We start from the raw sequence: 55177 nt of genomic DNA on the forward strand, positions 1-55177 counted from the left end.
GCGGTCGTGGGGCGGCATCTCACGGGGTTCTGCCGCTGTCACCGGGCGCCTGGACCAGATCACCCCGACGTGGGTTGGAGAGCTCCGGGCCTGTGGACCGTGCAGGAGCGTCCTCTGAGGGACTGTAGGGCGTTCGGTGCAACTCCCGATCATGGGAGATGCGTCGATGTCCAGTGAGAACGTGTCCGGGTCCGAGACCGTCGAGCCTACGGAGGCTGCGTCGGCGAAGGGCCGTGGACGACCTGTTGATCGACGAGCTGGTGGGCCGCGCCCGGGCCGGGGGCCTGCAGCTGTCCGGCGAGGGCGGGCTGTTGCGGCAACTGGCCAAGCGGCTGCTGGAGTCCGCCCGGGAAGGCGGGATCACCGGCCGCCTCGGGAGATGGCAAGCGCGATGCGGCCGGAAGGTACGGCGGCAACTCCCGCAACGGCCAACGCTCCAGGACCGTCCTGACCGGCATCGGTCCGGTGGAGATGACCGTGCCTCGCGGCCGGGACGGCTCCTTCGAACCGAAGATCGTCAGGAAGCGGCAGAAGCGCCTCACCGGCGTCGACGGGATGGTCGTCTCGCTGGCGCGAAGGGCGTGACCGCCGGCGGGGTCCAGGCCCACCTGGCCGGGGTCTGTGGCGCCGACGTCTCCCGCCAGACCGTATCCGCCCTCGCCGGCAAGGTCTGCGAGGGCATGGCCGAATGGCAGAGCCGCCCCCTCGACCCGGTCTGTCCGGTCGTCTTCGTCGACGCCGTCCACGTGAGGATCCGTGACGGCGCGGTGGCCGATCGGCCCGTCTGTGTGGCTGTGGCCGTCACCACCGGGGGCCGGGGGGAGAGCCCGGGGCTGTGGGCCGGCGACGGCGGCGAGGGCGCCAAGCACTGGCCGCACACCCTCACCGAGATCAAGGACCGCGGCGTGAACGACCTGCTCGTGCCGGTCCGCGACGGGCTCAAAGGGGCTGCCCGAGGCGGTGGGGACCGTCTGGCCGAAGGCGATCGTGCGCACCTGCGTGGGGCATCTGCTGCGGAACTCCTTCCGCCGTGCCACCCGCCAGGACTGGGACAAGATCGCCAAGCTCCTCAAGCCCGTCTGCACCACTCGTGCCCGAGAACCCTCGGCTCCCTCAGAATGCTGAAAGCTTCTCTGCATCAATGATAGTGAAAAGCCGATTTTCATGCGGAAGTTGCATGGATTCGGGTAAGATGATGGCATGGGATTGCGCTTGGAGGAGTCGCTGCGGCTGACGGTGGCCGCGTTGATGCAGGTAACGGGTGAATCGCAGCGGTCGGTCGCGGGGGTGCTGGGACTGACGCAGACACAGGTGTCGCGCCGGCAGTCGGGCGCCGTCTCCTGGAGCCTGCGCGACGTCGACGTCCTGGCCGAGCACTACGGCATCGGCGCGCTGGACCTCCTGGCGGGTCCGACCAGAGCGTGCGAGGCGCTTGCCGCCGGCAGGCGCCGTACCGTGCGGACCGAAGCGAGGGGGACGGGCCGGTGAGCGACTTCGACGCGATCGACTCGCTGCTCGAGGCCGTCGGACCCCAGGCCGAACTCCCGCCCTGCCACGTGCGCCGCGAGCTGCGCGAGCGGGCCCGGCTGTCCAAGGCACAGGTGGCACGCGCGCTCGGCGTGAGCCCCTCAACCCTCAGCGGATGGGAAAGCGGCCGGGACCCGGCCGGCGAGATCCGCACCAAGTACGCCTACCTGCTGGACGGACTGAACGCCAAGCTCGCCACCGAGACCGAGACCGAGACCGAGACCGAGACCGAGACCGAGAGCGAGAGCGAGACCGGGACCGAGGCGGCGCCGGCTGCGGAGCAGCCCGTCACGCCAGGCACGGCCGCGACCGCCACTCCCTTGTCCTCGCCCGACCTCGGCCAGGACGGGGACGGGGACGGGGACGATGTGGAGCTGCTCGTCGCCCCCGAGCCCTGTGTGCTGTGCGGCCGTCCGGCCGGACACCGCGTGGCGGGGTTCGCTCAGCACCTGACCCCGGCCCACTGCCGGCCCACCACCACCGCAGCCCCAGCTGCCCCGCCAGCCGGACAGCCCACCGCGCACACCCCGAAAACGCCGCCGCGCACGGCACGTCCGGCGCGTGCGACGCAGCGTTCCAAGGGCCCGGCCCGCCACGCGTTCCAGGAGCCGTCCGGCCCGGCCGACCTGATCCGCGAGGCCGTGCGGGGCGCGCTCAACGAGCACCGGGGCGACGTCGACGCAGCCACGGCGGCGCTGGTCAAGCGCGCGATCCCGGACGCGATGCGACTGCTGGACGAGACCCGTAAAGGCGCCCGCTACGACGTGATCGCGCACCCCTGGATCCCCGACATCCTCAAGAAGCAGACCGCCCGCGGAGCCGACCAGATCTGGGAAGCCCGCCCCAAGTGGACCCGCCGCGAACTCCCGCCCGGCCGGCATCAGGTGACCGCGCTCGACATCAACGGCGCCTACCTCTCCGCCCTCAAGACGCACCTCCCCCTGGGCCAGCTCGAGCACTCCACCGGCCTCGCCCACGACCGCCGCCGCTCCGGAGTCCACCTGATCACCCCGCCCGAGTGGGAGCACGAAGCGGTGCTGCCCAACCCGATCGGACAGCGCGACGAGCCCGGCCCGCTGTGGGTCACCGAGCCGACACTCCGCCTCCTGCTGCGCCTGTCCGGCCCCAGGCACCAGCTGTGCGAGCCTCCTCGGATCCACGAGTCGTACACCTCCGGGACCACGGAGAACCTCCTGGAAAAGTTCCGCATCGCCCTGAAGGACGCCCGCGACACGGCGATCGAGCAGGGCGATGCGGTGACGCTGGAGTACGTGAAGGCGATGTACTCGAAGTTCGTCTCCACGATGGGGGAGTCGAACTACAACCGGGAGCTCTACCGTCCGGACTGGATGCACCTCATCCGCAGCCAGGCCTTCGCCAATCTGTGGCTCAAGGCGCTCAAGGCCCATGACGAGGGCCTGGCCGTCGTCCGGGCGATGGGCACCGACGAACTCCACGTCATCGGTGACTGGCGCCGTGTCTTCGCCGAAGGCCGAGCTGTTACCGAGGTCAAGGTCAAGGACACGTACACCGCCGGAACCGACGCCGCCGGCCGCGCAGGCGAGGGGGAGTAGTGCCGCAGAAGAACATCGACTTCGGACGGTTCGGCGCCCGGGGCATCAAGGGCAGCGACGCCGTCGCGCGCAAACTCGACGAACTCGCGGGCGGCATCGCCACTCCCGTGACCGCCAAGCGCGGCTGGACGGCGCGCCTGCACTACCTGACGAAGTCGACCCAGACCCTGAAAGCCGCGCGGGACGCCGGACTCACCGTGACCCACCGGACGCTGAAGGCCTGGCTGGAGGGCAAACGCCGCCCCTCCAAGGCCAACCTGGAACGCCTCGACCAGGCGTACCGGACGGTACGCCGGCACAACGTCGCCCGCCATCTCCTCAGGCGCCTCAACCGCGACGGACGCGGCACCCGGGTGGAGATCCACCCGCTCAACCAGTCCCAGGTGCCGCGGCCGCTGCAGCGCGTGGTGGAGTACCGGACGATGAACGTGCGCCGCTGGGACCGCATCGTCGGCTCCTGGGCGGCCGGCGACCACCAGGGCCTCGACGCCGCGTGGCAGGACACGATCGTCGACCTCGGCTCGCAGTGGGGCCAGTACGAGTACGTCACCAACGTCGGCTTCGCCGCATAGAGCCCGCTGTAGGTTCGGCCGCTTCGTTACCCCTCCGGCCGCCGACCCGGCGACCGGCCCGGTCCGCTGCGCGCGCGACGTCGTGCCGGCCGACCTGTGGGACAAGCAGGTCGGGCTCCTCATGCGGGACTACCCCTACGACTCGGTCATGGCCGCCCGAGTCCTCGGCCAGGGCTACGCCTATCTGCTGACCGCGATGAACCACCTGGGCGAGGGGCTGGGGCTGGCGCCCAGCAAGCTCGTCGACATCGGCGTCCACACGGTCATCCTGGACACCGTCGCGTACGCCGAGCTGTGCGAGAAGTTCAACGACGGACAGTTCTTGCACCACGTGCCCAAGGTGGACATGAAGAACGACGGCTCCGTGATCAAGACGGCCCACATCGTCGCCGCCGACGGCTGGGAGGTCGACCTGCCGCTGTGGACGGATGCCGCCGACTGCGGCCCGTGCCACCCCGGCAACGACTCGCACTGACCACCCCGCAACGGCGAGCCCCTCGGGCCCCGGCCATACGGCTGGGGCCCGAGAGCACGTCCGGGCGAGATTTCAGTGAACCGGTCCGCGGCCCGGTCGCGGCCGCCAGGATGGGCCGGGTGACCACCAGCACCGCAGACCTCTGGCACCACTGCGGCCGCGCCCGCGCCACCAGTGACCGCGCCGTTCCCGACACCTTCTACTGGAGTTGGGGCCAGGACGCCGGGCCCGGACCTGAGGTCCTCGGTGACCTGACCGGCCGCTGGGTGGGCGACCTCGGCGCCGGCGTAGCCCGGCACGCAGCACACCTGGCGGTTCACCATCAGCCGGCACAGGTCGTCGCCGTCGATGCCTCGCCCGCCCAGCACGCCATGGCAACCGACCTCTACGCTCACCTCGCCCCGCGCCTGCGTATCGTGCAGTCCGGCGCGGCGCCCCACCTGCAGGCGATGACCGGCACGTACGACGTGCTCTACAGCGTCTTCGGCGCCGTGGACTTCACCGACCCACGCGAGCTGCTCCCGACGGCGGCAGCCGCCCTCAAGCCGGGCGGACGACTGGTGTTCGCAACCCTCGGCCACTACCTGAACGGGGCACCTGCCCAGCCCGATGCCGTGGCTGCCGACATCCCGGCAAAGACGCCGGACGGCGAAGCCACCACGATGCGCCGCTGGGTCCTCCAAGAGCATGTGTGGACCAAGCTGCTCGACGAGGCCGGATTCATCAACATCACCGTTGACGTGCTGCCCGCCGCCACCGGCGGGCCTCGCACCGCCGACACCCTGCTGGTAAGCGCGTACCACCCGTCCTAGAACAGGGCCCAGCTGAGCCGGGTCAGGTCGGCCGAGCGGGTGCCGGCGGGCTGGTAGTGGAGATCCGGCGGGTTCCCTGGTGTCCCTCACACAGACAGGACCGCCGTTCATCCTGGTCAAGGGGTCTCACAGGAAGTCCACTCGATGCTGTGAGTTCCGGCGATTACTGGCAGATTCCTGTAGTACAGCCCGTAATTTGCGTGCTCGTGGCGGATTCCGGGACTCGCCGCTTCTCCGTCGTGACAGGCGGGGAGGGCGATGACGTACAGGACCGGCCAGGCGATCGAGAACACCCGGAGCCTGGTCTCGCCGACGTGCGGACGCTGCAGCGCATGGCCGCGGACACTCCGAGCCCAGTTGACGAGCGCGCGTTGTTTCAGGACGCCGTCGCGGAGTACCTGTGGGCCCGTGACGTGGCGGGCCTGTCGCCGCGGACGCTGGAGTCCCTGGTCAGCTGTGCGCTGAGTAATCGCCTTGCAGCACAGTAAAAGCCAAAAGGTACTCAGGTTGAACTCGTGGACTGCGGTGGCCCGTGACGGTTCTTGATCGCTGCGGTACGGACAGGGTCATGCGGTACGAGCGTGGGGGCGGGCTGAGGCCCGTGGAGTAGGAAAGGAGTCAAGTCCGCTGGGGTGGTGTATCGACGGCTGCTCGGTGAAGCTCGTTTTGAGGCTGCGCGACGGCCGCTCCTGTCATGCCTCCTGCGATAGCGGGAGCGGGCTGTTCCCCCGATCCGCGCACGATCAGTCGGGTGGGGACGGTGATGGTGCGGGCGCGGGAGCGGTCGCCGTCGAGCCGGGCCAGGGCGGTGGCCGCGGCTGCCCTGCCGATTTCCTCAGGGTCCTGGGCGACGACGGTCAGGGCTGGTTCGAGTGCCTCGGCGAGCGCGATGTCGTCGAAGGCGACGACGGCGATGTCCTTGCGTCCGCTGCGGGCGAGTTCGGTGACGATGCCCAGCGCGATGAGGTTGTTGCCGGCGAACAGGGCGGTGGGGGGATCGGGCAGGCTCAGCAGCTGGGAGGTGGCGGTGGAGGCCCCGTGCTGGTCGTGAGCGTTGGTGACGAGGGAGCGGTCGTGGGGGAGGCCGGCTTCCTCGAGGGCCGTGCGGTATCCGGCCAGGCGTTCTCGGCGTGTGTAGAGCTTGGTGGGCAGGTCGCCGATGAAACCGATGCGCCGGTGTCCATGGGAGATCAGGTGGGCGACACCGTCGTGGGCGCCCGCCCGGTTGGAGCTGACGACGCTGTCGGTGGCCAGGCCGGCTCCAGGGCGGTCGAGGAAGACGACGGGCAGGCCCGCGGTGCGGTGGGTCTTGAGGTGCGAGTGGGTGGCGTCGACAGCCGGTGCGACCATCAGGATGCTGATGCGGCGGGCGAGGAACGTGTCCGTCAGGGCGCGTTCACGGTCGGGGTCGTCGGCGGAGGAGCCCATGAGCAGGGTCAGGCCGCGGTCGCGGACGGTGTCCTCGATGCTGCGGGCCACGGCTCCGAAGAAGGGGTTGGCGAGGTCGGGGATGACCAGGCCGATGGTGGTGTCGGGTCCGCCGACGCGGATGTTGCGGGCCATGAGGTTCGGCTGGAAGCCGAGCTTGGCCACGGCGGCGAGCACCTGTTGCCGGGTGTGGGCTGAGGCGGGGCCGTCCTCGTTGAGGACGCGGGAGACCGTCTTGGCGCTGACGCCCACTTCCCGGGCCACGTCTGCGAGGGTGGGGCGGCGGTTCGCTGCCATGGAGTAAACAGTCTCCCCTGCTCGTGGGTTCCGGCCGTGGTGGCGCGGTCCGCTGCCCCCGGCCGGAACCCGTGAGTGTTCGTCGTATGTCAGTTGGCCTGGATGCCCGCGGCCTTCGCCGCTTGCGAATCCGCGACGACAGTATCTCCGGCCTCATCGATGCTGAGTGCGCCGGTCATGATGGCGACGACCTCGGCCATCGAGTAGTCGCAGGGCTTGATGAGGGCGGCGCGCCGGCCCAGCCGGTGGACGTGGATCCGGTCCGCGATCTCGAAGACGTGGGGCATGTTGTGGCTGATGAGTACCACCGGCATGCCCTTGTCGCGGACGCGGCGGATGAGGTCGAGGACCTGGCCGGACTCCTTCACGCCGAGGGCGGCGGTGGGTTCGTCCATGACGACGACGGAGCGGGCCCAGGCGACGGCGCGGGCGACCGCCACGGCCTGCCGCTGTCCGCCGGAGAGGGTCTCGACCGCTTGCGTCAGCGAGCGCAGACCGATCTTCAGATCGGCCATGTGTTCGGCGGCCTCCTGCCGCATCCGCTTCTTGTCCAGCATGCGGAAGGCGCTGCCGAGGATGCCTGGCCGGCGCAGTTCGCGGCCGAGGAACACGTTGGAGGCGATGTCCATGGAGGCGGCCACGGCCAGGTCCTGGTAGACCGTCTCGATGCCGTGGGCGCGGGCGCTCTGCGGGCCGTTGAACTGGATGGGCTCGCCGTTCAGGCGGATCTCGCCCGCGTCGGGGGCCACCGCGCCGGTGAGAGCCTTGATCAGGCTCGTCTTTCCGGCTCCGTTGTCGCCGATGACGGCGAGGACCTCGCCGGGCAGCAGGTCGAAGTCGGCGCCGTCGATGGCGGTGACGTGGCCGTACCGCTTCACCAGTCCGCGGGCCTGCAGAACGGGGGCGGGGGTGGCGGTCATCGGGCCTTCTTCCGGGAGATCTGGTCGACGGTCACCGCGAGGATCACCAGTACGCCGGTGATCAGGGTCTGGTAGATGGAGGCGACACCCATCAGCTGCAGGCCGTTGCGGAACACGCCGACGATGAGGACGCCGATGAAGGTGCCGAGGACCGAGCCGCGGCCGCCGAAGAGGCTGGTGCCGCCGAGGACGACGGCGGTGATGCTGTCGAGGTTGTCGGTCTGTCCGGCCTGCGGGTCGCCGACTCCGGTGCGGGAGATGAGCAGCAGGGCGGCGATGCCGTACAGCAGGCCGGCCACGGTGTAGATGCCGATGGTCAGCCGGGAGGTGCGGATGCCGTTCAGCCGGGCCGCTTCCTGGCTGTTGCCGAGGGCGTAGACGTGCCGGCCCCAGCCGGTGCTGCTCAGCGCGTAGGCGAGCAGCAGGAACAGGGCGATGGTGACCAGGGAGCCGTAGGTGATGTCGGTGTGGCCGAGCGGGAAGGTCCGCCCGAGAGCCGTGAGCGGGTCGGGCAGATTGGTGACGGTCTGTTCCGCGGAGTAGATGTGCGTCAGCGCGAAGGCCACGTTGAGCATGCCGAGGGTGACGATGAACGGCGGCAGCGGGATCTTCTGCACCAGCAGTCCGTTGAGCAGGCCGAAGGCGGCGCAGACGGCGATGCCCAGGGCGATGGCGAGCAGCGGTGGCAGGGTGCCCTCGGCCGCCATCTTGGCGATCATGATGCTGCCGAACGCCATCACGGCCCCGCACGACAGGTCGATGCCCGCGGTGAGGATGATCAGGGTCTGTCCGATGGCGAGGGTGCCGACGACCATGACCTGCTGCACGATCAGGGAGAAGTTCCCGCCGGTGAGGAACTGTTCGGTCGAGAGGGCGAAGAAGACGCAGGCCAGGAGGAGGGCGACCAGGGGCCCGGTGGTCGGCGCCGTGAGCAGTCTGCGGGCCGTGCTCGGTGCGGTGAGCCCGGCGTACGGCTTGGACGTGTCCGGGGGGGTGGTCGTGGCTGTCATGCGAAGTCCTTGTCGGAAGACAGATGTCCTTGTCCGTCCCCGTCGGAGGACAAGGGAACGAGGGGGCGGCCGTCCCCGGTCGGGGAGGAGGGGCGGCCGCCCCGCTGAGAGGGAGAGACGATCCTCGGGGCGGCTCAGCCCCAGCAGTTCTCCAGGCCGTAGGCGGTGTCCTTGGACGTGACCCCGTCCTGCGCCTTGTCGGTGATCAGGGTGACGCCGGTGTCGGTATAACCGGACGCCTTCTTGCCGTCCTTGGCGTACGTCACGACGGCCTTGACGCCCTGGGCGGCCATCTTCAGCGGGTACTGCTGGGAGGTGGCGGCGATCTTGCCGTCCTTGACGGCCTGGGTGCCGGTGCAGCCGCCGTCGACGGAGACGATCAGGACATCCTTCTCCTTGCCCTTGGCCTTCAGGGCGGTGTAGGCGCCCAGGGCGGCGGGCTCGTTGATGGTGTAGACGAGGTTGATGCCGGGTTCCTTCTGCAGGCAGTTCTCCATCGCGGTCTGGCCCTTGGCCTGGTCGCCGCCTGTGTCCTGGGCGCAGACGACGTCCTTGTCGGTGGCGCCGAAGCCCTTCAGGAAGCCGTTGTGCCGCTGCACGCCGACGGAGACGCCGGGCGCGAGGTCGAGGGTGGCTATCTTCGCCTTCTTGCCCTTCATGGCGGCCTTGGCGTAGTCGCCGATCAGCTCGCCGGCCTTGAGGTTGTTGGTGGCGAAGAGGGCGTCGACCGCGCTCTGCGGCTCGGTCGGGCTGTCCAGGGCGATGACGAGGACGCCCTTGGCCTTGGCCTTCGCGATCGCCGGCACGATCGCCTTGGAGTCGCTCGGGGTGATCAGGATGCCCTTCACGCCGGCGGCGACCATGTTCTCGATGGCTGTGACCTGACCGGCGTTGTCACCGTCGAACTTGCCTGCCGCGGTCATGAGCTGGACGCCCTCGGCCTTCGCCGTCTTCTCGGCGCCCTCCTTCATCTTCACGAAGAACGGGTTGGTGTCGGTCTTGGTGATCAGGCCGACCTTGACCTCGCCGGAACCGGCGCTGGACGAACCCGATCCGGAACCGGAGCCGCAGGCCGTCAGGGTGAGGGCCGCGACGCCCGTGACAGCGGCTGCTCTGAGGAGGGAGGAGGACAGGCGAGTGGTGCGAGACATGAACGACTCCTGCGGGATAGCGAGCGGCGCGGGACCGGGATCAGAGCATGCCGCCCGGGTGTCATCGTTGACTTATGTCATCGTTGACACTGCTTGCCGAGGATGATGGACTCCGCCTCCAGGAAACGTCAATGCCCTGTGTCTGTCACAAATCGGCAACGCCCGCGGCCTCCGTCAGCCCGTAGCTGTTCGGCAGCTGTGCCATGACGCGTCCGGTGTGCCCGCACGTTCGTCAGAGAAGAGCAGCCCATGAGCCCGCGTCAGATCACCGTCCTGGGGGAGTGCGTCGCGGACGCGTTCGCCGAACCCGCAAGTGCCTCCAACGAGCTCGCCCTGCGGGTGCTGCCCGGCGGCGGACCCGCGAATACGGCAGTGGCTCTGGCCCGCCTCGGCACCCCGGCCCGCTTCCTCGCGCGATTGTCCGGCGACGTGTTCGGCCGCCTGTTCCGCGCCCACCTGGAGGCGTCCGGGGTGGACCTGTCGTACACCGTGCCGGCCATGGAACCCAGCACACTGGCCGTGGCGGAGCTCGATGCCCAGGGGCAGGCCGCGTTCTCCTTCCATGCCCAGAACACGGCCGACTGGCAGTGGACGCCCGAGGAACTGGCGCGGGTGGATGTGTCCGAAACCGCCTGCGTGCACACCGGATCGCTGGCCCTGGTCCGTGAGCCGGGCGCGGCGGTGGTGGAGGAATTCGTGGCGGCTGCCGCCCGCCGGGCGACCATCAGCATCGACCCCAATGTCCGGCCGCTGCTGGTGCGCCCCGAGGTCTACCGCGCCCGGCTGGCGCACTGGTGCGCCCTCGCCGATGTGCTCCGGCTGAGCGAGGACGACCTGGAACTCCTGCTGCCGGGCACCCCGCCCGAGCAGGCGTGCGACCTCTGGCACGCGGCCGGGGCGCAGCTCGTCGTGATCACCCGCGGCGCCGGCGGCGTACTGGCCTCCCTCGACGGCGAACGGATCGAGGTGCCCGCCGTGCCGACAACCGTCGCGGACACGGTCGGGGCGGGAGACTCCTTCACCGCCGGGCTGCTGCACCACCTCGGCACCCGTGGACTCCTCGGCGGCAGGCTGACGGACATCCGTCTTGCGGATGTCGCGGACGCCTGCCTGTTCGCTGCCCGGGTTGCGGCCCTGACTTGTTCGGTCGCCGGCCCGAACCCACCGTGGCAGAACCAGTTGGAGCAGGCCGCCGCCCTCGGCCGCGCATGACGGTCGGGTGAGCCGCCCACAGGTGACCTGGCGCAACAGTTGACGCATGGGCCGCACTGCCCCCATCATCGGGCCACTCGGTGTCATCGCTGACACAAGTCAACGATGACACTCCTTGTCGGGCGCCGTGGACGTCGGCGCCTGTCAAGGCGTCAATTCTTCGGTTGGTACCGCGCTGGGCAGCAGGATCCGCTGCGCGGACAGCCGCAGCACAGGAGACATCATGAGCTCTGGACGTGTATCCCGGCATGCCCGCCCACGGATGATCGCGGCGGTGGCGACCGTCTGCGCCCTGTCCGCAGCCCCGCTGGCCCCCCAAGCCGTCGCTGCCGACACCCCGCTGTACGCGGAGACCTACCGGCCCCAGTTCCACTTCACCCCGGAGAAGAACTGGATGAACGACCCCAATGGCCTCGTGTACTACCACGGCGAATATCACCTCTTCTACCAGTACAACCCCCACGGCAACTCGTGGGGCGACATGTCCTGGGGGCACGCCGTCAGCACGGACCTCGTGCACTGGAAGCAGCTGCCGCTCGCTCTGTCGCACGACGACAACGAGATGGTGTTCTCCGGCAGCGCGGTCGTCGACTGGAACAACACCACCGGGTTCGGCACGAAGAAGAACCCGCCCATGGTCGCCATCTACACGAGCTACTACAAGAGCACCGGCATCCAGGCCCAGTCGATCGCCTACAGCACCGACCGCGGCCGCACCTGGACCAAGTACCAGGGCAACCCCGTCATCGACATCGGCTCCCGCGACTTCCGCGACCCCAAGGTCCAGTGGTACGCGCCGACCAAGAGCTGGCTGATGACGGTGTCGCTGTCCACCGAGCACAAGGTGCGGTTCTACTCCTCCAAGAACCTCAAGGACTGGACGCAGCTCAGCGAGTTCGGGCCTGAGGGCGCGACCGGCGGCGTGTGGGAGTGCCCCGACCTGTTCCCCCTCGCCGTCGACGGCGACCCGGACAACATCAAGTGGGTCCTGGTCGTCAACATCAACCCGGGTGGAATTGCGGGCGGTTCGGCCGCCCAGTACTTCATCGGTGACTTCGACGGCACGAAGTTCACCGCCGACGACAAGGGCACCTACACCCCGCCCACCGGCACGGTCATGCAGAACTTCGAGAGCACCGACTTCGGTACATGGACGACCACCGGCACCGCCTTCGGCGACGGACCGGCGGCCGGCGCGGTGGACGGGCAGGGGGCCGTCGACGGCTTCGACGGCAAGGGCCTCGCCAACAGCTTCCACGCCGGTGACGGCACCACCGGCACCCTCACCTCACCCGAATTCACCGTCGACAGCCCCTACCTGAACTTCAAGGTCGGCGGCGGACGGCACCCGCACGAGGCCGGAACCGTCATGGAGCAGGGACCGCCGCCCGCAGGTACGGTCCTCGCGGACTTCGAAGGCGGCGCCTACGGCGACTGGACGAAGACCGAAGACGCCTTCGGCTCCGCCCCGGCCACCGGCACCCTCCCCGGCCAGCAGGAAGTCTCCGGATACCTGGGCAGCGGCCTGGTCAACACCTTCCTGAACGGCGACTCCACCACAGGCACCCTCACCTCGCCCGAATTCACCATCGACAAGAACCACATCAACTTCCTCATCGGCGGCGGCAACCACCCGACCAGCGCCGCCAACCCCACCGCCCTCGAGCTCCTCGTCGACGGCCAGGTTGTGCGCAGCGCCACCGGAAAGGACGCCGAGGCGCTCAACTGGGACTCCTGGGACGTCAGCGACCTCGCCGGCAAGAAAGCACAGATCAAGATCGTCGACGACAACACCGGCGGCTGGGGCCACCTCAACGTCGACCACATCATGCTGTCCGACACCAAGGCCCAGCCCGTCTCCCAGGAGACGTCCGTCAACCTGATCGTCGACGGCCAGGTCGTCCGCAGCGCCACCGGCGCCAACAGCGAGACCCTCGACTGGGCCTCCTTCGACCTGCGCCCCTACGCCGGCAAGAAGGCGAAGATCCAGGTCGTCGACATGAACACCTCCGGCTGGGGCCACATCCTGGCCGACCAGTTCACCGCCGCCGACAAGCCCGCCAAGTCGGTCGTGCAGCGCGCCGACTGGGCCGACTACGGCAAGGACTACTACGCGGCCGTGTCCTGGGAAGACGCGCCCGGCGGCAAGCGCTACATGATCGGCTGGATGAACAACTGGGACTACGCCGGCGCCATCCCCACCTCCCCCTGGCGCAGCGCACAGAGCGCCCCCCGGGAGATGGCCCTGCGCACCATCGACGGCCGGATCCGGCTCACCAGCAAGCCGGTGAACAGCCTGTCGTCCCTGCGCCAGGACTACCCGGCGACCGCGGCCGGCGTCACCGTCACCAGCACCACAAAGCCCCTGATCGGCCCCGCGGCCAAGGGCAAGGCACTCGACATCGAGGCCACCTTCTCCCTCAAGAACGCCGACCGCTTCGGCCTGAAGGTCCGCACCGGCGCCGGAGGCGAGGAGACCGTCATCGGCTACGACACCACGACACAGGAGCTGTACGTCGACCGCACCCACTCCGGCGCCGTGGACTTCAACAGCACCTTCCCCGGCGTCCAGACCGCGCCACTGAAGGCCAAGGACGGCAAGGTCAAGCTGCGGATCCTCGTCGACTGGTCATCCGTCGAAGTCTTCGGCGGCAGCGGCGAAGCGGTCATCACCGACCAGATCTTCCCCGACCCCGCCAGTCAGGGAGTGCAGGTCTTCGCCGAGAACGGCTCAGTGAAGCTGGACCAGGCCCGCGTCTGGCACCTCGGCTCCTACCGCGACTGACCCTCACCTCACGCCGGACCACGGAGGAGCCCACACCGTGAACAAGACCCTGCTCGCCGAGTTCACCGCCCGCAAGGGCGCGGAGGACGAGGTCGCCCGCCTGATCCTGGACTACGCCAAGAAGGTCCGCGAGGAAGACGGCAACCTCACCTTCGACGTCTACACCAAGACGTCCAACCCGCGCGCCTACTGGATCTTCGAGGTGTACCGAGACGAGGACGCCTTCCAAGCTCACCTGAAGGCCCCATACGGCGGCCCGTTCAACACCGCCCTCGCCCCGCTGATCGAAGAGGACACCTCGGTCCTGACCTTCCTCGAACCGGCGGCTTGAGCCTGGCCGGCCCGCCTCGCGGGCCGGCCATCACACGTTTAGCCGTACGGGCCGAAGCGTGCCGCGGCCGAGTCACACGGAAGAGTCTGCTGCTCCAGGCCTGTGTCCCCCCGGCCCGGCACGCTTGGGCCCCTTGGGCAGTCCGACGTCGAATCATGAGTGTGCACGCACAGCCGTGCTCGGCGGTGCACACAAGGGTGTATGCCGACACCGGATGCCCGAGAACGCCCCGCGAGATCACTCAACCGATCGCACACCCCCGCCTATGCCCCGAGAGGACCGACAGGTTCACGCTCGATCCCCTCCAGGAAATTGGGAACCTGTCGGCTTCGGTCGGCGTCGGGGTGGAGGCGGGCCCCGGCGGTGCCGTCGGTGAGGGTGGGCAGCCCGGTGGGTTGGGCCGGTGTGGGGGCCGGTGCGGCTCGCCCGAGGAGGTTGAGGGCGGCCTGGGGGCCGTGGTCGCGGCGGGCTGCGGCGATCTCGTCCAGGTCCCAGGCCATCGCGCCGACGACGGTGCGCCGCGGGCCGCGGGCCTCGACGGTGCCGCGCACGAGCAGCACCCCCGGGTGGAACACGGTGCGGGCGACCTGCTCGTGTGAGTCCTCGAAGAACGCGATGTCGACCAGGCCGGAGCCGTCCTCCAGCGTGCAGAAGATGACGCGTTTCCCGGACGGGATCGGCGGTGTCTGGGCGGCCGGCGACCACCAGGGCCTCGACGCCGCGTGGCAGGACACGATCGTCGACCTCGGCTCGCAGTGGGGCCAGTACGAGTACGTCACCAACGTCGGCTTCGCCGCATAGAGCCCGCGCCGAAAAGTGGTCTTTGGCGCCTGCTGGGATGGCGTACGGTAGGGGACACCGACGCGGGGTGGAGCAGCTCGGTAGCTCGCTGGGCTCATAACCCAGAGGTCGCAGGTTCAAATCCTGTCCCCGCTACTGCTGAAGAGCCCGGATCTACACGATCCGGGCTCTTTCGTGTTCCCGACACGACCCCACGGCCACCTCCTGCCGGGCAGGAGGCCCGGCCGTCCTTGCTGCCTGCCCGAGGGGACCGATCCCCGGCCATTCCCGCTGGACACTCTGCGGCGAACGGAGGAGTCGTCGGGGGCCGGCTTCACCCGCTTCACCAGCGGGTGGTCGGCGCAGACCACAAAGGACAAGCAGTGGCCGAAGGGGAGAGCTGCCACGGCGGATCCGGCCAGGACGGAGGACGCCGCGGTGGCGACGGCGAGCAGACGGCCCGTCAGGTGCAGGCAGGAGACCACCTGCGCGGCGCCGGGCATCGCTACGGGGTGCGCATAGCAGGGCCGGAGGCGGGCCGTACGCTCGGCGATGAGGTCGTCCACTACTGTCACCGTCAACTCGAAGCGGTCGTATAGCCCTTCGCAGGTGGCACGGACCGGGCGGCCTACGCACGCCGCAGTCCCCGCGGTTCCGGACTGGGCAGCTGTGATGGGTCAGACCCGCCGCGACAGCGGACCCCGGCGCGCCGCGCAAGGGCGCGCCGACCGCAGGCGCGCTGCCCGTCCTGCCGGTAGTGAGCCGTTGGCCTGCTGGGATGCCAGGGCAACGACGCGTGGATCGGCCGCAAGTACCGGGTGGTGGAGCGCTACGGCGCCTCCTCCTGCCTGGTGGGCGCCCACTTCCGCGCCAAGGGCATGACGTTCCAGGAGTCCTCCCGCCTCGATCCCGACACCTACGCGGCGCACGGCGGCTGCTTCCCGGTCCGGGTCGAGGACGCCGGTGTGATCGGCACGGTGACGGTCTGCGGACTGCCCCGGCTCCAGGTCCACCGGTTCGTCGTGGAGGCGCTGGAGCGGTTCCCCGGCAGGTAGCGGCCGCGCGGGTGGCGGACGCAGGATTACCGCGCGGCTCCCTCCGGTTGGCACCGGTGTGCACGACCATCACGACAGCACACCCACCTGGAGGGAAGGGACCCGATGAGCGAGACGACGGACAGCGCCCGCACCGTCAAGGAGTCGATCGGCCGCTACGGCGTCTGGAACGTGGGCCTCAGGGCGGAGGATCCGGCCCGCCGCGGCGACATCGCCGAGGCCGCCGCCGAACTGGAGCAACTCGGCTACGGGGCCGCCTGGCTGGGCGACAGCAGCGCGCCCCGGCATGCCGCGCCGCTCCTTGAGGCGACGTCCCGGCTGGTCGTCGGCACGAGCATCCAGAGCATCTGGCAGTACGAGGCCGAGGAGAGCGCGGCCGGTTTCGCCGAGCTGGAGTCGGCCCACCCGGGCCGCTTCCTGCTCGGCCTCGGCGTGAGCCACGCCAAGATGGAGGACCAGTACCGGCGCCCGTACTCCGCCCTGGTCGCCTACCTCGACGCGCTGGACGCGGCCGGTGTCCCGGCCGGGCGCCGGGTGCTCGCGGCCCTCGGCCCGAAGACCCTGGAGCTGTCCCGGGACCGGGCGGCGGGCGCGATCCCCTACCTCGTCACCCCCGAGCACACCGTGCGGGCCCGCGAGATCCTGGGCGAGGCCCCGCTGCTGGCACCGGAGCTCGGGGTCGTCCTGGAGAGCGACCCGGCCGCCGCCCGCGCCCTGGCCCGCGAGCACCTCGCGATGTACCTCACCCTCCCGAACTACACCAACAGCTTCCTGCGCCTGGGCTACACCGAGGACGACCTGGCCGACGGCGGCAGCGACCGCCTGGTGGACGCCCTGTACGCCTGGGGCGACGAGAGCCGCATCCACACCCGCCTCAACGCCTTCCACGAGGCGGGCGCGGACCACGTGGCGATCCAGGTGGTGACGGGTGGCCCGCGCGACTCCCTGCCACGGGAGGAATGGCGCCGCCTGGCCGCCATCCTGGACTGAGGCCGTCTTTCGGAGCACAGTCCGACCGTCCCGCCGCCCTCTGCTGGACGCCTCTTCTCGCGTGCGTCGTAGAGCTGCTGGGCGAGGGCGGCCTGGTCGTCGGTGAGCCTGGGGCGGCGCCCGCCGACCCGGTCGCGAGCGCGGGCGGCGGCCGGGCCGTCCACCGTGTTCGCCGCGGTCAGCTCGCGCTGGAGCTGGGCGAGCACTGACAGCATGCCGGACATCGCCCGACCCTCCACCGTGGCGGTGTCGATGCCCTGCTCCATCATGTGCAGCCCGATCTGCCGCTCGCGCCGCTCGGCGCCGGGTGTGAGCAGGTGGAGGACGGAGCGGGGGAGCCGGTCGAGCCGGGTGGTGTTGAGAGTGTCGCCGGGCCGCAGCAGTTGCAGCACGAGGTCGAGCTTCGGGCGGGACGCCTTCGCGCCGCTCGCGGTGTCGACATGGACGTCGTTCCGGTCCACGCCATGCCGCAAGGAGCGCGTCGATCTGACGATCAGGATTCTGGTCGCCGGTCGAGACTCGCGCGCAGCCGATGAGCAGGTGCCGCAATCCGCCTGACGGACCGTTCGCCGGCATGGATGTCCGACGCCGGTTGTCGACGCTGCCCACCTGACCAGCGGTGCTGCGCTGACCGCTTGAGCTCGCCTTCGTTTGCCGACGAGGGGCCGCGGTCGAGTGACTGGTGCGGGGGACATCCGCGGAAGGTCGGCCGAGGCCGGTGTCGGGCTGCGGGGTACGGATACGCGCCGGCAGGGCCGCGCCGCGGGGGCAATGGGTGTCAGGGGCTTCTAGTGCAGGGACGAGATGCCGGCGAGGAAGATGTCTACCCCGACAAGGAACTGCTCGCGGTCGTCGTGCTCGCCCAGATGAGTTGCCGCCGCGTGCACGAACGGGTACCGGCCCGGGTCGACCTGCGCCCATTGCGTGGCGGCGTTCTCCAGGAAGGTCTCCCGGTCCGGGTCGCTGCTGCCTGCGCGAAGCCGTGCGTTCGCGGCGTTGTGTGCGGCGACACCGAGGACGTAGTTCACGAGCGCGCCGGCTACGTCGAAGCGCGCCTTCTCCGGAACGCCGAGGGCATCCAGCAGGCGGCCGACGCCCTCGTAGAAGTCCAGTAGTACGGGCCGCCACGGTTGGCGGGAGAATTCCGCTCCGACCCAGGGGTGAGCGTCGATCGCGTCGAACAGGCCGAGGGTGAGGGCGCGCAGAGCAGCATGCGGATCCGCATCGGTGACCGCGCCGGACATCACGCCGGTGATGACCTCGTCAGCGGCCGTCGCGAGCAGATCACTCTTGTCCTTGACGTGGTGGTAGATCGCCCCGTAGCCGGTGCTCAGGCGCACGGTGAGTGCGCGCAGCGTCAGCGCCTTCTCGCCGCCACTGTCCAGCATCTCGATCGCCGCCTGGACGATCAGCTCCCTCGACAGGCTGTCCGCCCGCCGCGGGGCCCGCGCAGGTCCCTTCGCCGTCCTCTTCGCCACGGTCCCAGCATCGCATGGATGGAGCGTCGATCCAAACAGGTGTTAGCGTGATTGGAGTGACGATCCAAAGCGAGTGGGCGTCACGGCACCCCAAGGGTCCGGGAGGACACCATGACGACACCTGTCACGATCATCGGAGCCGGTCTGGGCGGCCTGACGCTGGCCCGCGTGCTGCACGTGCACGGCATCCCGGCCACGGTCTACGAGGTCGATCCCGCGCCGGACTCGCGCCGTCAGGGTGGCCTGCTCGACCTCCACCCCCACACCGGGCAGGCGGCTTTGGAGGCGGCCGGACTGATCGAGCAGTTCCGCGAGCTGATCCTCCCGGGCCGAGAGGCGTACCGGATCATGGACCGAGCGGCGAACGTGCTGCTCGACCTGCCCGACGTCGCAACCGGCGAACGCCCGGAGGTACCGCGCGGCGCACTGCGGCAGATGCTGCTCGACTCCCTGCCCGCCGGGACCGTCCGCTGGGGCCACAAGGTCACCGCCGTCAAGGCCCTCGGCGACGACCGCCACCAGGTGAGCCTCGCCGACGGCACCACCGTGGTCGCGGACCTGCTCGTCGGCGCCGACGGCGCCTGGTCGCGTGTGCGGCCGCTGCTGTCGAAGGCCACGCCACAGTACTTCGGCGTGTGCAGCGTGGAGACGTTCCTCTTCGAGGCGGAAACCCGTCACCCCGATTCCGCGAAGGCGGTCGGAGCCGGCTCCCTGTTCGCGCTCGCCCCGGGCCGCGGATTGCTCGCTCACCGTGAAGGCGGCGGGGTCCTGCACACCTACGTGCAGCTGAAGAAGCCCCAGGACTGGTTCACCGGCCTGGACACCAGCGATGCCGCAGCCCTCACCGCACGGGTGATGCAAGAGTTCGACGGGTGGGCCCCCGCACTGACCGCCCTGATCACCGACAGCGACACCCCGCCGGTGCTGCGCCCCGTCTTCACCCTGCCGGCCGGGCACCGCTGGGAGCGCGTGCCGGGGGTGACCCTGCTGGGCGATGCCGCGCACCTGCGGGCGCCGAACGGCGAAGGCGCCAACCTGGCCATGCTGGACGGCGCGGAACTCGGCCGCGCCCTCGCCGCACACCCCAACGATGTGGAGACCGCGCTCGCAGCACACGAACACGCGATGTTCGCTCACGCCGCCGCGGTGGAAGCGGACGACGACGGCTTCTACACGACCATGATCGACGACCACGCACCTCACAGCCTGCTCGCCCTGATGACCGGCGACGGACCGAACGCGTGATCCGTAGCCGCACGTACAGCCCCAAACGGCCCGACGCGGTGCCCCACCCGGTTGCGGCGCAGCCAGCCCACCGCGTGGTCGAACAGCGCCTTCGGGCCCTTGGCGTGCGTCCACGCCCGCCCGTGCCAGAACGTGCGGAACCGCCGGGACCACTCCGCATCGTCGTACTCGTGGTCTTCGTAGGCGTCCCGGATCTCCCACGCGTGCTCGTACGCCGTCTTCGGCCGCTCGGTGTACCGCTTCACCACCGACGCATCCTCGATGCCGGGCTGCGCGGCCAGGTGCTCGACCACCGGCCACGGCGCATCCAGCGGGTCGTCCGGGAGGAACCGGCCGATGTAGCGCACCGTGCACATCTGGAGCGCGAGCCGAGCTGGTGGTACGTCGAGCGGCGCCGAGCGATCAGGTCGCGGTCGACGTCGTCCAGGAAGAAGAACCGCTTCAGCTCGGGGCGGGTCGGCTCCTCGGCGAACTTCCCGTACGCCTCGGCCTGCTCACCGGTCAGGAACTGCACCGGCACGAGCGGACTGTGGCCGGCCCCGGCACCCGCCCGGCGATCTTTCCGCGACCCCCCGGCAGAGCCCCCGGCCGGCGTGCCAGCCGACCATGATCAATCTCAGTGCCGTCCCCCGCACCGACGCCGCGATCGTGCGCGGGGTGCGTGCTCCAGGGGCAGTCCCGAAGTGGGTCCGGGAACTGTGCCGCGTCGTGGGCGGCGCGGCGTCATAGGCACGGGTCAGGGGACGGTCACCCCGCCGACGAGTCCTGTCGGTTCTTCGCCAGCACGGACAGCAGTTCGTAGCCCACGTGTGCGGCCGCGATACCGGTCAGTTCCGCGTGGTCGTAGGCGGGGGCGACCTCGACGATGTCCGCGCCGACGATGTTGAGGCCGACCAGTCCGCGCAGGGTGTGCAGGAGTTCGCGGCTGGTGAGGCCGCCGGCCTCGGGCGTGCCGGTGCCCGGTGCGTGGGCCGGGTCGAGGACGTCGATGTCGACGGAGACGTAGACCGGTCCGTCGCCCAGGCGGCGGCGCATCCGCTCGACGACGGAGGCGACCGTGGCGTCCTGGTAGTCGTCCGCGTGGACGACCTGGAAGCCGAGGACGCCGTCCTCGCGCAGGTCCTCGCGGGAGTACAACGGGCCCCGGATGCCGACGTGGAGGCAGCGCTCGGGGTCGAGCAGGCCCTCCTGTGACGCGCGGCGGAACGGCGTGCCGTGGGTGGTCGGTTCGCCGAAGTACGTGTCCCAGGTGTCCAGGTGGGCGTCGAAGTGGACGACCGCGACGGGGCCGTGCTCGGCCGCGACCGCGCGTAGCAGCGGAAGGGCGATGGTGTGGTCACCGCCGATGGTCAGCAGCCTGGTGCCGCCGGAGCCGAGCTCGCGCGCGGCCAGCTCGACCGTCTTCATCGCGTCGGCGATGTCGAACGGGTTGACCGCGATGTCGCCCGCGTCGGCGACCTGCTGGGCCGCGAACGGGGAGACGTCGAGCGCCGGGTGGTAGGGGCGCAGCAGCTTGGAGGAGGCGCGGACGTGCGCGGGGCCGAAGCGCGCGCCGGGCCGGTAGCTGACGCCGCTGTCGAACGGGACACCGACGACGGCCACGTCGACGTGGTCGACCTCGTCGGTGCGGGGCAGCCGCGCGAAGGTGGCCGGGCCGGCGTAGCGGGGGACGCGGGTGGCGTCGATCGGGCCGACGGGCTGGTCGCTCATCGTGCCTCCTCCTTCAGGGGGTGCGTGGAACGGATGACGCTTCGGTAGAGCTCGGGTCGGCGGTCGCCGAGCACGTCGTTGTGCTCGCCCACGCGCTTGTCCCGGGCGCTGGTCAGTGCGCAGTCGGCGATGAGCAGGGCGTCGTCCGTCCCCGTGGCGGGACCGGCGGCGGGGAAGCCGTCGAGGTCGACGATCACGGAGCCGCCGGTCCATACGACGTCCCGTTCGGTTCCGGTGCGGTCGCAGGCGGCGACGAACATCCGGTTGATCGCGGCGTTGGCCTGCACCCGGATCACCTCGGACGGCCGCTCGCCCCGGGGGCGCGGGAACAGCGGCCAGTTGACCGGCACGCACAGCAGGTCCGCGTCGCGCAGTGCGAGCGTGCGCACGTACTCGGGGAACTCCTGGTCGTAGCAGACCAGCAGGCCGATCCGGCCGACGGCGGTGTCGACCACGGGCGGCAGTTCGGCGCCGGGGACGAAGATCTCGTGCTCGGTGCCGAACAGATGGGCCTTGCGGTGGACTGCTCGCAGGCCGGTGGGGTCGACGAGGACGGCCGAGTTGCGGATCAGGCCGTCCTCGTCGAGCTCGCAGAGCCCGCCGACGACGATCATCCGGTGGCGCCGGGCGAGTGCCGTCCAGTCGGCCACGGCCTCGCCGTCCAGGGGCTCGGCCAGCGAGGCGGCCTCCGCCTTGTCGCGGAAGACGTAGCCGCTGTTGGTGAGCTCGGGCAGGACCACGACCTCGGCCCCGGCGGCCGCGGCCCGCTCGATCGCCGCGCGGGCGGCGGCCCGGTTGCCCTCCTGGTCGCCGACGCGCAGCGTGAGCTGCGCGCAGGCGACGCGGGTGGTGCCGGCGTTCGGGAAGGTCATCTCAGACCGCCAGGGGGGAGCCCTTGTGGGCATCGGGACCTTCTGCGTCCTCGCCCTCCAGCGCGCGGTCGCTCGCGGCGATCGCGTCCGCTTCGGCGTTCAGGTCCAGGCTGCGGGTGAGCCCGTAGTACAGGATGCCCGCGACGAGCAGGCCGACCGCGAAGGAGACGTCCGCGCCGCCCAGCGCCTTCGCGACCGGGCCGGTCCAGAAGGACGTGGCGAAGAACGGCACCATCGCCGCGAAGCCGACGGTGTAGGCGGTCAGGCCCTGCCAGGACCAGCGGCCGTAGATGCCGCGCGGGTCGAAGATCGCGGTGATCGCGTAGTGGCCGCGGCGGACGAAGTAGAAGTCCACCAGGTTGACCGCCGTCCACGGGATCAGGAAGTACAGCATCAGCAGCACGAAGTTGTTGAAGTTCGCCAGGTAGTCGGCGGGCAGCACGAGGGCGACCACGAAGACGACCAGCTCGATCACCACGATGCCGGCGACCCGGGACTTCACCGTCGGGCGGACCTTGCGGAACGCGTCCACCGCACTGGTGGAGGTCAGCATCGCGCCGTAGGCGTTGACCGCCATGATCGAGATCAGGGCGAGCGAGGAGACGACCACGGCGAAGGTGCCGAAGCCGGGCAGGATCGCGTTGCCGACCTGCCGCAGGCCACTGATCGCGTCCGGGTTCGGCAGCGAGGAGGCCAGCAGGGACCCCAGGGACATCAGCCAGACCGCGGACCCGGCCGCGCCCAGGTAGGTCCACCAGATGACCTTCTTGGACGGAACGTCCTTGGACAGGTAGCGCGAGTAGTCCGAGACGTAGACGGCGTAGCTGATCTGGTAGCCGGCCGCCGCCGAGAAGACCACCAGGAAGGCGGTGAAACCGCCCCCACCGCCGGAGCCGCTCGCGGCCGCGGCGTGCGGGTGCAGCTGCACGACCGCGCCGACGGTCAGCACGCCGAAGACGACGATCAGCAGGTAGGTGAGCCAGCGCTGCACCGCGTGCAGCAGGTCGTGACCGACCACGGCCAGCACGATCGCCAGGCCGATCAGCAGCGCGTACCACAGGGTGGTGCCGCCGGGCAGGATCGTCTGCAGGCCCTGGGTCGCCAGTACCACGTTGAAGACGTTGAAGCCGATGTAGACGAAGACCACAGCCGCGAACGGCACGATCGCGCCGCGGATGCCGAACTGGGCACGCGACTGGATCATCTGCGGCAGACCCATCCGCGGGCCCTGGTTGGCGTGGAAGGCCATGAAGAAGGTGCCGAAGCAGGCCCCCAGCACGACCGCCAGCACCGACCAGCCCAGACCCAGCCCCAGCGAGGGTCCGATGAAGCCGGTCACCATCGTGGTCAGCACGAAGTTGCCGGTGAACCAGAACGGCCCCTGATGCCAGACCTTGCCGTGCCGCTCGCGGGCGGGCACGTAGTCGATGGAGCGCGTCTCGATCAGGCCGCCGGACGCGGTGGCGGCCGAACCGTCGCCGGCAGGCGACGGGGGATGAGGTCTGTGCTGGTCCATGGGCCCTCCTGGGGTGGCACGGAGGCGGGTAGTAGCAGGAACCTACGCGGCCCAGGAACCCCCGACGATGGCTACCATGTCGATTCTCCCTCACCATGATGGACACTGTGTCCATGCCCCTTCACCTCGCCGACCTGGTCGCGCTCCCCGAGCTTCGCCTCTCCGTGGTCGCCGCTCCGGACCGACTGAACCGTCCGGTCGAGGCGGCCCACGTCTCCGAACTGCTCCGCCCGGGGCCCTGGCTGCAAGGAGGCGAACTGCTGATGACCATCGGACTGCTGCTCCCGATGACGACGCAGGCCTGCCACGCCTACGTGCGGGACTGCGCGGCGGCCGGCGCCAGCGCGCTGGTGCTCGGCCTCGGCCACGACCTGCCCCACCAGCAGGCCCCCGCCCCGCTGATCGCCGCCGCCGCCGAGGCGGACCTGCCGCTGCTCACCGTGCCCGACGAGGTGCCGTTCATCGCCGTCACCAAGGCCGTGTTCGCCGCCAAGGCCGCCGAACAGCACCGCGCCCTGGAACGTGCCTTCGACGCCCAGCGGCGGCTCACCGCCGCCGCAGCCTCAGGACGCGGCCTGACCGCGACGCTGGAAGCCTGGGTCGACGCGACCGGCGTCGGCGCCGCCGTCACCGACCTGCTCGGCCGCCCGATCGCCGCCGCCGGCCTGGACAACCTCGACCCCTTCGGCCCAGAGGGCCTGCCACCGCGCATCACCCAACTCGCCCGCAAGGTGGTCGCACGCGGGCTGCGCGGCAGCGCCAGCAGCACGGAGTACAACCTCGGCGTCGAAGTCCAGCCGCTGGGCGCGAACCGCCTGCGCGGCCTGCTCGTACTCGCCGGTGCGCTCGCCCCCGACCACCGGATGCCCGCTTCCGGCCTGGTCTCGCTGCTCTCACTGGAGCTGGAACGCCGCCACCTGGCCGACGAGCCGGAGCGCCGCCGCCGCTCGGCGCTGCTGGGCCGGCTGCTCAGCGAGGGCGTCTCCGCCGAACACGCCCGCCACGTGCTGGCCCTCGCGGGGCTGGCCAGCGATGCCGTCCGCGCGGTCGCCGTCGAACCGGCAGACGGCACCGCCGCCGACGCTGCGGCCGAGGCAGCGGCGGACCTCGCCCTCGCCGTGCCAGGCGGCCTGGTCCGCGTCCACGACGGCCTGGTCGAGGCCGTCGTCGGGGAGGACCTGGGCCTGCTCGACGTGCTCACCCGCTTCGCACCCGGCTCCCCGGCGGGCATCGGCCCGGCCGTCCCACCGGAGGCGGCCACGGGCTCGCTGCGCCAAGCCCGCGCCTTGGTAGGCGTCAGCCGCGCACTCGGCCACCCGGCCGAGGCACACGAGGCGCGCTCGGCGCGCCTGCTGCTGGAGTTCGGCGACCGCCGCGCGCTGCGCGGCTACGCCGACGCCGTCCTCGGCCCCCTCGACTCCGCCGACCCGACCGGCGACCTGGCCCGCACACTCGCCACCTGGCTCGACACCGGCGGCTCCTGGGACGAGACCTCCCGTCGCCTCGCCGTCCACCGCCACACCGCCCGCAACCGCGTCGACAAGGCCATGCGCCTGACCGGCCGCAACCTCGATGACGGCGACGACCGCTTCGACCTGTGGCTGGCCACGCGCATCCGCCAGGGCACGTGGACACCGGAAGCGTGAGCCGTGCGGCCTGGGCCTGGTATCCAGGCGCACAGTTGCGCGGCTGAGTCCTTGCGCACGGATGGCCGGGGCCCGCCACCCTACCGACGGCTTGTCAGGCCGTTGCCGTGCGCGCGAAGGGCCGCGGTGCTGCCCGGGGCCTGGGAATCGCGTTGGCGAGCCCGAGGTCCAGCCGCTTGCCCAGGTCGAGCCGGAAGGTGCCGTACGGGTTGATGTCCGACCAGAACAAGGCGGTCAACCCGCGCCGATCCTCATCGCCGAGTCGGTCCGCCCGCGCGGGCTCGGCGAGAACCTGCCGCAGCAGAACGGTGGTGATGTGCACCAGTGCGGACTGGAGCAGGCGCAGGGCCAGCATGCTGGTTTCGGCGTGCTCCTTGTCCGGGCGGTCAAGGCACCGTCCTTGCCGTAGTGGAGGACGGTGGTGCCGCTGTTCCAGCTCTCGACGACCTGCAGCCCGGTGGGGATCTCCCGCCGCAGCCCAGGACTGGCAACGTAGTCGCAGGCGAAGATCGTGCGTACCGCGCGGCCGAGGTCTTCGAGCGCTTGATAGGTGGGGTGCTTGGGGCCGCCGCGGGTGAAGCGCCGTAGGACCTGCTCGGCCTCGGCGGCGCCCAGCCGCAGGGCGGTGGCGTACTTCACCATCTGGTCGTACTGCTCGGCGATCAGATCCCACCGGATCGACCTGGTGAGGGAGCCGCCGAGCCCCGGCCAGCCGGGAGGGTCATCGTCGGGGCGGTACAGGCGGATGCAGCCGATGATCTTCAGCCGGGGGAGCAGGCGGAAGGTGAGCAGCTCGGTGAACGCGAATCCCACCACGGATGCGCCGTGCCTGTCGACGTAGTGGGACTCGATCTCGGCGTCGGTGCAGTGCCGCAGCAGGCCCTCGATCATGGCCGCGACCTCGGAGGAGGAGCAGTTCTTGATCCGGGAGCAGATGCAGAGGTTCTTTCGCTCGACGTGCCAGTGGATCACCACGCCGTTGCCGCTGTTGCCGCCGTAGCGGGCGTGGTACTCGCTCATGAAGTCGCTCGACCAGGAGCCGAACTTCTTCGAGTCCGAGGCGCACGCCGTGCCCCCGCCCCACCAGGTGGTGTCCCGGACGGCGAAGGTGGCGTTCACGAGTCTGCGGACGGCGGCGCGGAGGGTGTCCACACTGATGAAGTGCCGGCGGATGTGCCGCAGCCCGGCCTCGGTCTCACCGTGCTCACCGGTGGCCACGACCGCGCGGATGCCCATGTTCGTCCCGAGCGCGAACAGTGCGAGCAGCAGCCTGCGCCGGAGCGTGGCGCGGTCGATGCGCTCGTAGGCGGCAACCGAGGAGAACTCGGTGGTGAAGCCGGTGAGGAAGCCGGCGTTCTTGAGAACGTCCAGGAGGTCGAGCACGCCCCAGCGGCGGATCACCTCGCCTTGAGCGCCTGAAGGGGGGAGCGGCGCCGGTGGGCGGATCCCGGCGCTCGCCGCACCACAACTCGAGCGCCGCAACGGTGCCGGCTGCAACGCTGATCCGTGTCGCCGGTCGGTTTCGCCGCCTGGGCCCACCAGGCAGGATGCCCACGAACGGCGGATCCACCTGCTCGCTGAGGCCACCTCGGGCCGATACGCGATCTGACCGGCAGTCGGTCACAGACTTCGCCGTTTCCCGGTGGGACGGGGCCCTGTCGCTGGTCTTGCGCAGGGTTCGGCCCGGCTGGGGCGGGCAGCGCCGTGGACAGGCGCGGGATGCTCCCCGGATGCTTCATCGCCGTCCGGGGCTGGTGCGGCCAGTGCGAGGGCATCCTTACGCGCGGTCAGGTCATGCAGTTGCTGAATGAGTTCTGTGACAGGCGGCTGTGTGGTGGGTGATGTGCCGACCTGGCTTCGTGCGCGCAGCAGTTCACCGTAGAGGGCTCCGTACATTCCGCAGAGCTTGATGGATGCCTCGACACGGTCATGCAGGCCGGTCGCGTAGGGCACGGCGACAGCCACTGCGGCGAGGCAGGACAGCGTGGAGAGCACGATCTGGGCGGTGAGGCGAGAACCCTCGTCGACGAGCGGCCACGCCAGCAGCCCGGTGATGGTGGTCAGTACGGCCGCGGCGATGTTGTACAGGCGGACTCTGCGCAGCAGACGAACCGCCTCTCGCGGGGTTCTCGTCACCCAGTAGCGCGCCCGTGTGACGCTGCTGTCGAGCCGGCGCAGGGCCTCGCCGTCATACGGCACACTGTCAGAACCTTTTCGTCGTCTGACCAACGTCAACAGCACTGCCATGGCACTCCCGCACGCGTCCGGTAGTGATTCCACAGTGACGTCGGTCGAGCGCCCACTTTCAATGCAACGCGCCGATTTCCGGCTCAAAGGACCCTGCAGGCCGCCGATCAGCCGTATACCCGCTTGCTTTGCGATCACCGCAAGGTGGGTGCATAGTGTGTGAAACGAGCCCAGCCGGGTGTTTCATCCGACGGGCGCACTCTGCGCCGGAGCCCCGGCCCGATTACGGCGGGCCGGGGCTCCTCAGGCACAACAGGCGAGACGCTTACGTCCCCCGGTGACGTCTTGCGAGTTCGGTCGCTGGCGAGGCTTCTTAGTCGATCACGCGGAAGCTGCTCGCGGGGAAGGTCCCCGGGACCCCGAACTGGCTGCCACCAGGCAGGACCGTGGCGGCAGGATTGCCGGCGTTGCAGTTGTCCCCGTTGAAGAACTGAACGACCCTGTCGGTGTTGTTGGTGATGTTGAAGCTGGTGAATGCGGGGCGGGTCACGGCCACACACGCTCCCGGGTCAGCCGAGTACGTCCGCTCGTTGATCTGGATCTCGCCGTCGTGCTTCTTGTTGTGACCGTTGAAGTCCTTCTTGAAGTCGTGGTCGCTGTCGCCGCCGAGGGGAGCCGAGGCGGGGCGGACGGCCTGGGCCGACCGCGCCTGAGGGGCGTCGGCGGAGGCGTAGGTCACGCCGGTGACAGTCATGGCCACGGCTGCCGAGGCGCCGGCGATCAGGGCGGCGGTACGCTTCTCCATTTTCACTTCTTCCTTCTTTGAGGGAAATCGGCTGAGCTGCCGATCTGCGACTGAACCTACTGAGGGCAATTTCCGGCTGCACCTCAAAGATCACTAACGTGTGACCCGCAGCCGCCAACCGGACGTACGCAACGACATGTGATGGGCTTTCCCGATGTCCCTGACATCCCGTCAAATGACGGTAATGCGAGACCGTTTCAGGAAAGGGCTAGCCCAGGCCGGTGAATGCACCGGCGGTCCTTCACCCCGTCGGACCGCCAGGGGTGTGTCGGACCTTGACGCTACTGCTGAGTCACTTTCTGAAGTCTTGTCAAGGACCGGCGCTCCCTCGCGAGTCTCGCTGCCGAAGAGTCGACCGGAGGGCCGCGACGGGTTTGGTGACAGGCGCCGGCCGATGGGAGAGCTGCGGCCTGCGGGGGCCGGTCAGGGCGCTGGATTCGTCCGGCCACCGCGGCCCTCGTCGTTCTTGTGGCGGGTGTACACGGCCAGGGGAGCGGTCCGAGACGACGTCTTACCCGCGCACCGCATCGCACTGGGTGCGTGGGCGGACCTGGCGGCCCTGCACCAGGCCACCGGCACGGACGTGAGTGTGGTGCATCATGTCGAACTGCCCGTGGGCCTGGGGCATCCGCTGCGCCACTGCCATCGCCGCGTCCTCACCGCTTACGCCGCTGTACGGGCGCTGCATCCGCCAGCTCGGACAGCGGGGGAGCCCTGGGCGGGCAGAGAGCACCGGTGAGTGCGGCTGCGGGGGACTGGCCCGGCCGTGGGACCGTGCCACCGCCCGTCACCTCGGGGCTGCGCGTCAGCCCTCTCATGGCATGACATCGATGAGACGCTGATGTTCAGACGTCGGCCACGGCGGAGCGTTTTGTCCGCCCGCCCGGAGGTGTCGCGCCGTCCGGCCGCGAAAAAGACGGCCGGACCTGTCGGCACCGATCCGCGGTTCCCGCACGGTCCGCTCGCGGTACTGGACGGCGACGGCTCCGCCTACGGCATCGAGGGCATCGGCTCGACTGCCCCGCGCGCACGACCCCTCAGCTGATGGAGTGGACACTGAGCCTTTTCCAACCTCATCCCTGTACTGCTCAACGGCCTGCGGACGACTGAACCGATCTGTAGCGGGTCGTGACCAGCAGATCCGCAGTCTGTCCCGGCGGCCCAGACACCTCGCCGAGCATGGTCAGCGGCGCTGACAGCCGGGTTAGCAAGGGCTTAGCCCTCCGGCAGCTCCCATGAGGCGAACCAGTGGGGGAACGGTCCGGCGGAGGGCGGGAAGGCGAACGGCGGGGTGCGGTCGGTGAGCAGGCGCAGCACGAACTCGCCGGTGCCGCAGTCGAAGCGCTGCCACTCACCGTCCAGGTACTGCACCAGAACCGGCCAGTCGTCGGGATCGGCCGGTCCGGTCAGCCAGTGGAAGGTCAGCTCCTGCTCGGAGGTCCCCCATATGAGCACGCCGCCGGGCGCGGGGTGGACCGGGTATGGCCGGTACAGGTCGGCGTACCGCGCCATGTCCTGGCCCCAGGAGACTAGATCCGTGCCCGGCGCACCCGGCACCAGCAGGTCCAGGTACTCGTCGAAGCTGCCCGCGCCGAAGGCGTCGACGATGTCCTTGTAGTCACCGGGCAGCGCGGTGCCCAGCGCCGCCTCCGCCGCGGCCCAGTCCACGCCGCACCGATCGGGCTCCGTCCACCCGGTGGCCTCCCGCAGCAACGCCACCCACCCGACCCCGGGCGGGCGGGTGAACGCGCGCCGGGCGAGGATCACGACGCGGCGCGGGCCATCGGCGGTGGCCGTCACGCCGTATCCGAACCAGTGCCCGGCCAGCACCCACCCACGCAGCTCCAGCAGCCCGCCCTCCCCGCCGATGGGGAGCCCACCCTCGACGCCCACCGGCGGACCGTCGGGCACCCCTGCCGCCCTACCCCCGACGACCCAGGCACGTACCGGCAGACCCGCCCCGTCAACCACGTCCGCAGCGACGCGCTCCAGCTCGGCCAGATCCTCCGCGTCACTGGGCACACAGACATGCCCTGCCCCATGAATGGGCAGCGGGCAGTGCAATTCGGGCGCGCGCCAGGCGTCGTTCAGACGGGCGCGCAGAGCTGAGGCGTCCACGCGGCCAAGTGAACAGCACGGCACTGACATTGATCCTTTTCAACCTGCATCAGCAGTACGCCGTTGGGCTGACAACAGGAGAAGCCCCCTGGTAGGTGGGTTTTCAACCAAGATCACCAGTCTGTCAGGAGCTTCCGCGTGCTTGTCTACCCGTCCGGTATCGACCTGTCCAGCCGCTCTCTGCAGCACCTCTCCGGTCTTCTCGCAGGCCACCGTCGACGGATCGGCTCCCGCTGGCGTCGCCTGACCTGTGGCCGGCAGGTCGTGCTCGTCCTGGCCCACCAGCGATACGGCGACACCTACGCCCGCCTCGCAGCAGGTTTCCGCGTCGGAATCGCGACGGTCCACCGGTACATACGCGAGGCCGTGGACCTTCTGGCCGCTCTCGCGCCCACGCTGGAACAGACCATGACGACGGTGCGGAAGAAGGCGTACGTGACCCTCGACGGCACCGTACTGCCGATCGACCGCATCGCCGCTGTGTCGTCGACGCGGAAAGCCTGCGCCCGACGGCGTCCCGCGAGTCCCTGAGGGACGCGTCGACTGGGACGTGAGCACCTGGTACTGCACCACCATCCGTCAGGCGACAGCCGCCGGTAAGACGGTCGGTCGTGTCCGGCTGCTCGACGACCCGCCGACCGACGGGCAGCGCTACCTACTGTGCAACGCCGAGCGCAACGCCGCCCTCGGGGAGGACATCCGCGCCCTGAGCCGCAGCGAGGCCGAGCGGCTGCACCTCGGCGACGAAGACTTCTGGATCTTCGACTCCCGGCTCGTGGCCCGGCTGCTCTTCACCGAGGCGGACGAATTGACGGGCGTGGAGCTGATCACCGAACCGGCGCAGGTCGTGCGCTACTCCCGGCTGCGGGATGCCGCCTGGCACCACGCCGCCCCCCATTAGACCAACAGCGGGTACCCATGGCGACCGACTACCAGCACTGCCCGCGAGGCACTCGGGGTGCGCCTGCGCGAGCTGAGGATGACCGCGCCCGGCGGCCGTCTCACGGGTACCCGCCTGGCCGAGATACTCGGCTGGCCTCAGCCGAAGGTCTCCAAACTGGAAAACGGCAAGCAGACCGCCACCCCCGAAGACCTCAGGGCCTGGGCCGACGCCACGGGCCAGCCCCACGCATACAGCGAACTCCGCGCCCGGCTGAGAGGATTCGAGTCCCACATCCGCTCGTGGCGGCGCCAGCTCGCCGCAGGCCACCAGCCCGTACAGCAGACCATCGCCGCCGAGTACGAGCGGTCCGCCGCAGTACACGGGTTCGAGAGCGTGACCGTGCCCGGGATCCTCTAGACAGCCGACTACGCCCGGCACGTCTTCACCCGGTACGCGGAACTCCAGCGTTCACCGCGCGACACCGACAAGGCCGTGCGCGCCCGGCTCCGGCGGCAGGAGCTGCTGTACGGGCGGGGCAGGCGGTTCGACATCCTCATCGGCGAGACGGCCCTGCGGTCGCTGATCTGCCCGCCGGCCGTCCTCGCCGCGCAACTCGACCGTCTCACCGGGCTCGTCGGCCTCGACACCGTCACCCTCGGGGTCATCCCCTTCACAGCCTCGCTGAAGATCCCGCCCACGGGCGGGTTCTGGGTGCATGACGAGCGGCTCGTCATCGTCGAGAACTGGCACGCGGAGCTGTGGATCGACGACGCCGACTCCATCGCCCTGTACCTGCGCACCTGGAGCACCCTGCGGGAGTCCGCCGTGTATGGCCCCGAAGCCCAGCGGCTCATCGGTGACGCGCGCCGGGCCCTGAACGTATCGGCTCGATAAGAGCAGGCGAGTGCCGCCTTGGTGGCGGAGGGTGGAAGCAGGCAGCCTCTGGCGTCCCGTCCCCCTCGGGACGCGGCTTCCTTGGCTTCCGCTGCCGTGGGGCGGGTCGGCCCGGCATGACGAGTCCCCACTGGCACGTGTTGTGCGGGCTGCCTTCTGACGACTACGCCCGACGCCCCCGACCCATGGAGGTTGCCTCGGGGGTCGAGGGGCGTCGGTGTCGAAATCGAGGCGGCGATGAACAGTTTTCAGTTCATCGCCGCCGGTGTGGGGTCAGCGGTGGCCGTGGCCGTGGCCGTGGCCGTGGCCACGGCCACCGCCGTGGCGGTGGTGGCCCCAGGACTCGTCGTCGACGAAGCGCCCGCGGTCGTTGCGGAGGGTGGCGGTGTCGGAGCGGTTGTCCCACACGTAGTGGCGGCGGTCCTGGTACAGGTCGCTGTCGGTGTCGCGACCGATGCCGGTGTGGATGCGGACGGTGGCGCGGCCTTCGAGGCGGTAGTGGTCGAAGGTGTAGGTGTGGCCGTCTTCGTCCTGGAGGGTCCAGCCGTCGAGGTTCACGGTGCGACGGGTGTTGTTGGTGATCTCCACCCACTCGCGGTTCAGGGAGCGGTTGGAGCGGTCATCCCAGCCGGGGGAGTCGTACTGGACGTCCGAGATCTTCACCCTCGGCCTCTCGGGGCGGGCGTGGTCGGCGGCGGATGCCGGCAGGGTCACCACCGAGACCAGGGCTCCGGCGGTGAGCGCGGCGGCGGCGATACGGCGAGCGGTGACAGAAGCGAAAGCGGACATCAGGTCCCCTCACGTGCGGACACCCTCCCCGGCCCAGCCACAAGAGGGCTGACCCGGAGACGTTGGTGCGTGTGCGGTCGCGGCCGACTGGCCGCACACACACTCTGTCCACTCGGTGGAAACGTTGTGGGGGATACGTGCCCTCTGTTACCTCATGTCCAACTTTCCATGACTCTCGCATGTAACATCCACCTATTTCTCCTCGGAGTGAAGTTGACGCCCCAACAGGCGCACACCCCTTGCGGGCCCTGAGGTGGACGCCCGGTTCGCCAGGTTGCGCCACCCCCCAGCGGCAGAGGGCATCACCCGAAAGTGAGTAACAGCGCAGCAACAACAGGACCAACCCGACGCACGCGAACTACGGACACCACGGCCACTGAGGCCTTCTCGGCCGGCCGCTGGGAGCCGAAGACGGTCGGGTGCTGTCCTGCTGGTTGCCGTATCGCGCTGCCGTACGGTCGGTTCATCACCACTGAGCGTTTTTCAACGGGACCACTGATCGGGCGCGCGCTGTCCCTGCGGGGCAGGCTCCCACTCGGTCTCGGGGACCCCAAGGCCGCCCCCGCGAGCCTCACCGAGGGGGTACGGCTGGCCGCCGAATGGCCCGCCGAAGCGGTCGACGCCCAGAGCCTGCACGGCGAACTGGCGCAGGCCTGCATGGCCGTGAGCCGCCCCGACGAGGCGTTGCGCCATCTGACGTTGTCGGCGGAGCTGGAACTGCGCACGGGCACCCGGTTCGACGCGTTCTGCACCTACAGCAACGCCATCCAGCTCAGCGTCGACCTGGGCCGGATCGATGACTGCATCGCACTGCTCGACTCCCTGCTCGCGGAGCCGGACGTCGTCGACGGCGAGCTGGACGACCGGCTCGTCGCCCAACTGCGCCTGACCCGTGCCCGCTCGAAGTCGTCGCTCTGCTCAACCTCGACGCTGGGGTCCGGCGTGGTCTGTGTGGCGCCGGCGGACCGGCGTTGGGGCGGTGGGCGGTCGGGGTGGGGCCGCGTTCAGCGTCAGGTCCACAAGGAACTGCACGCTGTACGACGCCGCCCTGGAAGCCCAGCACGTGAGCCGGCCGCTACAACGTCAGCAACGCCAGGAGCGCTACGAAAGCCGCCACCGAGAGCGTGATCGCCGGGATGGGGGACGGACTGGTCATCGCGAGGCAACCGGCGAAAGCCGCACCCATCACCGCGATCGCGATGGGCGTGCGCTCGTTGGTGGGCACTGAACTGCCTCCAGGCATCGTGGGCGAACATATGTCGAGGAAGGCCGCCGCTTGCCCTCCACCCACTGACACGGCGCACGACTTCGAAACCGGATGCCTGAACATCAGTCAGGAGAACCAGGCTGGAGATGCCACGGGCCCCGGGGGGAAAGGCGTCCCCGGGGCCCCGTGGTGAGGACCCGGAGTCGTGCGGCTGACGCCCCGGACTCTCACACACGATCGCGCTGCCGTGGGACCGGATTCCTGTGTCGCGCGATGACTGGCCCAACGACGCCTAGACCGGTCAAGTCACGTCCGATCTGCATATGCCCTGGTCGTGATCGGCTACCAGCGCATGCCGAGGACGTCGAGTTCGGCCCGTCGTTGTGCGGACAGTTTGGGGTCGCGCCCTGGGCCTGGTGCTGACCGCAGGCCGCCGACCACGGCACCGCGATGGCCTCCCGGTACGGCTGCCCCGAATGCCGCACGGCGAGGCACGCCACCCGCCTCTGAGCGTGCAACCAGGACAGGGCCCGGCGCAACGCGCTGACAGCGAAAGTTACAAACTATCCAGTTCAAATACAGCGAAAATTACATCTGCGCTGTAAACAATGCTGCAGAGTGGTGTAATAATTGCTGTATGAGCCAGGCTGACGTGCTGAGAAGGCTGGGGGAGAGGGCCTCCGACCAGTGGGGGCTGGTGACGGCTGCCCAAGCGAAGCTGGATGGCGTCCAGGGAGTGCACCTGCTGAGGCTGGAGCGTGCGGGCCTGCTCGAAAACGTCGGGCGCGGCGTCTACCGCATCGCAGCCGGGGCTCCGCCGGAACACCTGGAGACGAAAGTGGCCTGGCTGCGGCTGGACCCCAAGACGCCGGCCTGGCAACGCAGCAGCGCGCAGAAGTGGGCGGGCGTTGTGTCGCACGCATCCGCCTGCGAACTCCACCAACTCGGCGACCTTCCCGCTGACCGGGTGGAGCTCATCGTGCCGGCACGGCGCACCACCCGGGACGACAAGGTGCTGCTACACCGCCTGACGCTTGAGGCCGACGACGTCACCGTGGTGGACGGACTGCCGGTCACCACGGCTGAGCGGACCATCACCGATCTGCTGCGCTCGCGTGCAGACGGCGCGCACATCGGCACAGTGATCGCCGACGCCGACCTCAAAGGCCTGATCGACGTCGATCGCCTGGCCGACCGAGTGGTTCCCTTCGTCCGCGGCTACGGCCTTTCGGCAACCGCCTCGGGAGAGGAACTGCTGCAGGCTCTGTGCTGGCAGGCAGGGCGCAGTCTGCGCCGCCACGAAACCGAACAGGCCGCCGCAGCAGGCTTCGCCTCCGCGCTGAACGCACTGGAAGAACTGGCTGCTCAGCCCACTGCGGTGGAGAAGGTCCTGCAGGGACTCGGTTCGACGCCTCTGGAGAAGGCCCTGCAGAACGTGACTGCTGGCCAGTCGGTTCTGCGGTCTCTGGCTGCTCAGCCCACTGCGGTGGAGAAGGTTCTGCAGGGACTCGGTTCGACGCCTCTCGAGAAGATCCTGCAGGATGCGGCTGCTCGCCAGTCGGTACTGCAGGGGCAGACTGCGGTGGCGAAGGTTCTGCAGGAACTCGGTTCCATGTCCCTGGAGAAAATCCTGCGGGACGCGGCCACCCGGCGCTCCCTGGGGGCTTCGAACGGACTGGGGCAGGCAGCGAAAGGCCGGGACGTAGGGCGGCCTGTGCGGGAGCAGTCGACGCCCCGGCCTCGGGCACTTGAGACGGCCAAACATGATGAAGAAGAAGCTGACTGACCCCGCCCGGCCCACGCCCGTGGGGTCGGCCCCTTCGAAGACGGCCCGGCGAGGGGCACGATGAGCGACGGCTACGCCACTCCGAGAGCGCTGGATACCGCGCTGAAGCACCACGCCAAGCAGCATGCGAAAAGCGCTGGAGATGTAGGGGCGCTGCGCCGTGCGTTCTTCTTCCAGCGGCTGACGGCGCGTGTCTTTGTCGCTGACCCCGACGGTTGGATGATCAAAGGCGGGCAGGCGCTGCTGCTGCGCTACTCCACTGACGCTCGCCTGAGCAGGGACATCGACATCCTGCGTGCCGACAGCGAGGCGAGCATCGAGGAGGCAGTCCAGGCTCTGAAGGCCGCAGCAGCTGTGGACCTGGGTGACCATCTCACCTTCGTCCCCACCGGGCTGACCCTGCACGGCGACGAGGAAGGCGGCGCCAACCAGGCCTTCACTGTTCAACTGGGGCCCCGCAAGTCCGAGTCCATCCGAGTGGACCTGGTAGTCGGCCGCCTCCCCACAGCTGTTCCGCAGGTGCGCCGTATCGAGCCGGCGGTACCGATGCCCTGGCCCGACGACTGGCCCGAGGTGCGTCTGTACCCGGTGGTCGACCATCTGGCCGACAAAATTTGCGCCATGTACGAGTGGCACGGCACCATCCCCTCGAGCCGGTTCCGCGACCTGGCGGACCTGCTGCTGATCAGCCAGCGCGAGGTGATCGACGGCGTACAGGCGCGGCACGCGCTCCACACAGAGGCTGCTCGGCGGACCGCCAGGGGCAAGGTCCGACTTGAGCTGCCGGACTCTTTCAGGACACCGCACGCGTCCTGGCGGACGGGCTATCCCCGTGCTGCCCGTGACGTGAGCGGCCTTGTGGGGTGCGCGACCTGGGAGGCTGCCGAAGCAGCCGCGGGCGAGTTCCTCACCCCTCTGCTGGGAAGCGACCCCATCACGGCCTGGGATCCCGAGCAGCGCCGGTGGCGGACAGGCTGAACTGCCGCAAGCGATGGTTCCCCGCTGTCCCGCAGCTGGCTGGTACGCCGGGCCCCTGGCCAGCACACCAGCGCCCTTCCCCGACCCGGCCTGGGTCCGGCACCAGCCCAGACGACGTCTTCCTTGCCGATGGCCGGCCTGCACCCGGCGGCGTCCGCGGACCAACTGACCGCCGAGACCCGTACCGGCTGCGCTCGCGTGGACCACAGCTGCTGCGCCGGGCCTTCAGTCGCCCGGGCGCCTCACCGGTATAGGCGGTCGCCGGTGAGACGCCGAGAAGCCGGGGCGGACAGTTAGCCGGCAGTGAGGGGCCGGTCGTCGACGACGATCGTGGTCACCTCGCCGCTTGAGAAACGCTCGGTGCTGCTGGTGGCGGTGACGGCTTGGTAGGTGCGGGAGTGGATGGCGTGGGCGAGGGCCCACGCGGCCAGGTCGTCGTCGGCGGGCTGGTTGAGGATGTGCTGGGTGGTGACCAGTACGGCGAGCAGGGAGCGGCCGGAGAGGATGGTGTCGATCTGCCCGTCGTCCGTGTCGATCTTGTCCGGTAGCCGGAAGTGGGGGTGAGCGAGAGACTTTTCCACCAGGAAGACCCAGGTGTCTTTGTGGCAGATCAGCCGCGCAGAAGAGACGGCGGCCGCTGCCAGCAGCCCGCGCCGGTACTCGGCCTGTTGTTCCTCGGCGCCCGCAGACTCGCTGCTCGGCGTGCCGGCGGGTTCGGCAGGTACTGAGGGCGGTACCGCGGCCGGAGTGAGGCCGAGCGTGGTGGGCCCGGCGCCGTCTTCTCGGGCAGGAGACCCGGACAGCAAGGCACCTGCATGGTCCGCCACTTCGTGGTGAACGCCGGAAGTGTGCCAGCCCGACCCGGTCGGCATCGATCCATCGTTCGAGCCGACAGCGGCACGGCTGTCGATCGCGAGGCTTTGTCGCCCGTCCGGGCGTCGAAGCAGGCCCGTCCCGGAACGCCCTCGTGCTGTCACCGGTCGTCGGTAGCGTGATTGCCGTGATGGTGGGTACCGAAGAAACCCGGCTGGTCGTGCTCCGCGGCAACAGCGCCTCAGGGAAGTCGTCCGTCGCCGTCGGCCTGCGCGAGCGGTTCGGGCGCGGCCTGGCCCTGGTCGGCCAGGACAACCTCCGCCGGCTCGTGCTGCGCGAGCGGGACCGGCCGGGAGCGGCGAACATCGGCCTGATCGACCTGACCGCCCGCTATGCCCTGGACGCCGGATTCCATGTCGTGGTCGAAGGCATCCTCTACGCCGACCGCTACGGTGACATGCTCGCCCAGCTGCGCGCCGACCACCGCGGCCCGACCCACAGCTACTACCTGGACGTGCCGTTCGGTGAAACCCTCGCCCGCCACGCCACCAAGCCGATCGCAGACGACGTCAACGAGACGCAACTGCGCGACTGGTACCGGGCGCGCGATCTGCTGCCCGGCGGCATCGAGACCGTCATCGGCGCCGACAGCGCCCTGCACGAGACCGTCGACCGCATCATGAACGACACCGGCCTGGTCCACCTGCCCGCCGTGGACCGCTGACCTGGGCACCGTTGCGACAGATGCGGCGCCTACATGCCGTCACAGTCGCGCCGGCCCCGCCCCGACCATGAGACCGACCACAGATGCGGTCGTGCCACGCCCAGCCCCGACCATGGAGTTGAGCGCGGCGCTTTCACCCCCGACCACGGATGGTCAGCACGCTACGTCTGCGGTCGACGCCCCGACCTGGTCGAATGGCCGGTTCGCTGTCTCTGCGGGCTCAGCTGCTTCCACCGTTGTTCCCCGTCGTTCCCCGCTCGATCTGGTGCGCTTGTGGTGGGGTCACGTGTGATCTTCGCGTCGTGGGCGGGATGCCTTGCGGCTCCGTGAGCGGGCAGGCGTATGGAAGTAGCCTCGCCCTCTGGGGAGCCGGTGATGACGACTTCCCGTGAGCAGCGCTTCCTGCCTGCCGACGGTCGTGATGACGTGGTGGCGCGGCTGGAGCGGGAGAATGCGCAGCTGCGCCGGGCCGTCGATTCGCACGCGATGGTTGACCAGGCCATCGGTGTCCTGGCTGCGGTGTGCAGGCTTGAGCCTGCGGCTGGGTTCGAGGTGCTGCGGGAGGTTTCCCAGCGCACCAGTATCACGCTGCACACGGTTGCTGATGCGGTGCTCGACTGGGCGTTGGAGCGGAAGCCCCTGCCAGTGTCCGTGGACGGGGATCTACAGGCGGCCCTGAGGCGGCATTCGCCTGCCGTGGACGACCCGGACCAGCCCGGCTAGCGCTCAGGCCGTCAGGGCCTGCTCAGTCGTCGGGTAGCAGCCGATGATGTTGTCGACGCCGGTCAGCTGCAGCACGCGCAGTACGGATTCCTGGGCGCCGGCGATGCGCACCCAACCCGCGGCGTCGCTTGTGTCGCTCACCTGCCGGTGTGTGGCGACGAAGACGTTGAGGCCGCTGGCTGCGCGACCGGGGGGTGAACGGTGCCGGTGGGCGGATCTCGGCGGTCGCCGCACCACAGCTCGAGTGCCGCAACGGTGTCGGCTGCAACGCTGAATCTGTGTCGCCGGTCGGTTTCGCCGCCTGGGCCCACCAGACGCGCTAGAGCATGTATTGAGTCGTGGTCACCAGAGCCGTGACAACCCGCTACGACAAGCGCAGATAGGTCTACGTCGGCACCGTTACCGCCGCTGTGACCGAAGCAGCGGATTTTTCCAACGGCGGCTCGGCCTGCGGCCGGAGCACAGCCGAGGAACGGCGTTGCCCCGGCCTGTGATGGTCACTAAAGTCGGTCGGGTGACTGCCGGGTCGGCCATGGGCCATGCACGAGTGAGGTTCCCGGCCTCGGCGTGAGCGCGAGGCGGGCAAGAAGCCCGCCCCCCTTTTCCGCGTCTTTGCTCCCGGCGCCCGTATGCGGCGCTTCACCACAGCGGATCCCAAGACCGGAGACACACCACTGATGTCCTCTGACCAGCAGTACCCGCATGATTCCGAACTGTCGGCGGCCAGTGTCCAGTTGAACCACACCGCCGTCTACGCAAGCGACCGGCACCTGTCTGCCGAGTTCATCGCCGCGATCCTGGGCCTGAAGGTCGGTGCCCCGTTCGGGCCGTTCCTGCCCGTCGACCTCGGCAACGGCGTGACGCTCGACTACTACGAGAAGAGGGACGAGCCGATCCAGTCACAGCACTACGCCTTCCTCGTGCCCGACGAGCAGTTCGACGCCATGATCGCCCGCCTGGAGGTGGTCGGGGTTACCTACTACGCCGACCCCAGCCACACCGAAGCCGGCCAGATCAACCGTCTATTCGGTGGTCGTGGCGCCTACTTCGACGACCCGGACGGCCACAACATGGAGATCATGACTCGGCCCTACGTCCGCCCCTAGCAGACCGGCACATATCGGCTGTGATCAAGAAACAGCCTGGTCGAGGTCCTTTGATCCAGATCATCGAGGCGCGCAGATGGAGGCCGGCGAGGTGGCTGTCCGGGTCTTGTCGTAGCGGGTAGCGATGGCTCGCCAGGTCTTGAGCATGTTGATCAGGCGCTCGACGGTGTTCCTGTCTTTGTAGAGGTCCGCGTCATGGCTGACGGGTCGGCCGCCCCTGGAGCCTTTCCTCTTCCGGTTGGCCCTCTGATCCTTCTTCTCGGGGATGACTGCCTCGATGTGGCGTTTGCGCAGGTGGTCCGGTTGCCGCGGGACGAGTAAGCCTTGTCCCCGGCGACCGCGTCCGGCCGGGTGCGGGGGCGGCCGACGGGGTCGCGGACCCGGATCTTCCCCAGCACGGGGATGAACTGCGGGCTGTCCGCGGTCTGGCCGGCGGTCAGCACGAACGCCAGTGGGCGGCACTCGCGGTCGGCGGCGAGGTGGACCTTGCTGGTCCGCCCCTGGAGCGTCCCAGGCGGGCAGTTTTCAGCCGCAGTTCTCGCCGGCGCCGGATGCGCCGTCGTTCTTCCCGCTCGGGATCTGCCTCGGCGTCCCGCCCACCTTGTTCTTCCGGGCCGCCCCCCTTGACCTGCATTTCTCCTCCTCGGCCGCGGCCTTCTCCAGTGCGGTGACAACGTCCTGGTCCAGGTGCATCCCGGCCGCGTCGTGGTGAGCACGCACGGTGGTGGAGTCGACGCTGACCAGGACAGGTCCACCTCGCCCCGCTCCGCGGCTTCCGCGATCACGCCCTCCAGCAGGGCCGCGAACACGCCCCCGTCACGCTACTGCCGGCAGCGGTTGTGCACGGTCGACCAGGCGCCGAACGCCCCCGGCATCTCCCGCCACTTCCCGCCGGTCCTGAACCGCCAGATCACGCCCTCGAACGGGACGGAGCCGATGCACCCGGCGGAGTCCGTACGGACGGCCCGCGCACGCGTGCCGTCCTCGCATGCCTGCCAGGCGGCGAAGCCCCGATCCGCGGCCTTGTACAGGGACAGCCGGTTGAGGAGCAGCCTCACACGGCTGGCGGCCATCCGCTCGGGGTCGTGTCGTTGACGAGCTGCCTGAGGAGTTCCCGGTCTTCCAGACTTCATCACATCGAGAGACGGCTACTTGATCCACACCAGGAACTTGTCCGTGTCCAGGATTCGGTTATGCAGGTCTGGCTGTTGCAGGAGCTGTTCTGGGCGGGGGAGTGCGGGCAGCGCGCAATTCAGAGTGGTCAGTGCTTCCGTGCGCCTGTCTTTTTCACCTGCTCAGGTGATGGATCGAGCCGACATGGAACCGGCACCGCGTCATAATCCGTGCTTTGTGTTTGTTCGTCAGCTCACGCTCGGTGCGAGATCCCTCGGCGGGCGGGGTTGTTCATGACCGAGAAAGGCGCCATGTCGATACGGAAAGAGCGTAAGTGGGCGCGGTTCATGCTTGTTGCCGTCTCACTTGCAGCCCCTGGCGTCACCTTCCTGTGCGGCACTCAGGTGGCGCGGGCGCATGGGCTTGCCAGGGTCTTCATCATCGTGGCCGGTGTGCTGTCGACGGTGGTGACGCCGTTCCTGGCGCGTAGGGCGCAAAAACGGGACCGGACTACGGCCGTGGTGGAGATCGAGGCGGCGATCGCGGCGGTCGCCGATCATCTGGGGCTCATGGTGACGGTGCCCGGGGAGCGCGCGAAGTACTGCGCGAAGATCGAATCGAAACTTGTACAGCGGCTCGCCGACCACGCCGCATCCAAAGAGGCCCGTTGCTGCTACTACACGCTCACCTCGTCCGGGCAGCTGGAACTGGCGGAGACCACGTTCAATACAGCCCCCCAGTCGTTCGACCCCAGCGTGGAGAAGCGTCTGCTGAACCTGGACCGAATCCGCTACGTACCTGACAACCAGGACGACGATGACGTCAAGGTCAGCCTGGGAGGAGGACATCGTTCCGTGGTGATCGCCCCCGTCTGCGCAGGCAGTCAGCTGCACGGAGTCCTCGTGATCGACGCCCCCGAAAAGGGATCACTCACCAAGGCGACGGTCCGCGAGTCGTACGTTCGAGCGGTGGCCGGCCTGCTGGGGACAGCCGGCGCGATGAAGGCAGAAGAGACAGCGTCACCGGTGATTCCTGCACAACCGGAAGGCGCTCCCGACGGTCAGAATACCTCCACTTCGGGTAGAGAAGGCTGAGAGGTGCAAATGGGAGTGGACGGCGATATCGACACCTATGCTGACGTTACGACCGCATGACTGGGGGACAGGATGAGTACGCCTGACGGTGAAATCATTGAATCGGGCCGACGGTGGATGGCAGGCGAGGTGTCGGACGACGAATACTTCTCCAAGGTTGCCCAGTCGGCCAAGGCGCCCCGCAGCCATGACTGGCTGGACCGCGTTCTGTCGCTGGTAGCGGCAGTTTTCAAACCGCGCAGTACGTGAGGCGGAAGAGCGCTCATGGTGTGAAGCGCGCCTGCTGCCGCGGAACGGGCGAGCAGGCTGGGCGAACAGACTGACTGCTCGGCCGGTACCTGGCCGCCCGCAGCGCCGCGCCGTGGCCGGCTACGACCTCACCTTCTCCAACGAGGAACTCTCCCTGCTGTTCGCGCTCGGCGGCCCCGAGGTGCGCCGCATCGTCCTTCAGGCCCTGGCCCAGGCCCGCACCGAAGCCCTGGAATGGGTTGTGGGGCACAGGAAGAGCCCCGCTCGTCCGCCACGGGGGAGCGGACGAGCGGGGCCGTCGGGGGGTCGGCTGCGCGGCTTCTACCAGCCGTGCACCGTCAGGGCGCCGTTTTGGTTGAGGCAGCCGCGCAGGCCTGCGGCCGGGTACTCGATGATGTCCTCGGGTAGGGCATGGTCGGCGAACCACTGGAGCGCCAGGCACTTCTCCGGCTCCTTGTTCACGGGGGTGCCTTCCCACTTGGTGGCCAGGAAGAAGAACCCGATGCGGTCGCCGCCGTCGTCCTGCTGATGGTGCACGACGTGCAGCAACTCCAGGTGGTCGGGGTCGGTCGTGACGCCGGTCTCCTCGAACAGTTCGCGGGCCGCGCCGACGGTGAGGGGTTCGCCCTGGTCCAGCTTGCCCGAGGGCAGGTGCCACCGGCCGTATCCGTAGGGGCCGCCGCGCTGGGAGAGCAGGATCTTGCTGCCGTCGCGGAGGAGGACGTGGGTGTCGATGGTGGGCTGTGCCTGCTGTCCGCTCATGGTTCCTGGGGGGTTGGGGTGGTCGCTGAAGCATCTGACGGTAGTGGGACGGCGGGGAGTGCGTCGGCGATTCGGCGCGCGACCTCCGATGGGGGGATGGCGGTGCTGTCGATGACAAGCACCCGGGTGTTGAGGTCTTCGAGGATGTTCGCCGCATCCCGATACAGCTGGACCTCGCGCGCGGGTGCCTCGGGGTCCGCCCGGAAGCGGTGGGTGATGCCGGCCCGGGTGATGCGGGCGGTGATCGTCTCGGGGGAGGCGGTCAGGATGACCGCCAGATCGGGCTTGGGGACGTGATCGTTGAGCAGGAGCAGGAAGTCCATCGGTACACCGTCGAGCCGTTGAAGAACGAGGGACGACGCTAGGTACCGGTCGGAGATGAGCAGGTCGCCGCTGCTGAGCGCGGGGTCGATGGTGGTCTCGACGTGTCGGTAGCGGGTTGCTGCGACGAGGCAGGCCAGGGCCAGGCCGTGCAGTTGCCCGCCGTGGGAGCGGGTGAAGTCCCCGAGGAAGTCGCCGCGGGGTGGCTCGGTGGTCCACTGCGCGGAGACATCGCGCGCAGTGAGCAGGGCTTTCAGCTCCCGAATGGTGGTGGACTTGCCCACGCCGCTCGGCCCGTCGATCGAGACGAAACGGCCCTTGCGGTGCCCGGTCATGCGGCTGTCCCCAGTTGGGCCTGGTTGCGTTCGTGCTGTTCTCGGGTGAGCATCGCGAGGGCGGCGCGGACCTCACCGAGGGGCACGTCGCCGAACTGGATGCCCACGGAAAAGTTGAACTCATCGCGCTGGCGCATGGACTCGTCGGCGCCGTCCTGGGTGAGGTCGACGTCGCCGTAGGCGAGGAGTGCATCCGGGGTGTAGCCGCTGTCGGTGAGGGTCGTCCACATAGGCGTGCCCGGGTAGGGGCGGAACTCGAAGACGCTGGCGCGGACGTCGCCGGGATGCTGGTCGGAGATGGCCCACAGGTTGCGGATGTGCTGCACGGTGGCGTCGAGGTCGGCCTTGTTTTCGCCGGGGAAGCCGAGGATGAAGTAGCCCTTCACGCCGATGCCGTGGGCGACCAGGCGGCGGGCGACGCGCTCCGTCATCTCGGCGTCGATCCGCTTGTCCATGGCCGCGAGGATGCGGTCACTGCCGGATTCGATGCCCAGGGCGACTTCGCGCAGCCCGTTGGAGACGAGCCGGTCAAGGTCGGCGTCGGTGAGCCGGTTGAGGACGTTGATGCGGCCGGTGGCGTCCCACACGTACCGCTCCCCGATCTTGTGGCGGGTGAAGGCTTCCATCTGTTCCTCGATGACACGGCCCACGCCGAGGAACAGGTCGTCCACGAACCGGAAGGCGGTCACGCCGTACCGCTCGTGCAGTTGGTCGAGCTCTCCGATGATGTTTTCGGGGGAGCGCACGCGGATCGTGACGTCGGGGTTGGCGGAGACGGCGGCCCCGCAGAATGTGCAGTTGTAGGGGCACCCGCGGCTGCCGACGATGTTGGCCTCCCAGTGCCCGAGGGGGCCGATCTGGCGCAGCCAGGGCCGTTGGCCGGCCAGGCGGAGGTCTGTCGCTGTTGGCGCGGCCTGGTAGGGGTCCTGGGGGAGGAACGCCCGGTTCACGTACGGCAGGCGGTCGATATCGGGGCCGAGCAGCGCCGCGCTGCGCTTGGGGTCCGGGATGCCGGCGGCGCGGGTGCCGAGCAGGGGGTCGCGCCACATGACGCCGGGCAGGGTGCGCCGGTTCTGCTCGTCCTGAAGGAGTGCGGCCACGCGTAGCTCGCCCTCGCCGAGGACCAGGGCGCGCAGGTTGCGCATGCGGGGGTCGGCGAGGACCCGGTCCGGCATGGCCTTGGCGTGGTGACCGCCGACCATGAGCGCAATGCCCGGGTCGAGCTGTTCGGCGATCCGCGCGGACATCTCGTAGGTGGGCGCGAGCAGGTTCATGGCGGCCCAGCGGGGCGCGGCCTCGTTGACGGTCCGGGCCGCCTCCTCGATCCCCAGGCCGTGGGCTTCGGCGTCGAGGACGCCGACGTTGAAGCCGTGTTGCTGGGCGTAGGTGGCGATGTACGCCATGCCGAGCACGGGGAGGGTGTAGTCGTTCGTGCGGGGCCGCAGGGTGTAGTCACGCAGCGGCGCGTTGATGAACAGGGCGTCGAGTGTGCGCCGGCCGTCGGCGCCCGCGATCAGCGGTAACGGCTCCATGGGTCCTCCATGTCATCTGGCATGCGCCCCCCAGGTGAGGGTCGCGAGAGTGAGGGTGTGCAGGGCCGTGCGGTCGCCCCTGGCCCAGCCGGTCCACAACGGACCGAACGCCTTGTCCTTCTTGCCGGGCCAGGCGTAGTCGGGAGCGATCTTGGCGGCCCAGGTACGCACGGCGAGGTCGTCGTGCGGGTAGGCGCTGAAGTCGCCGGTGTAGTCCGTCGCGGCGGCCGCGGCGGTCCACGGGCCGACGCGGGGGATCCGGGTGAGACCGGTGGCGAGGGGGCTGGCGTGCAAGACCTCCCAGTCGCTGTGAACGTGCTGGTACTCCTCCGCGGCCGCCAGGAGGGCGGTGCGGTGGAACTTCGCTCCGACGGCCGCGAACTTCTCCTCGGGCAGGTCGAGAACCACGTCCGGGGCGGGCGCGACGGACAGCGGACCGTGCGGGCCTTCAACGGTGATGCCATACGCGCTGCACCAAGCGCGATACACCTTGCGGGCCTGGTCGGCTCGGACGACCTGCCGCAGGATCGCCGTGGTGATCGCGTCCCACAGCCACGGGTTCGCGAGCCGCTGTGTGACGCCGAGCCCGGTGAGGCCCTCCAGGAGGGCTTGTGGGACGGCCGGAAGGTTCTCGGGGTCGGTGGCGACGAACTCGGGCTTGGCGTCCTCGCTGCCTTCCACGCACACCCGGTGCAGGCCGTCCCGGTCGTGGGACACGACCCAGATACCCGAGTTGGTACGGACGGCCCGCGCACGGGTGCCGTCCTCGTATGCATGCCAGGCGGGGTGATCGGTGGTCAGAACAGCCATCGGTTGCTCCTCTGTTGGCCAGTAGTGCTCCGTAGCCTCTCGCGTCTCGACGTGAAGACGCGCCGCAGCCACGGAATTGGCAACGTCAGCCGATGAGGTTCCGCTCGATCAGGTAGGCGCGCATGCGTTGGTACTCCGGGAGCGTGCACGGCCGGGACTCCTCCGGCTCATTGCCGGGGAGGGCCGCCGCCGGCCAGGTGACCGGCGGCGGCATCAATTCCTCGGCCGCGTACGACAGCCGCTTGCGGCGCGGACCGCGCACGAACAGGGTGACGGTGTCCGGCTCCATCACGGCCTGGTGCACCATCGACTCCCCAAGCGTGTAGGCACTGCCGGACCGCTCGACGCTCACCACGGCCGGCTCCACGTCAGCCCCGGCAAACGGGCCCGCCCAGCCGTTGGTGCGACGCCGTACAACGTGGACGTAGCCGCCGGCGAGGACACGAGTGGCGAAGGCATAACAGTGGTCGTGTGGTACGAGCTGGTTGTCCGGCCGGGGGTTCATGTTCAGCCGGATCTCGAAGCCGCGATCCGCAGCCTGGTACAGCGACAGCCGGTTAAGAAGCAGCGTCACACGGCTCGCAGCCATCCGCTCGGGGTCGCGGACGATGTCGTTGACGAGCTGCGTGAGAAGTTCCCGGTCGCTCGCGAGGCGGTCGAGGACGGTGCGGCTGAGCCGCTGCATCTGCCGCAGGTCGTCCGTGTCCAGCGGGGGAACATCGTCCAGCCATGACGCGGTTGCCATCACCACGATCCACCTACAGGGGTGAGAGCGGCCTGTTCGAGGTGCCGGCGGGCGCGCTGCGTGAACGCAGCGCAGGTGACCGCCGCGAGGGCGGAGCCGGTGACTGCCGCCGGCCCGACGGTGGCAAGGAGCTGCACCATCTCATCGCTGCCCTGCGTCGCGCACAGCGTGCCGGGATGCACGGCGAAGAACTCACCCGGGCCGAAGCTGCGCGCGTACTGCGGTTGCCCGCTGCACAGCTCATCGGCTCTGCGGTACACCTCCAGGTGGGTGACTCCGGCCACGGTGAGGAGCACCGCGGGAGCGGTCACCGGCCACGCCGTCATGGTGGAGGTGTCGTTCACCCGCAGGTACGCGGTGTACGGCTCCGGTACGGGCAGGGAGATGTGGACGTAGCCGTGCGCGAGGAACGAGCCGGGCGCGGGCGGGCTGTTGAGGAGTCGCAGGAGGCGAGCTGCGAGGGGTGCGGTCCAGTCGCGGGCGTCCGACACAGCGATGTCGGGGACGTCGCGGGGGTCTCGGCTTTGTGCCAGTAGCTGGGTGACGAACCGTGGGAGTACGGCATCCACTGTGCAGCCCTTTCGGTTGGGCGTACGGGTGCAGGGACGGCGCTGGGGTCCGTCGGGGGTCGCGGCCCCAGCGCCGGTCTCCGCCCGTGCCGACTGCCGTTGACGGTTATCGGGCGGAGTGTGCCCCGCAGCAGACCCGGGTCCAGGCTGGCCGGACTGCTGCGGGTGTCTGGCCTGTGCCGCTCAAGGGAGGCAGCGGCACACAGGAGTCTGGGTGACCGGTGCGGGCAGCCGGGGGAGCCTGCACAGCTCCAGCAGTGACCGCGCCAGGACCGCCATGTCGTGCAGCTGCTCGGGATCGCGGACCGCGGTCATCTCTTCGACGGTTAGTGCCTCGCGGGCGCGGGAGGCGACGTGATCGGCGGTCGCACGGATCTCCCCGTGGAAGTCGCCCGCACGCCCTTCGAGGTCTTCAAGGAGTAGCTGGAGCTGTCCACGCAGGGTGCCGGCGAGATGCGCGCGGTCTTCCTCACCGTCCAGCCCGGGCCGGCCGAGACGGACCTGCCCGAACACCTTCGTGTAGGTGACGCGGATGTGCTCTGCCCCGATCGCCTCAAGAGAGCTCACACGGCCTCCTTCATGCAGCGAGCGGCCACCAAGTGCTCGTGCAGCGCGTCGAGGGCCAACGCCATCCGCCGCAGGAGCCCTACGGCTTGCCAGAAGCCGCCGGGTACTTCCTCGGAGCGCACCACGCGAGCCTGTGCGATGAGCCGGGACGTGATGTCGTCCTGCGAGCCGTGAGCGAGGGCGATGTCCACCAGGAGCATCGAGTAGCCGCGCAGGCGTTCGGCGAAGTCCTCCACCTGATCCTCGGCGGGCACGCCCTCCAGCAGGATCTCGACGTCGTCCAGGAACGCGGAGCCGTCGAACGGCTGCCACCGCTGTAACTTCTCCAGCACCCCGGCGAGGTCGAGGTCGGGTAGCGTCCACCGTTCGACGGGGCGCGTCCGTAAGGCGCTGGTCGCGGTCACTGCGCCACTCCCGGAAGCGCGAGCTCGCAGTAGATCGTGGCGCCTTCGTCGGCGGCGCCCCACTTCCCCCCGTTCTCGCGGGCGAGGAAGTCCACGAGGAACAGGCCGCGGCCGCGCTCGGAGTCGCTGCCCACGATGCAGGTGGCCGGCCCGCCGGGCATCTCGTCATGCACGGCCAGGTGCAGGACGCCGCCCCTGATGGCCATGGCGAGGGTGACCTGTGACCCGCCGCTATGCAGTATCGCGTTCGTGACCAGCTCGGACACGATGAGCGTCGCGTCATCGACCAGCGCATGCAGGCCGCAGTACCGCAGCCGGGCCCTGGTGACTCGCCGGGCCATGGCCACGCGGCGCGCATCTTCGGTAGCGACGTCGCCCCTGCGGGAACTGACGGATACCGCGAAGCTCACGACCATCCGGTCAACAGCCAGGCACGCGCGAGTGGGCTGGCGCTCGCCGCGATCACCCGATGGTGTGGCGGAGCCATTTCTCAAGGGTGGTGCGCTCGTCACCGCTGCTCCCAAGGCCGAGATCGTTCGCTTTCCTCTATGAGGTAATCGCGCGATCACTGTCTGCGGGTACCGTTGGGGACAGGTGGGACCGTGAACACCGTGAACGCCATGGAGCTGTCGGGAGTTGAGGACATGGCCACGAGGAAACGCACACCCAACCCCGCACTGGACCGGCTGCTTGAACAGGCGCGATGGACTCGCACGCAGTTGGCGCAGCAAGTCAATCGGCTCGGCCCCCAGGCGGGATTGCACCTGACATACGACCGGACGGCCGTGGCGCACTGGATTGCCGGTACGCCTCCAAAACCCGAGGTCAGGCCGCTGATTCTGGAGGCGCTGTCCGCGAGGCTGGGACGACCGGTCACCCATGCGGAAGCAGGCCTTCAGCCGGGAAGGTCCGGTGGCCACCTTCAATCAGTCGACACTGCGGAGGAGTTGATCGACCTAGGAAGCGCGGACATGGACCCATCCCGCCGCGGCCTTCTGGCCGCGACTGTCTTCTCCGCCGCTCTGTCTGTGCCCGCCTTCCAGCACAGTGCGAGAGCTGCGGACGACCCGGTCACACCGGGCAAGGCAACGACCCGTATCGGCGCCTCGCAGGTCGCTTCGGTGCGTTCGATGACGGAGCGGATCGCGGACATCCTGGACGAGTTCGGCGCTGGGCACGCGCGTCCCATGGCGGCGGCGTTTCTCGTGAACACCGTCGGCCCGTGGCTGCGGGCGCAGGCTTCCGAGCAGGTACACAAAGACATGCTCGCGGCCGCATCGGACCTGACCTATCTGACGGGCTGGATGGCCATGTACGAGAAGGCCCACGGATTGGGCCAGACGTACTACACCAAGGCATTGAAACTCGCCGACGAGGCGGGCGACCACGTCACTTACTGCCGGACGCTGCGCGGCATGTCGCTCCAGGCCTCGAACCTGGGACATGGGCGGATGGCGCTCCAGCTCGCGGACTCGGCGGCCGAGGCCGCGCCGTCGGCTGGCCCCCGCCTGGTGGCGTTCTTGCGTGGCCAGCAGGCGCACGCGGCTTCCATGGTCGGGAACCGGCCGCAGGCCCACGCCCGGCTCCGCGAGGCTGAGGAAGCACTTTCTAAAGCGGACAACCGGCGGGATGCGATCGGCGGGTACGACCGGACCGCCTACCTGTTCCACGTCTCGCATGTGCTGGTGGAGGAGGGCGACTTGGCGGGCAGCATTCGCGCGATGCAGCAGTCGATCCGGTTCCAGCCGAAACAGGAGCGGCAGGGCCGTGTTCACGCCTACGCGGTCCTTGCGCAGCGGCAAATGCGACTGGGGCACCTGGACGCCTCATGTGAGTCCTGGGCGCGGTTCCTCGATGAGTACGAGCACGTCTCATCCGTCCGCGGTGACGACCACTTCACCAAGATGCGTTCCGACCTTGCCCCGTACGCCCGGGCATCAGCGGTGCGCGAGTTGGCCGGCCGGGTCCGCGAAGTAGCAGCGGCCAAGGCCTGAACATGAGGGCGCCTCCGGGGGAGCTCTCGAGGCACTCCGGAGGCGGCGGCACCCTCCACGATACGGCCGTCATCGCCCTGCCCGGGCAGCCCCGCCCGAAATCAACTCCCTTCGGGGCCTGGGGGGCCGCCGCCCTACAGCGGTATCCGCAGTCGGCTCCACGGGTACACGAATAGCCCCACCGTCCCCGGGCGGTGGGGTGGCCTGGGGTGCCCTGATCTGGCGTCTGGGACGGATAGTGCAGCAGCCCTGCCCAGCTGTGCGACTGAGAGCCGGTTGTTCCGAGAGAGGCATTCCGTGTCGCGTTCTGCGCAGGTGTTGGCGGAGCCTGGCTGTGTGGGTGGCTAGAACCCGGCTCGTGGGTTGCCGCCGGCCTGTCGGCATTCCGCTGCAGCGTCGAGCCAATCACCTGCTGGTTCGATAGCCTGCTCGCGCTCGACGCCGGAGTCCACATTTCCGTCAGCGGGGCGGGCTTCGTCGGCGATCTCGCGTGCTCGCTGGCACGGATCTGTTGATGGGCGGGACAGTTCAGCGAGACCGCCGATGACGCTGAACGAGAGGGCGATGACCGCCGCCGCGGCCATCATCAGGCCCGCGGTTCGGTCTTGGATCAGGCGCGGTAAGTGGCGCTGCCAGCGGAAGTACGGGATGCGGTCCCGGCTGTTCACGGTGCTCCCTATCGGGTTACGGGTGGCTGAGGTATGGATCCACGAAGGTACCTGCCGAATCGGACGTCAGGTGGTGTCGGGGTTGGTGAGTTCGTTGTGGGTGAGGGTGACGCGGGTGGCTTTGCCGGCTTTGCTGGCGGTGGTGGTGGGTGGCAGGACGCGGACGTGGATGAAATAGACGCGGACGCCGGAGAGTTCGGTGTATGGGGGCCAGGCGCCGGGGGTGCCGTCGGTCGGCAGTTCGAGGAGCTTGTCGCTGATGTTGTAGATGACGAGGTAGGCGGTGTGTTGCCCGTAGTCGTGGGCGTACTTGACGACCTGGTGCATGCCTTTGACGAGGTAGCTCTTGCCGCGGCTTTTGCCGTCGAAGATCTTGCCGTCGCAGACCAGAGGGTCGCGGCAGTCGAGGTCGCCGATGAGGTCGGCTTCGCCAGAGGCTGAGCGGGGCTTGGCGTGGGTGATGTGGTCACCCTCGAGGAAGAGGAAGCGCTGCAGATCGAGGTTGTAGACCTCTTCGCCGTTGGCGCGGTCAGCTTCGAAGCGCGTGTACAGCTCTTCGCGGTCGAACCATTCGATGCGGGTGCGGTAGCGCTCGAGGGTGTGAAGGATACTGCTTTCGGCGCCGACGCGTTCGCTGAGGAAGTCGAACAGGGGCTGCAGGATGTCCTCGGCGAACTCCCGCCAGCTGTCCTGGATGTTCCTCTTGTTGCTGTAGCCGCTCGCGATGCGCCACCCGGAAGAGGGGTTTGCTGCCTCGTCCTTGGCGGTGTCCTGTATGAGTCGCCAGATGAGGGTGGCGCGTCCTTCTTCGGTCCGGCTGCACCAAAGGAACTGCATGTCGCCGTCCAGGCCGGCGCGGAAGCGGGCGTAGTCGAGGTCTGGTTCCGCCCGTGTTGCTTCCTCGAGGAGGCCTCGAAGGGCTGGTTGGCTGTTGATCCAGGTGACGGCCAGGTGGACTTCGTGGCCGGCGCTGGAGAAGGGTGCGGTCATGAGTTTGCGGAGGCGTTCGCGTACGGCGACCTGGAGGCGCTGCTGGTACTTCACCAAAAGAGGCCTTTCAGGGCTTGGGTGATCTGTTGCTGGACGACGTCGCCCGCGTTCTGCGCGCTGCCGGTCTCGTCGACCAGCCAGACCTGGGTGTAGCAGCAGGGACAGATCACGGCTGTCTGGGCTACGACCTCCGAGTAGCGGACCCACATCAGGTAGCGGCAGCTGGGGCAGGCCGTCTCGAGATCCGCGCTGAGGAACTGCGTCGCGAGGGATTCGCCCATGAAGGCATTGTTCCGCACGGGTCTGACAGTGCCCTGTTGTTGGTTCTGTCTGGGGTGGGTGCCGATGGTGGAGAGTGGGCAGGGCCTGGCTACAGGGTGGGCTGGTCTTCGAGCCAGCTGGTGGGGATGAGTTTTTCGCCGTTGCGCCAGTTGTAGCGGACCGAGTCCTGGTACCAGTCGTGGGGCAGGTCCGCGTGGTCGCTGACGATCATCTGGAAGTTCGGGGACAGCTCCCTGACGACCTGGTGCATGAGTTCGAAGAGGCGGGTGACGGTTACTCGGTCTTCGTCCAGGGCGATGTCCTCCAGTCGTCCGCGCTGTTTGGCCATGTCGGAGGGGTAGTAGGGCTGGGTTGGCTGGTCGAGCATGAGGAAGCGGGGAACGGGGCGGCTGTTGGCGACGAAGTATTGGTGGAGGGCGAGGTGGGCGGCGACGTGGTAGCCGACGTGGTTCTTGCCGCTGCCGATGCGGAGCAGTTCGGTGATGCCCTCGAGGGTGTCGGCGACGATGGTGAGCTTCTTCAGGTCCAGGCGGACCAGGCGGTCGCCGTGTTCGAGTTTCAGGGTTCGGGCGTGGCCGGTCATCTTGCCGCTGAGGTAGCTGAGACCGTGGGTGAGTTTGTCATCGATGGTCTCGGTGTCGAGCTGCTCTTCGAGGCCTTGGACGAGCCGCTGGGCGACGGCGACGTCTGACTCGAGGCGCTGGAGGTGTCCGCCGTCGGATGTGGTGTTGATCTGGCTCAGGTAGGCGCTGATCCTGCCGCGGGTGTAGGCCTGGGCTTCGGCCTGTCCTAGGAGGCCGGCCTGCTGGTTGCGCTGTTCGGCGATGATGCTGAGGGCGCCTTCGATTCCGCGGAGCTGTTCGCGTAGGCGCCTCGCCGTTTGCTCGATCTCGCGAAGGGCCTGCTCGCGGCGGGGCTGGACGGTTTGGACGCTGTCGAGTTGCCCTCGGAGGTCTGCGAGGGTGGTGTGCATATCGGCGACGGTGGGGTCGGGCTCGTTGAGCTCGTTTCCGCACAGAGGGCAGCTGTGTTCGCCGGGAAAGCCGTCGGGTACGAGGTTGAGCGCCGACAGACGTGACATGCCGCGGGCGACGGCGCCTGTGTAGCCGGCAGCTTGTGTCTCCAGGTCGTTCAGGAGCTGGCGTTCTTCTGCGAGGGAGCGCAGCTGCCGCCGGAGAGCGGATGACTGTTCGGTGAGAAGGAGCTCCTGCCGTCGCTGTTCCTCCTCTGCGTTGTCCGGGGTGGGCCGAAAGGAGGAAGCCTGCTGCAGGGCTTCGATGACGGCTGCTCTGTCGGAGGTGTCGACACTGCTGTCGGGGAGCAGTCCGTGGACGCGGGCTTCACCGAGGAGGGACACAAGGCGGGCCTCGATGCCTTGGTTTGCTTCCTGGGCGGCTTTGAGGTCGTTCTCGGCTCGGCGGAGGGCTCGTTTGGCTTGGGCCAGCTGCTGCTGGAGCGCGGCCTGGTCTTCGGGGACCGCGCCGAGGAAGTAGGGGATCGTGGCCTTGAGACTCTCCGGGATGCCGCGCTCGTTCTGCCGGTGGAACAGGGCCCGTTTGGAAGCGACTTCGTCCTGGTTTTGCAGGCAGAGGAGGACGGCGTGGCCGAGGTTGGCGCTGAGCGGGGAGAGCAGGCTCCCCGGCGCTGGTTCGCTGCGGGTGTCTCCGATGCCGATCCGGCGTCCGAGTTGGTGGCGCAGCTGTGTGGAGTCGGTGTTGACGCGGAGGTCGGGCAGTTCCGGGATACCGAGGTCGTTGCCGACTTCGAGCATGGCGTTGGTGACGGACTTGGCGCCGGGGCGAGGCGCCGGCCGTGCGGCGAGGATGCGGGTGTCGGGTAGCTGCAGGATGACTGCATACCACGCGACGGTGTTGAAGATCGGGCTGATCGGGAGCGTGGCCTCGTCCCTGCCGAGGCAGAAGTCGACGATGTCGAGCAGCGCGCTCTTGCCTGTCTGGGACGTGCCGGTGACGATGTTGAGCTCGCCGAGCCGGAAGTCTAGGACGCGTTTTTCGCCGCTCTTGCTGTAGAGGATGATCGACCGGATCTGCACCGGCTCAGGGTCTCACGCCGAGCAGCGCGAACACGGTGGAAGGGTTGTCGGACTTGGCAGTCCAGCGGCCTATCAACGATGCGGCCTTGATCAGGTCGGCGAGTTCGCCCTCGGTACGGGACTTCGACGGAATGCTGCCCTTGAGGGACCCCTGCTCAATGCTGAGCATCTGGTGGCGGAGCCCGAAGCGCAGGCCTTCCCGTACGGCGGGTGCCAGTGAGGTGCTGCGGGCGGCAATGCCTGCGACGAGTGCCGGGTGGTCCGCCACCCAGTTCGTCAGATGGGTGCGC

The 55177-nt window shown here is 69.2% G+C and carries 50 protein-coding genes, 1 tRNA gene and 12 pseudogenes (1 of these 63 cut by a window edge); 29 read left to right on the forward strand and 34 right to left on the reverse strand.

Annotation, left to right across the window (positions count from 1 at the left end):
* Positions 1-166: 166 nt before the first annotated feature.
* From ACFRAC_RS26650 to ACFRAC_RS26675, 6 genes and pseudogenes are all read left to right on the forward strand, one after another.
* Positions 167-1119, forward strand: a pseudogene (locus ACFRAC_RS26650) (IS256 family transposase); the annotation flags it as partial.
* Positions 1120-1200: 81 nt separating this feature from the next.
* Positions 1201-1488, forward strand: coding sequence for a helix-turn-helix domain-containing protein (locus ACFRAC_RS26655; RefSeq protein WP_382930750.1), 288 nt, complete (start codon positions 1201-1203; stop codon positions 1486-1488).
* Positions 1485-3101 (forward strand): helix-turn-helix domain-containing protein, encoded by a 1617-nt coding sequence (locus ACFRAC_RS26660; RefSeq protein WP_382930758.1) that lies wholly within the window; start codon positions 1485-1487, stop codon positions 3099-3101. The genes ACFRAC_RS26655 and ACFRAC_RS26660 overlap by 4 nt, the downstream gene beginning before the upstream one ends.
* Positions 3101-3673 (forward strand): transcriptional regulator, encoded by a 573-nt coding sequence (locus ACFRAC_RS26665; protein WP_382930761.1) that lies wholly within the window; start codon positions 3101-3103, stop codon positions 3671-3673. Before ACFRAC_RS26660 ends, ACFRAC_RS26665 begins: the two co-directional genes overlap by 1 nt.
* An 82-nt stretch (positions 3674-3755) precedes the next feature.
* Positions 3756-4148, forward strand: a complete 393-nt coding sequence (locus ACFRAC_RS26670) for a glycine-rich domain-containing protein (RefSeq protein ID WP_382930766.1) — start codon at positions 3756-3758, stop codon at positions 4146-4148.
* Between the two features lie 110 nt (positions 4149-4258).
* The gene (locus tag ACFRAC_RS26675; RefSeq protein ID WP_382930773.1) at positions 4259-4960 is read left to right on the forward strand and encodes a class I SAM-dependent methyltransferase; all 702 of its coding nucleotides are present in this window, start codon (positions 4259-4261) and stop codon (positions 4958-4960) included.
* A gap of 618 nt (positions 4961-5578) precedes the next feature.
* Here the strand turns inward: ACFRAC_RS26675 and ACFRAC_RS26680 are convergent.
* From ACFRAC_RS26680 to ACFRAC_RS26695, 4 genes are all read right to left on the reverse strand, one after another.
* Complete coding sequence (locus ACFRAC_RS26680) at positions 5579-6685, reverse strand: LacI family DNA-binding transcriptional regulator (protein WP_382930780.1); 1107 nt, start codon at positions 6683-6685, stop codon at positions 5579-5581.
* An 89-nt stretch (positions 6686-6774) separates the two neighbouring features.
* Positions 6775-7605, reverse strand: coding sequence for an ATP-binding cassette domain-containing protein (locus ACFRAC_RS26685; RefSeq protein WP_382930792.1), 831 nt, complete (start codon positions 7603-7605; stop codon positions 6775-6777).
* Positions 7602-8615 (reverse strand): ABC transporter permease, encoded by a 1014-nt coding sequence (locus ACFRAC_RS26690; protein ID WP_382930802.1) that lies wholly within the window; start codon positions 8613-8615, stop codon positions 7602-7604. The genes ACFRAC_RS26685 and ACFRAC_RS26690 overlap by 4 nt, the downstream gene beginning before the upstream one ends.
* Positions 8616-8749: 134 nt before the next feature.
* Positions 8750-9766 (reverse strand): sugar ABC transporter substrate-binding protein, encoded by a 1017-nt coding sequence (locus ACFRAC_RS26695; protein ID WP_382930812.1) that lies wholly within the window; start codon positions 9764-9766, stop codon positions 8750-8752.
* Positions 9767-10015: 249 nt separating this feature from the next.
* On the opposite strand from ACFRAC_RS26695, the gene ACFRAC_RS26700 reads away from it, so the two are divergent.
* From ACFRAC_RS26700 to ACFRAC_RS26710, 3 genes are all read left to right on the forward strand, one after another.
* Positions 10016-10978, forward strand: a complete 963-nt coding sequence (locus tag ACFRAC_RS26700; protein ID WP_382930816.1) for a carbohydrate kinase — start codon at positions 10016-10018, stop codon at positions 10976-10978.
* A gap of 223 nt (positions 10979-11201) precedes the next feature.
* Complete coding sequence (locus ACFRAC_RS26705) at positions 11202-13763, forward strand: GH32 C-terminal domain-containing protein (protein ID WP_382930823.1); 2562 nt, start codon at positions 11202-11204, stop codon at positions 13761-13763.
* 37 nt (positions 13764-13800) lie between these two features.
* Positions 13801-14094 (forward strand): antibiotic biosynthesis monooxygenase family protein, encoded by a 294-nt coding sequence (locus ACFRAC_RS26710; RefSeq protein WP_361350954.1) that lies wholly within the window; start codon positions 13801-13803, stop codon positions 14092-14094.
* Positions 14095-14426: 332 nt separating this feature from the next.
* Here the strand turns inward: ACFRAC_RS26710 and ACFRAC_RS26715 are convergent.
* Positions 14427-14789, reverse strand: a pseudogene (locus ACFRAC_RS26715) (OB-fold nucleic acid binding domain-containing protein); the annotation flags it as partial.
* Between ACFRAC_RS26715 and ACFRAC_RS26720 the strand changes: the two are divergent.
* The 5 genes and pseudogenes from ACFRAC_RS26720 to ACFRAC_RS26740 form a co-directional block, all read left to right on the forward strand.
* Positions 14770-14895 (forward strand): annotated as a pseudogene (locus ACFRAC_RS26720) (transcriptional regulator); the annotation flags it as partial. The pseudogenes ACFRAC_RS26715 and ACFRAC_RS26720 overlap by 20 nt on opposite strands.
* Before the next feature lie 61 nt (positions 14896-14956).
* Positions 14957-15030 (forward strand) — tRNA-Met (locus ACFRAC_RS26725).
* Positions 15031-15257: 227 nt separating this feature from the next.
* Positions 15258-15473 (forward strand): hypothetical protein, encoded by a 216-nt coding sequence (locus ACFRAC_RS26730; protein WP_382930833.1) that lies wholly within the window; start codon positions 15258-15260, stop codon positions 15471-15473.
* A 189-nt stretch (positions 15474-15662) separates the two neighbouring features.
* A pseudogene (locus tag ACFRAC_RS26735) lies at positions 15663-15929 on the forward strand (heme-binding protein); the annotation flags it as partial.
* Between the two features lie 105 nt (positions 15930-16034).
* The gene (locus ACFRAC_RS26740) at positions 16035-16919 is read left to right on the forward strand and encodes an LLM class F420-dependent oxidoreductase (RefSeq protein WP_382930844.1); all 885 of its coding nucleotides are present in this window, start codon (positions 16035-16037) and stop codon (positions 16917-16919) included.
* A 188-nt stretch (positions 16920-17107) separates the two neighbouring features.
* On the opposite strand, the pseudogene ACFRAC_RS26745 reads toward ACFRAC_RS26740, so the two are convergent.
* A pseudogene (locus ACFRAC_RS26745) lies at positions 17108-17614 on the reverse strand (recombinase family protein); the annotation flags it as partial.
* Positions 17615-17707: 93 nt separating this feature from the next.
* Positions 17708-18397: a TetR/AcrR family transcriptional regulator gene (locus tag ACFRAC_RS26750; RefSeq protein WP_382930858.1), complete on the reverse strand. Its 690-nt coding sequence runs from the start codon at positions 18395-18397 to the stop codon at positions 17708-17710.
* Positions 18398-18508: 111 nt separating this feature from the next.
* On the opposite strand from ACFRAC_RS26750, the gene ACFRAC_RS26755 reads away from it, so the two are divergent.
* Complete coding sequence (locus tag ACFRAC_RS26755) at positions 18509-19642, forward strand: FAD-dependent oxidoreductase (protein ID WP_382930869.1); 1134 nt, start codon at positions 18509-18511, stop codon at positions 19640-19642.
* A 44-nt stretch (positions 19643-19686) separates the two neighbouring features.
* Here the strand turns inward: ACFRAC_RS26755 and ACFRAC_RS26760 are convergent.
* The 4 genes and pseudogenes from ACFRAC_RS26760 to ACFRAC_RS26775 form a co-directional block, all read right to left on the reverse strand.
* A pseudogene (locus ACFRAC_RS26760) lies at positions 19687-20162 on the reverse strand (DUF4158 domain-containing protein); the annotation flags it as partial.
* Between the two features lie 227 nt (positions 20163-20389).
* A complete protein-coding gene (gene speB, locus ACFRAC_RS26765; RefSeq protein ID WP_382930876.1) occupies positions 20390-21352 on the reverse strand; it encodes an agmatinase in 963 nt (320 codons plus the stop codon).
* Entirely contained in the window at positions 21349-22224 is an 876-nt protein-coding gene (locus ACFRAC_RS26770) for a nitrilase-related carbon-nitrogen hydrolase (RefSeq protein ID WP_382930884.1), read from the reverse strand. Before ACFRAC_RS26770 ends, speB begins: the two co-directional genes overlap by 4 nt.
* A gap of 1 nt (position 22225) precedes the next feature.
* Entirely contained in the window at positions 22226-23740 is a 1515-nt protein-coding gene (locus tag ACFRAC_RS26775; protein WP_382930891.1) for a purine-cytosine permease family protein, read from the reverse strand.
* 113 nt (positions 23741-23853) lie between these two features.
* Between ACFRAC_RS26775 and ACFRAC_RS26780 the strand changes: the two genes are divergently transcribed.
* Entirely contained in the window at positions 23854-25386 is a 1533-nt protein-coding gene (locus tag ACFRAC_RS26780) for a PucR family transcriptional regulator (RefSeq protein WP_382930898.1), read from the forward strand.
* Positions 25387-25480: 94 nt separating this feature from the next.
* Here ACFRAC_RS26780 and ACFRAC_RS26785 read toward each other — a convergent pair whose 3' ends face one another.
* The 5 genes and pseudogenes from ACFRAC_RS26785 to ACFRAC_RS26805 all read right to left on the reverse strand — a co-directional run bounded on the left by ACFRAC_RS26785 (position 25481) and on the right by ACFRAC_RS26805 (position 30271).
* Complete coding sequence (locus tag ACFRAC_RS26785) at positions 25481-25624, reverse strand: hypothetical protein (RefSeq protein WP_382931170.1); 144 nt, start codon at positions 25622-25624, stop codon at positions 25481-25483.
* Positions 25625-25639: 15 nt separating this feature from the next.
* Positions 25640-26973: pseudogene (locus ACFRAC_RS26790) on the reverse strand (Tn3 family transposase); the annotation flags it as partial.
* 33 nt (positions 26974-27006) lie between these two features.
* Entirely contained in the window at positions 27007-27633 is a 627-nt protein-coding gene (locus ACFRAC_RS26795) for a hypothetical protein (RefSeq protein WP_382930905.1), read from the reverse strand.
* Between the two features lie 313 nt (positions 27634-27946).
* Entirely contained in the window at positions 27947-28378 is a 432-nt protein-coding gene (locus ACFRAC_RS26800; protein WP_382930910.1) for a hypothetical protein, read from the reverse strand.
* Between the two features lie 1215 nt (positions 28379-29593).
* Positions 29594-30271 (reverse strand): hypothetical protein, encoded by a 678-nt coding sequence (locus ACFRAC_RS26805; RefSeq protein WP_382930917.1) that lies wholly within the window; start codon positions 30269-30271, stop codon positions 29594-29596.
* Between the two features lie 363 nt (positions 30272-30634).
* Between ACFRAC_RS26805 and ACFRAC_RS26810 the strand changes: the two are divergent.
* The 3 genes and pseudogenes from ACFRAC_RS26810 to ACFRAC_RS26820 all read left to right on the forward strand — a co-directional run.
* Positions 30635-30976 (forward strand): annotated as a pseudogene (locus ACFRAC_RS26810) (transposase family protein); the annotation flags it as partial.
* A gap of 70 nt (positions 30977-31046) precedes the next feature.
* Complete coding sequence (locus tag ACFRAC_RS26815) at positions 31047-31397, forward strand: DUF6879 family protein (RefSeq protein WP_382930923.1); 351 nt, start codon at positions 31047-31049, stop codon at positions 31395-31397.
* Positions 31398-31414: 17 nt separating this feature from the next.
* Positions 31415-32273 (forward strand): annotated as a pseudogene (locus ACFRAC_RS26820) (helix-turn-helix domain-containing protein).
* Between the two features lie 273 nt (positions 32274-32546).
* Here ACFRAC_RS26820 and ACFRAC_RS26825 read toward each other — a convergent pair.
* Entirely contained in the window at positions 32547-33062 is a 516-nt protein-coding gene (locus ACFRAC_RS26825) for a lamin tail domain-containing protein (RefSeq protein ID WP_382930929.1), read from the reverse strand.
* 504 nt (positions 33063-33566) lie between these two features.
* Here ACFRAC_RS26825 and ACFRAC_RS26830 point away from each other — a divergent pair.
* The 3 genes and pseudogenes from ACFRAC_RS26830 to ACFRAC_RS26840 all read left to right on the forward strand — a co-directional run.
* A pseudogene (locus ACFRAC_RS26830) lies at positions 33567-33965 on the forward strand (hypothetical protein); the annotation flags it as partial.
* Positions 33966-34906: 941 nt separating this feature from the next.
* Positions 34907-36055: a type IV toxin-antitoxin system AbiEi family antitoxin domain-containing protein gene (locus ACFRAC_RS26835; RefSeq protein WP_382930936.1), complete on the forward strand. Its 1149-nt coding sequence runs from the start codon at positions 34907-34909 to the stop codon at positions 36053-36055.
* A 60-nt stretch (positions 36056-36115) separates the two neighbouring features.
* Positions 36116-37033, forward strand: coding sequence for a nucleotidyl transferase AbiEii/AbiGii toxin family protein (locus ACFRAC_RS26840; RefSeq protein WP_382930942.1), 918 nt, complete (start codon positions 36116-36118; stop codon positions 37031-37033).
* Positions 37034-37326: 293 nt separating this feature from the next.
* Here the strand turns inward: ACFRAC_RS26840 and ACFRAC_RS26845 are convergent, their stop codons facing one another.
* Complete coding sequence (locus ACFRAC_RS26845) at positions 37327-37905, reverse strand: hypothetical protein (protein WP_382930946.1); 579 nt, start codon at positions 37903-37905, stop codon at positions 37327-37329.
* Between the two features lie 131 nt (positions 37906-38036).
* Between ACFRAC_RS26845 and ACFRAC_RS26850 the strand changes: the two genes are divergently transcribed.
* Positions 38037-38570, forward strand: coding sequence for an AAA family ATPase (locus tag ACFRAC_RS26850; protein ID WP_382931150.1), 534 nt, complete (start codon positions 38037-38039; stop codon positions 38568-38570).
* A gap of 375 nt (positions 38571-38945) precedes the next feature.
* Positions 38946-39293: an ANTAR domain-containing protein gene (locus ACFRAC_RS26855; protein WP_382930951.1), complete on the forward strand. Its 348-nt coding sequence runs from the start codon at positions 38946-38948 to the stop codon at positions 39291-39293.
* A 3-nt stretch (positions 39294-39296) separates the two neighbouring features.
* On the opposite strand, the gene ACFRAC_RS26860 is transcribed toward ACFRAC_RS26855, so the two are convergent.
* A complete protein-coding gene (locus ACFRAC_RS26860; RefSeq protein WP_382930956.1) occupies positions 39297-39434 on the reverse strand; it encodes a hypothetical protein in 138 nt (45 codons plus the stop codon).
* A 536-nt stretch (positions 39435-39970) separates the two neighbouring features.
* On the opposite strand from ACFRAC_RS26860, the gene ACFRAC_RS26865 reads away from it, so the two are divergent.
* On the forward strand, positions 39971-40399 hold the full coding sequence (locus ACFRAC_RS26865) for a VOC family protein (RefSeq protein ID WP_382930962.1): 429 nt from the start codon (positions 39971-39973) through the stop codon (positions 40397-40399).
* Here ACFRAC_RS26865 and ACFRAC_RS26870 read toward each other — a convergent pair.
* A pseudogene (locus ACFRAC_RS26870) lies at positions 40371-41322 on the reverse strand (IS5 family transposase); the annotation flags it as partial. The gene ACFRAC_RS26865 and the pseudogene ACFRAC_RS26870 overlap by 29 nt on opposite strands.
* A 483-nt stretch (positions 41323-41805) precedes the next feature.
* Here ACFRAC_RS26870 and ACFRAC_RS26875 point away from each other — a divergent pair.
* The 3 genes and pseudogenes from ACFRAC_RS26875 to ACFRAC_RS26885 form a co-directional block, all read left to right on the forward strand.
* A complete protein-coding gene (locus ACFRAC_RS26875) occupies positions 41806-42606 on the forward strand; it encodes a GAF domain-containing protein (RefSeq protein ID WP_382930967.1) in 801 nt (266 codons plus the stop codon).
* 72 nt (positions 42607-42678) lie between these two features.
* On the forward strand, positions 42679-42855 hold the full coding sequence (locus tag ACFRAC_RS26880; protein WP_361351003.1) for a hypothetical protein: 177 nt from the start codon (positions 42679-42681) through the stop codon (positions 42853-42855).
* 34 nt (positions 42856-42889) lie between these two features.
* Positions 42890-43036 (forward strand): annotated as a pseudogene (locus tag ACFRAC_RS26885) (hypothetical protein); the annotation flags it as partial.
* Positions 43037-43176: 140 nt separating this feature from the next.
* Here the strand turns inward: ACFRAC_RS26885 and ACFRAC_RS26890 are convergent.
* The 9 genes from ACFRAC_RS26890 to ACFRAC_RS26930 all read right to left on the reverse strand — a co-directional run bounded on the left by ACFRAC_RS26890 (position 43177) and on the right by ACFRAC_RS26930 (position 49316).
* The gene (locus ACFRAC_RS26890; RefSeq protein ID WP_382930976.1) at positions 43177-43617 is read right to left on the reverse strand and encodes an NUDIX domain-containing protein; all 441 of its coding nucleotides are present in this window, start codon (positions 43615-43617) and stop codon (positions 43177-43179) included.
* Positions 43614-44273: a dTMP kinase gene (tmk, locus tag ACFRAC_RS26895; RefSeq protein ID WP_382930982.1), complete on the reverse strand. Its 660-nt coding sequence runs from the start codon at positions 44271-44273 to the stop codon at positions 43614-43616. Before tmk ends, ACFRAC_RS26890 begins: the two co-directional genes overlap by 4 nt.
* The gene (locus tag ACFRAC_RS26900; protein ID WP_382930995.1) at positions 44270-45805 is read right to left on the reverse strand and encodes a B12-binding domain-containing radical SAM protein; all 1536 of its coding nucleotides are present in this window, start codon (positions 45803-45805) and stop codon (positions 44270-44272) included. Before ACFRAC_RS26900 ends, tmk begins: the two co-directional genes overlap by 4 nt.
* Before the next feature lie 12 nt (positions 45806-45817).
* A complete protein-coding gene (locus ACFRAC_RS26905; RefSeq protein ID WP_382931002.1) occupies positions 45818-46615 on the reverse strand; it encodes a hypothetical protein in 798 nt (265 codons plus the stop codon).
* Between the two features lie 85 nt (positions 46616-46700).
* The gene (locus tag ACFRAC_RS26910; protein ID WP_382931009.1) at positions 46701-47360 is read right to left on the reverse strand and encodes a hypothetical protein; all 660 of its coding nucleotides are present in this window, start codon (positions 47358-47360) and stop codon (positions 46701-46703) included.
* A complete protein-coding gene (locus ACFRAC_RS26915; protein ID WP_382931014.1) occupies positions 47360-47929 on the reverse strand; it encodes a hypothetical protein in 570 nt (189 codons plus the stop codon). The genes ACFRAC_RS26910 and ACFRAC_RS26915 overlap by 1 nt, the downstream gene beginning before the upstream one ends.
* A gap of 183 nt (positions 47930-48112) precedes the next feature.
* Complete coding sequence (locus ACFRAC_RS26920) at positions 48113-48496, reverse strand: hypothetical protein (RefSeq protein WP_382931020.1); 384 nt, start codon at positions 48494-48496, stop codon at positions 48113-48115.
* On the reverse strand, positions 48493-48900 hold the full coding sequence (locus ACFRAC_RS26925; RefSeq protein WP_382931026.1) for a DUF6415 family natural product biosynthesis protein: 408 nt from the start codon (positions 48898-48900) through the stop codon (positions 48493-48495). The genes ACFRAC_RS26920 and ACFRAC_RS26925 overlap by 4 nt, the downstream gene beginning before the upstream one ends.
* Positions 48897-49316 carry an ATP-binding protein gene (locus ACFRAC_RS26930; RefSeq protein ID WP_382931156.1) on the reverse strand — a complete coding sequence of 140 codons (420 nt, stop codon included), beginning with the start codon at positions 49314-49316 and terminating at the stop codon, positions 48897-48899. Before ACFRAC_RS26930 ends, ACFRAC_RS26925 begins: the two co-directional genes overlap by 4 nt.
* Positions 49317-49544: 228 nt before the next feature.
* Between ACFRAC_RS26930 and ACFRAC_RS26935 the strand changes: the two genes are divergently transcribed.
* Positions 49545-50894, forward strand: coding sequence for a hypothetical protein (locus ACFRAC_RS26935; protein ID WP_382931160.1), 1350 nt, complete (start codon positions 49545-49547; stop codon positions 50892-50894).
* A 344-nt stretch (positions 50895-51238) separates the two neighbouring features.
* On the opposite strand, the gene ACFRAC_RS26940 is transcribed toward ACFRAC_RS26935, so the two are convergent.
* The 5 genes from ACFRAC_RS26940 to ACFRAC_RS26960 all read right to left on the reverse strand — a co-directional run.
* Positions 51239-51562 (reverse strand): hypothetical protein, encoded by a 324-nt coding sequence (locus ACFRAC_RS26940; protein WP_382931031.1) that lies wholly within the window; start codon positions 51560-51562, stop codon positions 51239-51241.
* Positions 51563-51628: 66 nt separating this feature from the next.
* Positions 51629-52606, reverse strand: a complete 978-nt coding sequence (locus ACFRAC_RS26945; protein WP_382931035.1) for a hypothetical protein — start codon at positions 52604-52606, stop codon at positions 51629-51631.
* On the reverse strand, positions 52603-52833 hold the full coding sequence (locus tag ACFRAC_RS26950; RefSeq protein WP_382931039.1) for a hypothetical protein: 231 nt from the start codon (positions 52831-52833) through the stop codon (positions 52603-52605). The genes ACFRAC_RS26945 and ACFRAC_RS26950 overlap by 4 nt, the downstream gene beginning before the upstream one ends.
* An 89-nt stretch (positions 52834-52922) precedes the next feature.
* Positions 52923-54887, reverse strand: a complete 1965-nt coding sequence (locus ACFRAC_RS26955) for a DUF3732 domain-containing protein (protein WP_382931044.1) — start codon at positions 54885-54887, stop codon at positions 52923-52925.
* A 4-nt stretch (positions 54888-54891) separates the two neighbouring features.
* On the reverse strand, positions 54892-55177 hold the 3' portion of the coding sequence (locus tag ACFRAC_RS26960) for a three component ABC system middle component (protein WP_382931050.1). It continues 194 nt past the right edge of the window; the window shows 286 of its 480 coding nt (coding positions 195-480); its start codon lies off the right edge, out of view; it ends in the stop codon at positions 54892-54894.

The sequence above is a fragment of the Streptomyces sp. NPDC056628 genome (assembly GCF_042792555.1).
GTDB lineage: Bacteria > Actinomycetota > Actinomycetes > Streptomycetales > Streptomycetaceae > Streptomyces.

What these genes read in the sequence shown, in the direction of transcription:
- ACFRAC_RS26655 (WP_382930750.1), top strand. Translation starts at nt 1,201, where the DNA reads ATGGGATTGCGCTTGGAGGAGTCGCTGCGGCTGACGGTGGCCGCGTTG.
- ACFRAC_RS26675 (WP_382930773.1), top strand. Translation starts at nt 4,259, where the DNA reads ATGGGCCGGGTGACCACCAGCACCGCAGACCTCTGGCACCACTGCGGC.
- ACFRAC_RS26680 (WP_382930780.1), bottom strand. Translation starts at nt 6,685, where the DNA reads ATGGCAGCGAACCGCCGCCCCACCCTCGCAGACGTGGCCCGGGAAGTG.
- ACFRAC_RS26685 (WP_382930792.1), bottom strand. Translation starts at nt 7,605, where the DNA reads ATGACCGCCACCCCCGCCCCCGTTCTGCAGGCCCGCGGACTGGTGAAG.
- ACFRAC_RS26690 (WP_382930802.1), bottom strand. Translation starts at nt 8,615, where the DNA reads ATGACAGCCACGACCACCCCCCCGGACACGTCCAAGCCGTACGCCGGG.
- ACFRAC_RS26695 (WP_382930812.1), bottom strand. Translation starts at nt 9,766, where the DNA reads ATGTCTCGCACCACTCGCCTGTCCTCCTCCCTCCTCAGAGCAGCCGCT.
- ACFRAC_RS26700 (WP_382930816.1), top strand. Translation starts at nt 10,016, where the DNA reads ATGAGCCCGCGTCAGATCACCGTCCTGGGGGAGTGCGTCGCGGACGCG.
- ACFRAC_RS26705 (WP_382930823.1), top strand. Translation starts at nt 11,202, where the DNA reads ATGAGCTCTGGACGTGTATCCCGGCATGCCCGCCCACGGATGATCGCG.
- ACFRAC_RS26740 (WP_382930844.1), top strand. Translation starts at nt 16,035, where the DNA reads ATGAGCGAGACGACGGACAGCGCCCGCACCGTCAAGGAGTCGATCGGC.
- ACFRAC_RS26755 (WP_382930869.1), top strand. Translation starts at nt 18,509, where the DNA reads ATGACGACACCTGTCACGATCATCGGAGCCGGTCTGGGCGGCCTGACG.
- speB (WP_382930876.1), bottom strand. Translation starts at nt 21,352, where the DNA reads ATGAGCGACCAGCCCGTCGGCCCGATCGACGCCACCCGCGTCCCCCGC.
- ACFRAC_RS26770 (WP_382930884.1), bottom strand. Translation starts at nt 22,224, where the DNA reads ATGACCTTCCCGAACGCCGGCACCACCCGCGTCGCCTGCGCGCAGCTC.
- ACFRAC_RS26775 (WP_382930891.1), bottom strand. Translation starts at nt 23,740, where the DNA reads ATGGACCAGCACAGACCTCATCCCCCGTCGCCTGCCGGCGACGGTTCG.
- ACFRAC_RS26780 (WP_382930898.1), top strand. Translation starts at nt 23,854, where the DNA reads ATGCCCCTTCACCTCGCCGACCTGGTCGCGCTCCCCGAGCTTCGCCTC.
- ACFRAC_RS26795 (WP_382930905.1), bottom strand. Translation starts at nt 27,633, where the DNA reads ATGGCAGTGCTGTTGACGTTGGTCAGACGACGAAAAGGTTCTGACAGT.
- ACFRAC_RS26800 (WP_382930910.1), bottom strand. Translation starts at nt 28,378, where the DNA reads ATGGAGAAGCGTACCGCCGCCCTGATCGCCGGCGCCTCGGCAGCCGTG.
- ACFRAC_RS26825 (WP_382930929.1), bottom strand. Translation starts at nt 33,062, where the DNA reads ATGTCCGCTTTCGCTTCTGTCACCGCTCGCCGTATCGCCGCCGCCGCG.
- ACFRAC_RS26835 (WP_382930936.1), top strand. Translation starts at nt 34,907, where the DNA reads ATGAGCCAGGCTGACGTGCTGAGAAGGCTGGGGGAGAGGGCCTCCGAC.
- ACFRAC_RS26840 (WP_382930942.1), top strand. Translation starts at nt 36,116, where the DNA reads ATGAGCGACGGCTACGCCACTCCGAGAGCGCTGGATACCGCGCTGAAG.
- ACFRAC_RS26845 (WP_382930946.1), bottom strand. Translation starts at nt 37,905, where the DNA reads ATGCCGACCGGGTCGGGCTGGCACACTTCCGGCGTTCACCACGAAGTG.
- ACFRAC_RS26850 (WP_382931150.1), top strand. Translation starts at nt 38,037, where the DNA reads ATGGTGGGTACCGAAGAAACCCGGCTGGTCGTGCTCCGCGGCAACAGC.
- ACFRAC_RS26855 (WP_382930951.1), top strand. Translation starts at nt 38,946, where the DNA reads ATGACGACTTCCCGTGAGCAGCGCTTCCTGCCTGCCGACGGTCGTGAT.
- ACFRAC_RS26865 (WP_382930962.1), top strand. Translation starts at nt 39,971, where the DNA reads ATGTCCTCTGACCAGCAGTACCCGCATGATTCCGAACTGTCGGCGGCC.
- ACFRAC_RS26875 (WP_382930967.1), top strand. Translation starts at nt 41,806, where the DNA reads ATGACCGAGAAAGGCGCCATGTCGATACGGAAAGAGCGTAAGTGGGCG.
- ACFRAC_RS26880 (WP_361351003.1), top strand. Translation starts at nt 42,679, where the DNA reads ATGAGTACGCCTGACGGTGAAATCATTGAATCGGGCCGACGGTGGATG.
- ACFRAC_RS26890 (WP_382930976.1), bottom strand. Translation starts at nt 43,617, where the DNA reads ATGAGCGGACAGCAGGCACAGCCCACCATCGACACCCACGTCCTCCTC.
- tmk (WP_382930982.1), bottom strand. Translation starts at nt 44,273, where the DNA reads ATGACCGGGCACCGCAAGGGCCGTTTCGTCTCGATCGACGGGCCGAGC.
- ACFRAC_RS26900 (WP_382930995.1), bottom strand. Translation starts at nt 45,805, where the DNA reads ATGGAGCCGTTACCGCTGATCGCGGGCGCCGACGGCCGGCGCACACTC.
- ACFRAC_RS26905 (WP_382931002.1), bottom strand. Translation starts at nt 46,615, where the DNA reads ATGGCTGTTCTGACCACCGATCACCCCGCCTGGCATGCATACGAGGAC.
- ACFRAC_RS26910 (WP_382931009.1), bottom strand. Translation starts at nt 47,360, where the DNA reads ATGGCAACCGCGTCATGGCTGGACGATGTTCCCCCGCTGGACACGGAC.
- ACFRAC_RS26930 (WP_382931156.1), bottom strand. Translation starts at nt 49,316, where the DNA reads ATGGTCGTGAGCTTCGCGGTATCCGTCAGTTCCCGCAGGGGCGACGTC.
- ACFRAC_RS26935 (WP_382931160.1), top strand. Translation starts at nt 49,545, where the DNA reads ATGGCCACGAGGAAACGCACACCCAACCCCGCACTGGACCGGCTGCTT.
- ACFRAC_RS26950 (WP_382931039.1), bottom strand. Translation starts at nt 52,833, where the DNA reads ATGGGCGAATCCCTCGCGACGCAGTTCCTCAGCGCGGATCTCGAGACG.